General features: G+C 59.1%; 49 protein-coding genes and 1 pseudogene. 12 read left to right on the top strand and 38 right to left on the bottom strand.

The features are described from left to right. Positions 1-7: 7 nt before the first annotated feature. Positions 8-502 carry a DUF4124 domain-containing protein gene (locus B9Q17_RS14425; protein WP_094625736.1) on the top strand — a complete coding sequence of 165 codons (495 nt, stop codon included), beginning with the start codon at positions 8-10 and terminating at the stop codon, positions 500-502. A gap of 87 nt (positions 503-589) precedes the next feature. Here the strand turns inward: B9Q17_RS14425 and clpB are convergent, their stop codons facing one another. The 3 genes from clpB to rluD form a co-directional block, all read right to left on the bottom strand. Next, positions 590-3,166 (bottom strand): ATP-dependent chaperone ClpB, encoded by a 2,577-nt coding sequence (gene clpB / locus B9Q17_RS14420; protein ID WP_094625735.1) that lies wholly within the window; start codon positions 3,164-3,166, stop codon positions 590-592. 158 nt (positions 3,167-3,324) lie between these two features. Then, the gene (gene pgeF, locus B9Q17_RS14415) at positions 3,325-4,080 is read right to left on the bottom strand and encodes a peptidoglycan editing factor PgeF (protein WP_094625734.1); all 756 of its coding nucleotides are present in this window, start codon (positions 4,078-4,080) and stop codon (positions 3,325-3,327) included. Then, positions 4,070-5,047: a 23S rRNA pseudouridine(1911/1915/1917) synthase RluD gene (gene rluD / locus B9Q17_RS14410; RefSeq protein WP_094625733.1), complete on the bottom strand. Its 978-nt coding sequence runs from the start codon at positions 5,045-5,047 to the stop codon at positions 4,070-4,072. Before rluD ends, pgeF begins: the two co-directional genes overlap by 11 nt. A gap of 63 nt (positions 5,048-5,110) precedes the next feature. On the opposite strand from rluD, the gene B9Q17_RS14405 reads away from it, so the two are divergent. Continuing rightward, positions 5,111-5,944 (top strand): outer membrane protein assembly factor BamD, encoded by an 834-nt coding sequence (locus tag B9Q17_RS14405; protein ID WP_022987773.1) that lies wholly within the window; start codon positions 5,111-5,113, stop codon positions 5,942-5,944. Between the two features lie 11 nt (positions 5,945-5,955). On the opposite strand, the gene B9Q17_RS14400 is transcribed toward B9Q17_RS14405, so the two are convergent. Continuing rightward, entirely contained in the window at positions 5,956-7,620 is a 1,665-nt protein-coding gene (locus tag B9Q17_RS14400; RefSeq protein WP_094625732.1) for an NAD+ synthase, read from the bottom strand. Positions 7,621-7,710: 90 nt separating this feature from the next. Here B9Q17_RS14400 and B9Q17_RS14395 point away from each other — a divergent pair, with 90 nt between their 5' ends. Genes B9Q17_RS14395 through B9Q17_RS14385 form a run of 3 tightly spaced genes read left to right on the top strand, consistent with a single transcriptional unit; the run spans position 7,711 to position 11,406 of the window. Next, positions 7,711-9,357 carry a sensor histidine kinase gene (locus B9Q17_RS14395; protein WP_094625731.1) on the top strand — a complete coding sequence of 549 codons (1,647 nt, stop codon included), beginning with the start codon at positions 7,711-7,713 and terminating at the stop codon, positions 9,355-9,357. 50 nt (positions 9,358-9,407) lie between these two features. Next, positions 9,408-10,787, top strand: coding sequence for a sigma-54-dependent transcriptional regulator (locus tag B9Q17_RS14390; protein WP_094625730.1), 1,380 nt, complete (start codon positions 9,408-9,410; stop codon positions 10,785-10,787). Positions 10,788-10,845: 58 nt separating this feature from the next. After that, positions 10,846-11,406 (top strand): GspH/FimT family pseudopilin, encoded by a 561-nt coding sequence (locus B9Q17_RS14385; protein WP_094625729.1) that lies wholly within the window; start codon positions 10,846-10,848, stop codon positions 11,404-11,406. Positions 11,407-11,422: 16 nt separating this feature from the next. On the opposite strand, the gene B9Q17_RS14380 is transcribed toward B9Q17_RS14385, so the two are convergent. From B9Q17_RS14380 to murJ, 12 genes are all read right to left on the bottom strand, one after another. Then, the gene (locus B9Q17_RS14380; protein ID WP_208618790.1) at positions 11,423-11,878 is read right to left on the bottom strand and encodes a type IV pilin protein; all 456 of its coding nucleotides are present in this window, start codon (positions 11,876-11,878) and stop codon (positions 11,423-11,425) included. Positions 11,879-11,899: 21 nt separating this feature from the next. Then, positions 11,900-15,643 carry a pilus assembly protein gene (locus tag B9Q17_RS14375; RefSeq protein ID WP_094625727.1) on the bottom strand — a complete coding sequence of 1,248 codons (3,744 nt, stop codon included), beginning with the start codon at positions 15,641-15,643 and terminating at the stop codon, positions 11,900-11,902. A gap of 32 nt (positions 15,644-15,675) precedes the next feature. Next, positions 15,676-16,305, bottom strand: a complete 630-nt coding sequence (locus B9Q17_RS14370; RefSeq protein ID WP_094625726.1) for a pilus assembly PilX family protein — start codon at positions 16,303-16,305, stop codon at positions 15,676-15,678. Between the two features lie 2 nt (positions 16,306-16,307). Next, the gene (locus tag B9Q17_RS14365; RefSeq protein WP_094625743.1) at positions 16,308-17,414 is read right to left on the bottom strand and encodes a PilW family protein; all 1,107 of its coding nucleotides are present in this window, start codon (positions 17,412-17,414) and stop codon (positions 16,308-16,310) included. After that, the gene (pilV, locus tag B9Q17_RS14360) at positions 17,411-17,878 is read right to left on the bottom strand and encodes a type IV pilus modification protein PilV (RefSeq protein ID WP_094625725.1); all 468 of its coding nucleotides are present in this window, start codon (positions 17,876-17,878) and stop codon (positions 17,411-17,413) included. The genes B9Q17_RS14365 and pilV overlap by 4 nt, the downstream gene beginning before the upstream one ends. An 11-nt stretch (positions 17,879-17,889) precedes the next feature. Next, positions 17,890-18,414, bottom strand: coding sequence for a GspH/FimT family pseudopilin (locus tag B9Q17_RS18205; RefSeq protein ID WP_167373031.1), 525 nt, complete (start codon positions 18,412-18,414; stop codon positions 17,890-17,892). 128 nt (positions 18,415-18,542) lie between these two features. After that, positions 18,543-19,493 (bottom strand): 4-hydroxy-3-methylbut-2-enyl diphosphate reductase, encoded by a 951-nt coding sequence (ispH, locus tag B9Q17_RS14350; protein ID WP_094625723.1) that lies wholly within the window; start codon positions 19,491-19,493, stop codon positions 18,543-18,545. A gap of 2 nt (positions 19,494-19,495) precedes the next feature. After that, positions 19,496-19,948, bottom strand: a complete 453-nt coding sequence (gene fkpB / locus B9Q17_RS14345; RefSeq protein WP_094625722.1) for an FKBP-type peptidyl-prolyl cis-trans isomerase — start codon at positions 19,946-19,948, stop codon at positions 19,496-19,498. Between the two features lie 5 nt (positions 19,949-19,953). Then, positions 19,954-20,478, bottom strand: coding sequence for a signal peptidase II (lspA, locus tag B9Q17_RS14340; protein WP_094625721.1), 525 nt, complete (start codon positions 20,476-20,478; stop codon positions 19,954-19,956). Beyond that, entirely contained in the window at positions 20,478-23,297 is a 2,820-nt protein-coding gene (gene ileS / locus B9Q17_RS14335) for an isoleucine--tRNA ligase (protein ID WP_094625720.1), read from the bottom strand. The genes lspA and ileS overlap by 1 nt, the downstream gene beginning before the upstream one ends. Before the next feature lie 33 nt (positions 23,298-23,330). After that, the gene (gene ribF, locus B9Q17_RS14330) at positions 23,331-24,299 is read right to left on the bottom strand and encodes a bifunctional riboflavin kinase/FAD synthetase (RefSeq protein ID WP_094625719.1); all 969 of its coding nucleotides are present in this window, start codon (positions 24,297-24,299) and stop codon (positions 23,331-23,333) included. Positions 24,300-24,419: 120 nt separating this feature from the next. After that, complete coding sequence (murJ, locus tag B9Q17_RS14325; RefSeq protein WP_094625742.1) at positions 24,420-26,009, bottom strand: murein biosynthesis integral membrane protein MurJ; 1,590 nt, start codon at positions 26,007-26,009, stop codon at positions 24,420-24,422. A 267-nt stretch (positions 26,010-26,276) separates the two neighbouring features. On the opposite strand from murJ, the gene rpsT reads away from it, so the two are divergent. Further along, positions 26,277-26,546, top strand: coding sequence for a 30S ribosomal protein S20 (gene rpsT, locus B9Q17_RS14320; RefSeq protein ID WP_022987757.1), 270 nt, complete (start codon positions 26,277-26,279; stop codon positions 26,544-26,546). Between the two features lie 75 nt (positions 26,547-26,621). Here rpsT and proB read toward each other — a convergent pair whose 3' ends face one another. The 4 genes from proB to rplU all read right to left on the bottom strand — a co-directional run bounded on the left by proB (position 26,622) and on the right by rplU (position 29,710). Further along, positions 26,622-27,746 (bottom strand): glutamate 5-kinase, encoded by a 1,125-nt coding sequence (proB, locus tag B9Q17_RS14315; RefSeq protein ID WP_094625718.1) that lies wholly within the window; start codon positions 27,744-27,746, stop codon positions 26,622-26,624. 26 nt (positions 27,747-27,772) lie between these two features. Next, the gene (gene cgtA, locus B9Q17_RS14310; RefSeq protein WP_094625717.1) at positions 27,773-28,966 is read right to left on the bottom strand and encodes an Obg family GTPase CgtA; all 1,194 of its coding nucleotides are present in this window, start codon (positions 28,964-28,966) and stop codon (positions 27,773-27,775) included. Positions 28,967-29,102: 136 nt separating this feature from the next. Next, positions 29,103-29,363 (bottom strand): 50S ribosomal protein L27, encoded by a 261-nt coding sequence (gene rpmA / locus B9Q17_RS14305; RefSeq protein ID WP_022987754.1) that lies wholly within the window; start codon positions 29,361-29,363, stop codon positions 29,103-29,105. A gap of 35 nt (positions 29,364-29,398) precedes the next feature. Next, a complete protein-coding gene (gene rplU / locus B9Q17_RS14300; RefSeq protein ID WP_094625716.1) occupies positions 29,399-29,710 on the bottom strand; it encodes a 50S ribosomal protein L21 in 312 nt (103 codons plus the stop codon). A gap of 241 nt (positions 29,711-29,951) precedes the next feature. Between rplU and ispB the strand changes: the two genes are divergently transcribed. Beyond that, the gene (gene ispB, locus B9Q17_RS14295) at positions 29,952-30,920 is read left to right on the top strand and encodes an octaprenyl diphosphate synthase (protein WP_094625715.1); all 969 of its coding nucleotides are present in this window, start codon (positions 29,952-29,954) and stop codon (positions 30,918-30,920) included. Between the two features lie 145 nt (positions 30,921-31,065). Here the strand turns inward: ispB and B9Q17_RS14290 are convergent, their stop codons facing one another. Beyond that, the gene (locus B9Q17_RS14290; RefSeq protein ID WP_094625741.1) at positions 31,066-32,052 is read right to left on the bottom strand and encodes a glutathione S-transferase family protein; all 987 of its coding nucleotides are present in this window, start codon (positions 32,050-32,052) and stop codon (positions 31,066-31,068) included. A gap of 140 nt (positions 32,053-32,192) precedes the next feature. Here B9Q17_RS14290 and B9Q17_RS14285 point away from each other — a divergent pair, with 140 nt between their 5' ends. Together B9Q17_RS14285 and B9Q17_RS14280 are read left to right on the top strand one after the other, a co-directional pair. After that, the gene (locus tag B9Q17_RS14285) at positions 32,193-33,107 is read left to right on the top strand and encodes a LysR substrate-binding domain-containing protein (protein ID WP_094625714.1); all 915 of its coding nucleotides are present in this window, start codon (positions 32,193-32,195) and stop codon (positions 33,105-33,107) included. A 93-nt stretch (positions 33,108-33,200) separates the two neighbouring features. Further along, a complete protein-coding gene (locus tag B9Q17_RS14280; RefSeq protein ID WP_094625713.1) occupies positions 33,201-34,727 on the top strand; it encodes a WS/DGAT/MGAT family O-acyltransferase in 1,527 nt (508 codons plus the stop codon). Positions 34,728-34,764: 37 nt separating this feature from the next. Here B9Q17_RS14280 and B9Q17_RS14275 read toward each other — a convergent pair whose 3' ends face one another. Further along, entirely contained in the window at positions 34,765-35,415 is a 651-nt protein-coding gene (locus B9Q17_RS14275; RefSeq protein WP_094625712.1) for a DUF2057 family protein, read from the bottom strand. Between the two features lie 138 nt (positions 35,416-35,553). On the opposite strand from B9Q17_RS14275, the gene B9Q17_RS14270 reads away from it, so the two are divergent. Continuing rightward, positions 35,554-35,757 carry a DUF6316 family protein gene (locus B9Q17_RS14270; RefSeq protein ID WP_022987747.1) on the top strand — a complete coding sequence of 68 codons (204 nt, stop codon included), beginning with the start codon at positions 35,554-35,556 and terminating at the stop codon, positions 35,755-35,757. A gap of 9 nt (positions 35,758-35,766) precedes the next feature. Here the strand turns inward: B9Q17_RS14270 and B9Q17_RS14265 are convergent, their stop codons facing one another. The 8 genes from B9Q17_RS14265 to glyA form a co-directional block, all read right to left on the bottom strand. Continuing rightward, positions 35,767-36,276, bottom strand: a complete 510-nt coding sequence (locus B9Q17_RS14265; RefSeq protein WP_094625711.1) for a phosphatidylglycerophosphatase A family protein — start codon at positions 36,274-36,276, stop codon at positions 35,767-35,769. A gap of 14 nt (positions 36,277-36,290) precedes the next feature. Beyond that, the gene (gene thiL, locus B9Q17_RS14260; protein ID WP_094625710.1) at positions 36,291-37,241 is read right to left on the bottom strand and encodes a thiamine-phosphate kinase; all 951 of its coding nucleotides are present in this window, start codon (positions 37,239-37,241) and stop codon (positions 36,291-36,293) included. 3 nt (positions 37,242-37,244) lie between these two features. Further along, on the bottom strand, positions 37,245-37,721 hold the full coding sequence (gene nusB, locus B9Q17_RS14255) for a transcription antitermination factor NusB (RefSeq protein ID WP_094625709.1): 477 nt from the start codon (positions 37,719-37,721) through the stop codon (positions 37,245-37,247). Next, positions 37,721-38,197 carry a 6,7-dimethyl-8-ribityllumazine synthase gene (gene ribH / locus B9Q17_RS14250; protein ID WP_094625708.1) on the bottom strand — a complete coding sequence of 159 codons (477 nt, stop codon included), beginning with the start codon at positions 38,195-38,197 and terminating at the stop codon, positions 37,721-37,723. The genes nusB and ribH overlap by 1 nt, the downstream gene beginning before the upstream one ends. A gap of 48 nt (positions 38,198-38,245) precedes the next feature. Next, positions 38,246-39,361, bottom strand: coding sequence for a bifunctional 3,4-dihydroxy-2-butanone-4-phosphate synthase/GTP cyclohydrolase II (ribBA, locus tag B9Q17_RS14245; protein WP_058341536.1), 1,116 nt, complete (start codon positions 39,359-39,361; stop codon positions 38,246-38,248). Between the two features lie 63 nt (positions 39,362-39,424). Next, on the bottom strand, positions 39,425-40,540 hold the full coding sequence (ribD, locus tag B9Q17_RS14240; RefSeq protein WP_058341535.1) for a bifunctional diaminohydroxyphosphoribosylaminopyrimidine deaminase/5-amino-6-(5-phosphoribosylamino)uracil reductase RibD: 1,116 nt from the start codon (positions 40,538-40,540) through the stop codon (positions 39,425-39,427). Beyond that, positions 40,537-41,055 (bottom strand): transcriptional regulator NrdR, encoded by a 519-nt coding sequence (gene nrdR / locus B9Q17_RS14235; protein ID WP_058341534.1) that lies wholly within the window; start codon positions 41,053-41,055, stop codon positions 40,537-40,539. Before nrdR ends, ribD begins: the two co-directional genes overlap by 4 nt. A 74-nt stretch (positions 41,056-41,129) precedes the next feature. Continuing rightward, positions 41,130-42,383, bottom strand: a complete 1,254-nt coding sequence (gene glyA / locus B9Q17_RS14230) for a serine hydroxymethyltransferase (RefSeq protein ID WP_022987739.1) — start codon at positions 42,381-42,383, stop codon at positions 41,130-41,132. Positions 42,384-42,846: 463 nt separating this feature from the next. On the opposite strand from glyA, the gene ettA reads away from it, so the two are divergent. Then, positions 42,847-44,508, top strand: coding sequence for an energy-dependent translational throttle protein EttA (ettA, locus tag B9Q17_RS14225; RefSeq protein WP_094625707.1), 1,662 nt, complete (start codon positions 42,847-42,849; stop codon positions 44,506-44,508). Beyond that, positions 44,508-45,884, top strand: coding sequence for a DNA repair protein RadA (radA, locus tag B9Q17_RS14220; RefSeq protein ID WP_094625706.1), 1,377 nt, complete (start codon positions 44,508-44,510; stop codon positions 45,882-45,884). Before ettA ends, radA begins: the two co-directional genes overlap by 1 nt. Positions 45,885-46,058: 174 nt before the next feature. On the opposite strand, the gene B9Q17_RS14215 is transcribed toward radA, so the two are convergent. The 8 genes and pseudogenes from B9Q17_RS14215 to B9Q17_RS14180 all read right to left on the bottom strand — a co-directional run bounded on the left by B9Q17_RS14215 (position 46,059) and on the right by B9Q17_RS14180 (position 57,570). After that, positions 46,059-46,427, bottom strand: coding sequence for a PilZ domain-containing protein (locus B9Q17_RS14215; RefSeq protein WP_244177401.1), 369 nt, complete (start codon positions 46,425-46,427; stop codon positions 46,059-46,061). Positions 46,428-46,750: 323 nt separating this feature from the next. Beyond that, positions 46,751-47,815 (bottom strand): uroporphyrinogen decarboxylase, encoded by a 1,065-nt coding sequence (hemE, locus tag B9Q17_RS14210; RefSeq protein ID WP_094625705.1) that lies wholly within the window; start codon positions 47,813-47,815, stop codon positions 46,751-46,753. Positions 47,816-47,940: 125 nt separating this feature from the next. Further along, positions 47,941-49,359, bottom strand: a complete 1,419-nt coding sequence (locus B9Q17_RS14205) for a glutamate synthase small subunit GltD family protein (RefSeq protein ID WP_094625704.1) — start codon at positions 49,357-49,359, stop codon at positions 47,941-47,943. Between the two features lie 78 nt (positions 49,360-49,437). Next, positions 49,438-53,886 (bottom strand): glutamate synthase large subunit, encoded by a 4,449-nt coding sequence (gene gltB / locus B9Q17_RS14200; protein ID WP_094625703.1) that lies wholly within the window; start codon positions 53,884-53,886, stop codon positions 49,438-49,440. Between the two features lie 254 nt (positions 53,887-54,140). Beyond that, positions 54,141-55,229 carry a 3-dehydroquinate synthase gene (gene aroB, locus B9Q17_RS14195; protein ID WP_094625702.1) on the bottom strand — a complete coding sequence of 363 codons (1,089 nt, stop codon included), beginning with the start codon at positions 55,227-55,229 and terminating at the stop codon, positions 54,141-54,143. Beyond that, complete coding sequence (aroK, locus tag B9Q17_RS14190; RefSeq protein WP_094625701.1) at positions 55,204-55,788, bottom strand: shikimate kinase AroK; 585 nt, start codon at positions 55,786-55,788, stop codon at positions 55,204-55,206. Before aroK ends, aroB begins: the two co-directional genes overlap by 26 nt. Before the next feature lie 139 nt (positions 55,789-55,927). After that, positions 55,928-56,287, bottom strand: a pseudogene (locus B9Q17_RS14185) (type IV pilus secretin PilQ); the annotation flags it as partial. A 29-nt stretch (positions 56,288-56,316) separates the two neighbouring features. Further along, entirely contained in the window at positions 56,317-57,570 is a 1,254-nt protein-coding gene (locus B9Q17_RS14180) for an IS256 family transposase (protein ID WP_011783528.1), read from the bottom strand. Positions 57,571-57,671: the final 101 nt, after the last annotated feature.

Here is a 57,671-nt window from a genome sequence, read left to right as displayed (position 1 = left end):
TGGACCTATGAATCGAAAAATCCTGATGCTGGCCGCGATCATGGCCGCCGCCCCGGGCTTCGCCGCCGGTGCCTCCGTATACAAATGGACCGACGACAGCGGCGTAACCCACTTCGGGGATCGCCAGCCTAATGGTGCATCTGCAGAGATCGTTAACGTGCGCACCGGCAAGAGTTCCGGCGGCCAGGCCAGCCGGGTGAGCCCGCAACAGCAGGTTCAGGAAATCCAGGAGCGCCAGCAGGACGAAGCCCGGCAGCGCCAGGAAACGGCCCAGGAAGAAGCCCTGCGCAAACAGCGTGAAGCCAACTGCGCCACCGCCCGCTCCAACCTGGAGGTGATCAACAGCAATGCCAGGATCCGGGTAGAAGAAAACGGCGAGATGCGCTATCTCACGCCGGAAGAAATTGAAGAGCAGCGCAAGAAGTTCGAAGAAGTGGCAGCGGAAAATTGCGGGCCTATGGACGAGCGGGAAGAACAGCAAGAGCCCGCAGAACAGCGCTGAGTCAAAAAAAGCCAGCCGGGCAACCCGACTGGCTTTTTTGTTCCCGGTTGATAGCCGGGGCCACGAAGCCCCGGCACTGCGCAGCAATTACTTGCGAGCAAACACCACGGCGTTGTCCTGAACCGTCGCCACGATGGTATCCCCCGGCATAAATTCCCCTTTCAGCAGCTTCTGCGCCAGCGGATTTTCGATCAGCCGCTGGATCGCCCGCTTCAGCGGACGGGCACCGTAGACCGGATCGTAGCCCACCTCGGCCAGCAGTTGCATGGCATCTTCGGCGATCTCCAGCTTCATGTCCTGATCCTTCAGGCGCTGCGCCAGGTTCCCGATCTGGATGCGGGCAATGCCCTGGATCTGGTTTTCCGCCAGCGGATGGAACACCACCACTTCATCCACACGGTTGATGAACTCGGGGCGGAAGTGAGTACCCACCACTTCCATCACCGCAGACTTCATGTCTTCGTAGTTCTCCTCGCCCGCTTTCTCCTGAATGATGTGAGAGCCCAGGTTGGAGGTCATCACAATCACGGTGTTGCGGAAGTCCACGGTGCGGCCCTGGCCATCGGTCAGGCGGCCGTCGTCCAGCACCTGCAGCAGGATGTTAAAGACATCCGGGTGGGCTTTCTCTACCTCATCCAGCAACAGCACGGAATAGGGCCGGCGGCGCACCGCTTCGGTCAGGTAACCACCCTCTTCGTAACCCACGTATCCGGGAGGCGCGCCAATCAGCCGGGCCACGGAGTGCTTCTCCATGAACTCGGACATATCGATGCGCACCATCGCTTCTTCGGTATCGAACAGGAACGACGCCAGCGCCTTGCACAGTTCGGTTTTGCCCACACCCGTGGGGCCGAGGAACAGGAAGGAGCCGTTGGGACGGTTCGGGTCCGACAACCCGGCCCGGGACCGGCGCACGGCGTTAGACACTGCTTCCACCGCTTCTTCCTGGCCAATCACCCGGCCGTGCAGCGCCTCTTCCATGCGCATCAGCTTGTCGCGCTCGCCTTCCAGCATCTTGGACACCGGAATACCGGTCCACTTGGAGACGATTTCGGCGATTTCCTCATCGGTTACCCGATTACGCAGCAGTTCCATCTTCTGCATCTCGGCCTGGCCGGCCATTTCCAGCTGGCGCTCCAGTTCCGGAATCTTGCCGTACTGAAGTTCCGACATCCGCCCCAGGTCACCGGAACGGCGGGCAGTTTCCAGGTCAATGCGCGCCTGCTCCAGGTCGCTCTTGATCTTCTGGGAGCCGTGCAGGGCAGCTTTCTCGGCATTCCACACTTCTTCGAGGTCCGAGTATTCCCGTTCCACGCCGGCAATCACATCCGACAACTCCGCCAGTCGCTTCTTGGAGGCGTCGTCTTTCTCTTTCTTCAAGGCCTCGCGCTCGATCTTCAGCTGAATCAGGCGGCGCTCAAGGCGGTCCAGCGCTTCCGGCTTGGAATCCATCTCCATGCGGATCTGACTGGCGGCTTCATCCACCAGGTCGATAGCCTTGTCCGGCAACTGGCGGTCGGTGATGTAGCGATGCGACAACTTGGCGGCAGCAATAATGGCGCCGTCAGTTACCTCAACCCCGTGGTGCACTTCGTAACGCTCTTTCAGGCCCCGCAGGATGGCAATGGTGTCTTCCTCGCTGGGCTCGGAGACCAGCACCTTCTGGAACCGGCGCTCAAGGGCGGCGTCTTTCTCGATGTTTTCCCGGTATTCATTCAGGGTAGTGGCACCCACGCAGTGCAGCTCACCCCGGGCCAGAGCCGGCTTGAGCATGTTGCCGGCGTCCATGGAGCCTTCCGCCTTACCGGCGCCCACCATAGTGTGAATCTCGTCGATGAACAGGATGATCTGCCCTTCCTGCTTCGACAGCTCGTTCAGCACCGCCTTCAGGCGCTCCTCGAACTCGCCCCGAAACTTGGCGCCGGCAATCAGCGAGCCCATATCCAGGGACAGCACCTTCTTGTCTTTCAGGCCATCGGGCACTTCGCCGTTCACAATGCGCTGGGCGAGGCCTTCCACAATGGCAGTCTTACCCACGCCCGGTTCACCGATCAGCACCGGGTTATTCTTGCGCCGGCGCTGCAGCACCTGGATGGTACGGCGGATTTCATCGTCCCGACCGATCACCGGGTCCAGCTTGCCTTGTTCGGCCCGTTCGGTCAGGTCGATGGTGTACTTGGACAACGCCTGACGATTTTCTTCTGCACCTGCATCATTCACGGTTTCACCACCACGCACCTGATCAATAGCTTTTTCCAGGGCGGCTTTGTCTACGCCCTGCTCCCGCAGAATGCGGCCCAGAGAACCCCGGTCTTCCAGCGCCGCCAGCAAGATCAACTCGCTGGAAACAAACTGGTCGCCCCGCTTCTGGGCCTGCTTGTCTGCCATATTCAGCAGCCGGCCGAGGTCGTTGGATACCGACACATCGCCGGCGTTGCCCTGCACTTCCGGCAGGTTTTCAATTTCCTGGGCGACGGCCTGGCGCACCCGGCCAGCCTCTGCACCCACCTGTTGCAGCAGCGGCTTTACCGATCCGCCCTGCTGATCGAGCAGTGCCTGCATAAGATGCACCGGCTCGATAAAATTATGGTCTTTGCCTACCGCGATCGACTGCGCATCCGCCAGGGCGGACTGCAGTTTGCTGGTCAGCTTGTCGATTCTCATGAGTTCAGTTCCCCGAAATTTTTGCGAATACGCTCCACGGCGCTCTGCCTTCGGCGTATTCCGATTGCTTTGACATTTAATGTAGGGGCAGGTAGGGGGACTTCAAGCTGGGGGCTGACTATTTCGACGAAAACTTGACGGCCGTCAGCTTCGGCCGGTCAGCCCAGCCAAATAATCGACGCCATACGGCCAGTCTGGCCATCGCGGCGGTAGGAGAAAAACCAGTCCTGGTCACGCACGGTGCACAGGCTACCGCCAGATACCGAGCTAACCCCGGCGTGCCGCAAGCGTTGGCGGGCAAGGTGGTAGATGTCGGCCATGAAATGGCCGGGGCGGGCACCGGCTGATTTGAAGGCATTAGCGGCTTCCGGGGACTGCTCGATAAAGGCTTCGCGCACTTCCGGGCCCACTTCGAACTGCTTCGGGCCTATGGCGGGGCCCATCCAGGCCACCAGCTCCGAAGGCTCCACCGCCATGGCGGCCACCAGGTTTTCCAGTACACCGCCACACAGGCTGCGCCAGCCGGCGTGGGCCGCGCCCACCACCGTGCCTTTGCGGTCCGCCAGCAGCACCGGCAGGCAGTCAGCCGTCAGGATGGCGCAGGCCATTCCGGGAATACGGGTAAAGCTGGCGTCTGCATCCGGGCGGGAGCCCACGGTGGCAGGCGTTAATTCAACCACTTCGGTGCCATGCACCTGATTCAGCCAACCAATGCGATTGCTATCCAGCCCGGCGAAGCGGGCCAGGGTTTGGCGGTTTTCCTGCACGTGGCCAGAATTATCACCCACGTGATCGCCCAGATTCAGGCTGTGCCAGGGCGGCCGGCTGACGCCACCCTTGCGGGTAGTGCACAATGCCCGCACCCGGCGTGGCGCAGGCCAGTCCGGGCGCAGTACGTCGTGCTCAGTAATCATTCTCTTCCAGTTCCCGGGCATGCTTGCGCAGGGTTTCGATCAGGTGAACCATGTCTTCCGGCAGGGGCACTTCCCAGCTCAGAATCTCACCGGTTTCCGGATGCTCCAGGGTCAGCTGCCGGGCGTGCAGGGCCTGGCGATGGAATGCCGCCAGCACATCCCGCAACTCTTCGGTGGTGCCTTTGGGCAAACGCAGACGACCGCCATAAACAGGATCACCTACCAGCGGATGGCGCACGTGGGTCATGTGTACCCGAATCTGGTGCGTGCGGCCGCTTTCCAGCTTGCAACGAACGTGGGTGTGGGCGGCAAAGCGCTCAATCAGCCGGTAATGAGTCACCGCCGGCTTGCCAGACGACACCACCGCCATGCGTTTACGATCCTGCGGGTGCCGGCCAATGGGCGCATCCACCGTAGCGCCACCGGTAAGAGAACCCACTACCACGGCCTCGTATTCCCGGCCCATGGTGCGTTCCTGCAGCTGGTTGACCAGCGAGGTGTGGGCAATCAGGCTGCGGGCCACCACCATAATGCCGGAGGTGTCTTTATCCAGCCGGTGCACAATGCCGGCCCGGGGCAGGTTTTCCACTTCCGGCGCATAGTTCAGCAGCGCATTCACCAGCGTGCCATCGGCGTGGCCGGCAGCTGGGTGAACCACCAGCCCGGCGGGCTTGTTGATCACCAGCAGGTGCTCGTCTTCATAAACGATATCCAGGGTGATCGGCTCGGCTTCCCAGGTAACCTGCACTTCCGGCTCGGCGTCCAGCTCCAGAACGTCATCCATCATGACTTTGTCCCTGGGCTTGCGGGCTTCGCCGTTCACCGTGAGCGCCCCGCTTTTGATCCAGGACTGCAGGCGCGAGCGGGAATGCTCGGGCATGAGTTCGGCCGCAGCCTGATCCAGCCGCCGGTCGCTCAGTTCCGGGGGGATGGTGTAATGTCCGGTAATACGGTTATCGGAAGACATTCGGCCTCTTTTTGCTACAATGCGGGGTTCATTCAAGTTGCGACCATTATACGGGATTCCGGCATGAGATCAGTTGTCCGATTACTGCTAATTTCCACTATCATTGCGCTGGCCAGCGGCTGCGCCTCTAATCGTGAAGTGGAAGTACTGCCGGAAGAGACGTACTACGACAACGCCCGCCAGGCCATGAACTCCGGCAACTTCAACGAAGCCGAAGAAAACCTGGACGCCCTGGAAACCTACTACCCGTTCGGCCGCTACGCCGAACAGGCCCAGCTGGACCTGATCTTCGCCCGCTACCAGAACCTGGACCTGGAGGGCTCCCGGGCGGCGGCTGACCGCTTTATGCGCCTGAACCCCCAGAGCGACCACCTGGACTACGCCATGTACATGCGCGGCCTGGCGTCTTACAACCTGGACATGGGCCTGGCTGCCCGCTACTTCCCGATTGATGTGGCCGCCCGCAGCCCCGGCGAACAGTTGCAGGCGTTCCGGGATTTCTCCCAGCTGCTGAACCGCTTCCCGGACAGCGAATACGCCCCGGATGCCCGCCAGCGCATGATCGCCATCCGCAACCGCATGGCCGAACTGGAACTGCACGCAGCCCGCTACTACATCAAGCGTGAGGCCTTTGTGGCGGCCAACAACCGGGCACGGTACGTGGTGGAGAACTTCCCGTCTTCCCCGGCCGTTGAAGAAGCACTGATTCTGCTGGCCGACACCTTCCGCTTTATGGACCTGAAGAAAGGCGCCAGCGATGCCATCGCTACCCTGCGCCAGAACTTCCCCAATAGCGAAGCCTTCGATGAGAACGGTGAGTTCCAGTCTGACCGCCTGCGGCGCCAGAACCGGTCCCTCACCAACGTGGTCACCTTCGGCCTGATGGGCGACGAGTAAGGCCTACGGCCTTACTTGCCAATTTTCCAGCCGTTGGTAATCGGATACCGGCGGTCTTTGCCAAATCCGCGCTCGGTGATGCGCACCCCGATGGGTGCCTGCCGGCGCTTGTATTCGTTGATATCCACCAGCCTTACCACCCGTTCGACATCCGCCCGCTCGAAACCTTCCGCCACAATGGCCTCAGCACTGTAATCACGCTCTACGTACAGGTTCAGGATCTGGTCCAGAATGTCGTATCCCGGCAGGCTGTCCTCGTCTTTCTGATCCGGCGCCAGCTCTGCGGACGGCGGCCGGGTAATCACCCGCTCCGGAATGACCTGCGACAGGCTGTTGCGGTACCAGGCCAGGCGGAACACCAGGGTTTTCGGCACATCTTTCAGCACATCGAAACCGCCGGCCATGTCGCCGTACAGGGTGGAATAACCCACTGCCATCTCGCTCTTGTTACCGGTGGTCAGCACCAGAGAACCGAACTTGTTGGACAGTGACATCAGCAACACGCCCCGCAGGCGGGCCTGCAGGTTTTCTTCCGTGGTATCCGGCCTCGTGCCTTCAAAGGGCTTGGCCAGGGTTTGCATGAACACGTCGTACATAGGCTCGATGGAAAACACATCGTACTGAACGCCCATGGCCGTGGCCTGAGCCTCCGCATCTTCCAGACTGGCGCTGGAGGTATAGCGGAACGGCATCATCACCGCCCTCACCCGGTCCTTGCCCAGGGCATCGGCCGCTACCGCCAGGGTCACGGCAGAATCGATACCACCCGACAACCCCAGCACCACGGATTTAAAGCCGTTCTTGTTCACGTAATCCCGAACACCGGTCACCAGCGCGTTGTACACATTGGCTTCCAGGGAAGGCTCCTCCGGCAAGGGCTGAGAGATTGGCTGGCAGTGGTGCTCACACAGGAATTCCACCGGGAACAGACCGTCGGTAAACTGGGGCGCTTCAACGGCCAGCGCACCGGCGTGGTCGACCACCATGGAGCCACCATCAAACACCAGCTCGTCCTGCCCGCCCACCAGGTTTGTGTACACAATGCTCACCCGGTTATCCGCCGCCTTGCGTTCCAGCAGCGCCTTGCGCCGGGCCTGTTTGTCGATATCGTAGGGGGAAGCATTCAGGTTCAGAATCAGTTGCGCACCGGCGGCTGCGGCATCTTCCAGCGGGCCGTCTTTCCAGATGTCCTCACACACGGTGATGCCCACGGGCACGCCTTTGAACTCCATCACCAGGGTATCGCGGCCTTCGGCGAAGTAGCGCTTTTCATCGAACACCTGGTAATTGGGCGGGCAACGCTTGAAATACTGGCCGCGGATTTCGCCTTTCTCGACAACCACCGCGGCGTTATACAACAAGCCGCCGGAGCGCACCGGCGCGCCGATTACCATGGCCGGTTCCAGGTTGGCCTGCTGCAAACGCTCCAGGGCCTCGGTAATGCGCAGGTCCAGGCTCGGTCGCAGTAGCAGGTCTTCCGGTGGGTAGCCGGTCAGGCACAGCTCCGGGAACAGCACGATGTCTGCCTGGTGCTGCTCCTGGGCCTGCTGCGTGGCCTTCAATACCAGCTCGGTATTACCCGGAATGTCTCCAACCAGAAAGTCCAGCTGGGCCATAACCACCCGCAGCTTGCGGGGAGAGTCTGAATCGGCGGATGCGGTTCCGGGTGTGGCCATGCAAAGGCTCCTGTAACTTGTTGCCATGAAAAGGCTATTATAACCCCGCAAAGGCAAGGATTTCTTCCGGGCAGAGGCAATAACCCCTTCATGGCAACCGAGCTTACCAACACAACCCATGCCCGCTCCCCGTTCGGGCCACCGGCAAAGTATCAGCAGGCCCGCCTGTTCCGGATCTACAACCACTACCGGGTGGTCATCAGCCTGTTGCTGGTCGCCCTGCTGTTTGTAGACCCGTTCACCGCAGACACCCGTTTTCGCTGGCTGGACTACTACCAGGCCGGGGTGGTTTCCTATCTGGCCCTGAACGGCTTTATCGCCCTGCTCCTGCTGGCCGGCTTCCAGCCCCGGCAGCGGCATATCACCCTGTCGATACTCACAGATATCCTGGTGATGCACGGCTTGCTGCTGGCCAGTTCCGGCATTACCAACGGGCTGGCCAACCTGGTGATTGTGGCCGTGGCCGCCGGCAACATCCTGACCCCCACCCGCATGGGCACCTTCTACGCCGCACTGGCGGCCATCTGCTCGCTGGGCATCTCCGGCTGGGCGGTAATCACCATCAACGAAAGTGCCGACGACATTGTTCGGGCCGGCTCCTTGGGCATCCTGTATTTCGCCACGGCGGTGATTCTGCAGGGTATCTCCAAGCGAATGATCCGCAGCGAAGCACTGGCCAGCAGCCGGGCCAGAAGCATTGCCGAGCTGGAACAGATCAACCAGCAAATTATCCAGCGCATGCGCACCGGCATTCTGGTACTGGACCGGCACGGGTACATTCGCCTGGCCAACGCGGCGGCTGAAGAACTGCTGTTCGGCGCCGCCAGCCACCAGGCGGGCGAATCCGGCCACCACCGGGAACTGCCCCCGCCCCTGAAAAGGGGCCTGGAACTCTGGTTGAGAAACCCCGGTAGGCGCATCGAGCCCTTCCAGCCGTCAAACACCTCTCCGTTATTACAAGCCAGCCTGACCCAGCTGGACCAGGACCAAGGCGACCTGATACTGGTGTTCATCGAAGACATGAGTAAGGTTACCCAGCAGGCCCAGCAAATGAAGCTGGCTTCACTGGGCCGCCTGACCGCCGGCATCGCCCATGAAATCCGCAACCCGCTGGGCGCCATCAGCCACGCCGCCCAGTTGATGGAAGAATCTCCCAACCTGGACAAGGGCGACCAGCAGATGCTGGATATCATTCGCCGGCATTCCCGACGGGTGAACGGCATTATCGAAAACGTACTGGACTTGTCCCGCCGCCGGGCAGCGGATACCGAACTGGTGGATGTTGGGCACTGGCTGGAAGAGTTCCGGGAAGACTTCCTGCAAACCCTGGACGACGACACCCCCGTACAGATTGAACTCTTCTGCGATGACGCCATACCCGCAGCCCGGTTCGATAAAAGCCAGGTTGAACAGGTGCTGGTAAACCTGTGTGACAACGGTTTGCGGTACAGCAAACAGCACAGCGGCCAAAACAGGATACAATTAGCCGCAGGCACCAGTGCCGATGGCGAGCGGGCCTTTGTGGATGTTAAGGATTTCGGCCCCGGTATTGCCCCGGAACACCGCAACTCCGTGTTCGAGCCGTTTTTCACCACCGATAAAAGCGGCACCGGCCTTGGCCTGTACCTGGCCCGTGAACTGTGCGAAGCCAACCAGGCGCACCTGTCGCTGGTCGAAGACGGCGAGCCCGGCTGCCGGTTCCGGATTACCTTCGCCCATCCGGGCCGGATGATCTGACCGCCAGGCTGCCAACGCACTGCCATTCATCAAAGAACTGAACACAGATAATGACAAAACAGACCGCGCTGATCGTAGACGACGAACCGGATATCCGGGACCTGCTGGAAATTACCCTCACCCGCATGGGCATAGAGGCCTACACCGCGCCCGACCTGGCCAGCGCCCGGAGTTTACTGGCCCAACACCAGCCCAACCTGTGCCTGACCGACATGAACCTGCCTGACGGCAATGGCATAGAACTGGTGCAGTGGATTCAGCAAAACACCCCAAACACGCCGGTAGCGGTGATTACCGCCTACGGCAGCATGGACACTGCCATTGAATCGCTAAAAGCCGGCGCCTTTGATTTTGTCTCCAAACCGGTGGAACTACCCCGCCTGCGGGAGCTGGTAAACAGCGCCCTGAAACTGTCCGAGCCCAAACTGCAACCGGCCGAAGAAAACGACGAGCCCGGCCTGCTGCTGGGAGAATCCCCGCAAATCCGCAAACTGCGCAACCAAGCCCGCAAACTGGCCCGCAGCCAGGCTCCGGTGTTTATCAGCGGTGAATCCGGCAGCGGTAAAGAACTGGTTGCCCAGATGATCCACCTGCAAGGCCCGAGAGCCGACGGCCCATTCATCGCCGTCAACTGCGGAGCCATACCGTCTGAACTGATGGAAAGCGAATTCTTCGGCCACAAGAAAGGCAGCTTCACCGGCGCCATTGACAATAAACCCGGCCTGTTCCGCAGCGCCGACGGCGGCACTCTTTTCCTGGACGAAGTGGCCGACCTGCCCCTGGCCATGCAGGTAAAACTACTGCGCGCCATCCAGGAAAAAGCCGTACGCCCGGTGGGCGACTCCCAGGAAATCGCCGTAGACATCCGCATCCTCAGCGCCACCCACAAAAACCTGCCGGAACTGGTGCAGGAAGGCAGCTTCCGCCAGGATTTGTTCTACCGCATTAACGTAATCGAACTGGCCGTCCCGCCACTGCGGGACCGAGGCGACGACATCCCCCTGCTGGCCAGCCACATCCTCGGGCGCATCGCCCGGGAATACGAATGCGACCCGGCAAGGCTGACCCCCGCCGCCGCCGACCGCCTGAGAGGCTACGACTTCCCCGGTAACGTGCGGGAACTGGAGAACATTCTGGAGCGGGCGTTTACCCTGTGTGATGACGATCGGATTGATGCGGAGGACCTGCATCTGGGCGGGGGCGTGGCGCCCGGAGGCTCTTTCTCTGCCGAAGCTGGTAACTCAGATTCGGGAGCCGTGCCGGTGCCTGAGGGGGAGATTGACCTGGAAGGGTACCTGGAGAGCATTGAACGGCAGGCGATTGAAAAGGCGCTGGAGGCGACCCGGTGGAACAAGACGGCGGCGGCCAAGCGGCTGGGGATCAGTTTTCGGGCGTTGCGGTATCGGTTGAAGAAGCTGGGGATGGAATAGATAATAGGTCCGGCCTGAAGGAATCAGGCCGGAAAATCACAAACACAAGGATGTTACTATGCGAAACCTGCCTGATCGGGGCTTCACCCTGATCGAACTCTTGTTGGTTATTACCATTCTTTCGATCGCTCTGGGCATCGGCGCCCCTGCCATGGGCAAGCTGATAGAGAACTCTGAACGCAAAGCCCTGCTGAATGACCTGCTCAGCGGTATCAACCATGCTCGAACCCATGCGATTTCCCGGGGCGTAAATGTAACCCTATGCCCGCTCGACGAGAACGACCGATGTATACGTGACTGGAACCGCCCAATCACCATTTTCAGTGACCCAAAGCGAACGAGGAAACTCGAAGACCAGGCCGACATCCTGCAAATTATCCCGGCACCCGATACAGGGCAGCTCTACGGAAGAACCGGAGTCCGCAAGCACTTCGCATTTCGCCCAACCGGCATGGCCCGGGACAGCATCGGCCACCTGTTATGGTGCCCCAACGATGACAAGCAGGAAAAAGCCTTTCAGATACGCATCAATATGGGCGGGCGGCCAATACTGGCCAGAGATTTCAATAACGACGGCATTGTAGAGGATGCCTACGGGCGGAACGTAAGCTGCCCGTAGGCCGAAGAACGAGAAGTCAGTCGTCCCACTCCACCCAGGTGGAGCCATCTTTCTGCCAACGGCGGGTGCCGTTCGACAGCAATTGGAGATTGCCGTCACCTGCCTGGGCACTACCTGCTATCGGGCTCGCCTGAAGCGTGTAACTGTTACGGTTAGCCGACGCAATCGTCAGGTTATAAAACTTGGTGGCGCCATCCAGAGGGGCTTGCGAGGGAAACACGCTGCTATGCGGCTTACCCGTATTCGAGCCGCCATCAGCAGCCCCCAGATAGGTATTGCGATTGTCGGTGTAATACCGCTCCATCGCCGTCGCAAATCCTGTCAAGGCCGCCTGGGCATCCGCCCTTCGGGTTTTGGTGACATAGTTCTGGTAGGACGGAAACGCAATGGCTGCCAGGATGCCGATGATCGCAACCACAATCATCAACTCGATCAGGGTAAAACCGCGAGCGCCGGCAGGCGCCCGCTTCATGTGTTGCAGCATAAGAGATCCTTAGAAATCCACCAGTTCTGTCCAACCTATGCGGCCCGTTGCGTTGGTGCCGCCACCGAAGTTGGTGAGGTAGGCACTCTTTTTCGCCCCGGAGTCTGAAGTCAGAGCCAGGTCATCAATCAGGGCAAAGCTCGTGATAATGCCATCTCCGTAGAACACACCGGCCCAACCTTCGTCCGTGCCATCCAGTTTGCCGTCGTTATTCACGTCAATGATGGCTTTATTCGGATCAGTTGAACCATCCAACTGCAATGCCGTCAGGAAGGAACTACCGCCACCGCCGCAAGGATCACCTCCGGTTGGAATTGTCGAGGCGAATACAATGAACTCCCCGCGAACCCTCGGCGGCTCGACAACCCGCTCGCCTCCACCTGGAAGGTCGACATACCAGCCAAACTTCGCTGACCAGTCTTCAAGGGCTTTGCCATCCGTTTTACGGACAGGCACAGATTCACCATCCACCGTTACCGAGCCGCCGGTAAATTCTCGTTTAACAAGATCACTGCGACTCAGTGCAACATTCGTCGCGTTCACATTGGTGCCGCGATCACTGATGCCGTAGAAGGTCTGAGGCTGCGCATCGCTGGCATCAGCTGCCTGGGGAATATCGGCCGCCTCAAGATATTTACCAGTACCAAAGAACACCAGCAAATTGGGATCGGTAAGCGTTGAGTCGAAATCGTTGCGAGCAATATCTGGCTGCGCAGTGATGGGCTGAGGGGTTCCATCTGCTTCTCTAGCGGTATATAAAACTTCGAAACTCCAGCTATCCGCACCACCCGTCAGATCGAATGCCCAAAGATTTCCGTCCAGGTCTCCTGCATAGGCTCTGTCAGCAACACCGTCGCTGTTGGGATTGCCATCGGAGTCCAGGTGGTCAACCAGGCGCACTGGCGAGAGTCCCTTACCCGTACCCAGATCTATAAATTTTCGGTTCGCGATATTGGCGATATCCAGAATAAACAGTCCACTATGACCTTCTGGTGCGTCGTAGCCATTACTGAAGACAGCACTCCAGCGGTAGTCATTCTCTCCCCACTTCAGCAGCGTAATCTGAGCTGCCTCTGTCATGTTACCGAGATTATTGTCGGTAAACTCCCACATGGTGATAGCGCTTGCCGAGCCTGAAGCGAAGGACGATGGATCCGTTACGTCCAGGGCAAAGAGTCCTGGCTTGCCACCACGGGAGCCACCAATAACAATAGAGCGCCATGCTTCGTTCACATAAACGTCAGAGGTATTAAGCGGCAGGTCGACATAGCTTTGATAATCCAGATCAGGAATCGTCAGGGCGCTCAGCCCTTTCTCTGCCTCGGTCGAGTAAAGGAAGCCTGGTATGTAGGCGATGACTTCCTGGCCGCTATCTGCATCAAACCCGTGGAGCATGCCATCGTTGGCGCCCACATAGACCACCTCTGTGCGACTTTTCTTATCGGCTTTGTAGGCACTATAGGCGGTGGCACCGAACTTTGAATCGTCTGGCCAAATCTTGTTCGGCTCCCCAACAAACACCGGGGACGAGTTAATAATGGCACCAAGCCTGCTGCCCCGATCCCGGAATGGAACCCCTTCGAGTCCAGTCACACTATTGCCACTCAGATAAGAAAGCCTTGCTTTGCCCAGCTCATCCGAACCACCACCTTTAAGATCCGCTTTTTGATTCAGGCTCAACTCATCCCAATCAAAGTCGACGCCGTCACCATTGAAGGTAATAATCCGACGAGGATTATCAGACAGATTCCGGCCATCCAGCAGTATTGCGGCATCCCATTTCCTGCTTGAAATGATCCCATCCTTGTCGATGGCTTCCGCACGCAGCGTTCCTGTCCAGATTTTTGATGTGAACTGGGCACTATAGATGTAACCGCCACTTCGCAACGATGTTGTATTAAAGCTGACGTTGGAACCACTACCGAGCTGAGCGCCGATATCATCCATGGCATCTTCCAGCGCTTTAACCAGAGCCGTTGAAGACTTTGCATCGTAATACTCGCCTTTTCCATTCACCGCTGAATGGTAGAGATCATCAATTTGGGCCGACTGAACAGAGCCCCGACCAAATCCCATATCAGAATCGCCCCAATCCGGCGGATTCGTGTGGGCATCAATCACCTTGGAGTAACCTTTGCCAGCAATCTTCTGGCCTTCCATGCCCAGCGCAACGGCATAGGTATTCATATGGAACTCAGTATTACAGTCCATCCAGGGCTCCTGAAGACCTGTGCCGCACTCTTCGGGCAAGCGCATACGGCCGCCAGTCACCTTTTTCCCGCCGCTCCTCAGCGCCTCACCATAATAGTAAGCAATATCGCCCAAGGTCCCTGAATAGTCTTTGTTCACGAATGGTGCATCAGCCTTGCTATCAGCATTCCCGGCATCAATCGTTATACTTGGGTTGTTGGCATAGCCATCGGTAAACAGAAGAGTAAAGTTTTTTCGGCACTCCAAGGTGCCTCGGACCGTCTTCTTGCCATACTCCCTGCCGGCATGCTGCAACGATTCACGGGTTGGGGTTCCACCACCTTTCCAATTGCCATTGCCAAACCGCGAGTAGTGCTCACTCAGGAAGGTATCAATGTTTCCGTCGATTTCCGTGCTGTACAACTTGTCCGCCATATCACGGTGGTTATGAAACCAGAAAATCCCCATGTTCAGATTCTCGAGGCCGAGAACTGACTGAGCGATAGCCGAACGGACAACCTGGTGACGACGGCGGTAGTATGAGAACCAGTTCGCGAAGTTTTGTTGCTGGGCAGCAAAGAAGTCATCAACCGAATCGATACCATTCAGTGCTTCGTAGACCTCCTGCTTGTTGTTACCCTCATCCTTGAACTCCAAACGCTGGAGACAGGCGCCGTCCGGGGCGAAGGCAATTTTTCTGGGCTCTATTTCTATTCCTCCACTTTTCTTCAGAATCCAGGCGCTACTGTCAAAACTGGACTGCCTCCATGTTCCATACCAGTTTGTGTCTCCCAAATCAGAACAATCCGCAATAGGTAGATCTGTCATTCGGGTTTCATATAGGCGATCACTTCTAAACTTAAATACATCGCTGCAAAATATGAAGAAGCATTCTCTCTCAATCACACCGCATTCAGATGGATCGTTAGGATTAGGCTGCTCACCTGTGGGACAGCTGAAATAAAGCTTTTCTTCTTGTCGTGAAACGACCTCACCACTCGTGATTTTTAGAAACAAAGTTGCTGGAATATCATCGCTGCCCAAACCAAGCCCTCCAGCCTCGGTCAAATCGACCGTCAGTGAACTGGAGAGACCGGGATCAAGCTTTGCAGAAGTAACAGACTGGTTCCCAAACTCGGTGCTGTTATACCCGGGCCAGGGCTTGTATGCCTCCGATGGATCATAGTATTGATAGTTGTAATCATTGGAACGAAGGTAAAAATTAGACCTACTAAAACTCTTGAAAGACTCACCCGTATTGCTAAGCCTTAACCCTCGGTTATAAGGCCGCTCAGTGTCTGTCGCGTAACGTCCGGAACCAGACTCAGGATTGAACAACCAGCCCCCATCCACCGCGCTATATCCGCCCACTGCCGGCGCCAGAATCTCAAAATCCATACTCCCTGAGTCATCAACCGAAAAGATCAGGTTGTGATCAACCACCGCATCCACAAATAACGGCCTGTCCGAAACCGTTGCCGACCAACCCGCCACCGGAAAGCCGACAAACAGCGCAACCGACAGACTCTGTGTTACCTGCTTCAAGAATTGCTTCATCTTCATTGTCTAATCTCCGGGCGCTTGTTTACGCCTGATCAATCGGCACGAACCACATAGGCTTCGATGGCTCTTACGGCCTGTCCTGATGCACCACTGCTGAATGCGACTACTCGGTATACTGTTCCGCTAAGGCCGGATCGCTGGACGCTGTCTCCGGCGCCACCAATACCCAAACCAAAGCCACTACTGCTGGCAGAGCCGACGCCGGGGGTGGCTTTGATGAAGTAGCGCGGACATTCCGCCCACAAATCATCATCGCCAAGATCATCACACAAGCCATCATCATCGATTTCTCTTGTACCGTTGCCACTCCCCCCACTTTCGGAGGCCATCCATGACTCCGGATCCAAAATACCCTGTAGTGTTTGTAGTTTTGCTGGCAAGTCGTCACCTTCCTGATAAAGGCCATTACTGTTTTCAAATGTTGGAAGGGTTGGCCCGGCCAGTTCAGCTTCGGCAGCTTGGAGGGCGAACTCGGCACCCTCGAGCGCAATCTGGGCATCCCGTTGGGACGACACCATCCGCTCCTGAAGAGTGGTGCCCTGCATGCTGGATAGTGCCAGCACGGTCAGTACTAGCAGAATAACCAGACTCACGAGCAGAGCAGCGCCCTGCTGTCTGCGGGGTGTAACGGTATTTTTGGACTTCATCGGCAACTTGTTCATCCTCAGGTTCCGGTGTTCAGCAGCCGGTTGCGAATGCTGTAGGTTGACGTATACACGCGGTAGTAATGGCGATCGTTGGCATCGGCCGGCTCCCAGAGGTTGGCGCTGGAACTGCAGTCCGTCCAGGCGGGGAAGCAGACCTGTTGACGCTGCCGGGCTACGCGGTCTTCCGGGCTACGCACGAGCAGGCTGATTCTTACAGCTTTTACGTAGCTGGAGTTAATAGTTGCGAGGTTGGCATTGGTTACATCCAGCCAGCTTGTGATGACATTGTCCCCTTGTGTTCCAATGCCAACCTGAGCTTCCATCTCGATAACATCGGAAACTAACTCCAAGCTCACCGGTTTTGCAGAAGACCCGCTAATTCCTCGCGTCAAAAACATAGAACGCCGGCCATCAGCATCCTCGCTCAGACGATAAATCTCGGTAAAAGGTAGAAAAATCTCACCGTTTTCATAAGTATCAGGGAAGCAGTTCGCCGAATTACTGCCATTCGGACAGCCACCACCGACTTTTTTCATGTTGCCAGGATCAACAACGCTTCCCGTATTGTGGCCAATGGTAAGCGAGTTTTCATTTACGCTGGTTAGTTGAAATACCACCGCATTCTGGCAATCCGAGAGCATGACCACACCAGACTTGTCCAACAACCCAGATGGGAGTGACTCAAGCTTTATCTGTGAAGAAGAAGCGGAAACTTGATGAGTACTAGACATTCTTATGCCCGCGCTTCTTACCCCTTTCAAGCTGATAATGACAGAGCCGGCAACACCGTTATTCGAACCGTCCGAAACATCGAATGTCACACCCGGCGCCCCGTTAAAGTCATGTAGATCTGGATCGTAATCATCCCCATCGGGGTCAAGCACACTATCCACCTCAACGCCCTGCAAGCACCCCCAATAATCCGCATTCCGAATAGCCCTACCCAACACATCCTGCGCAAGCCGCCCGGATTCCTGCATCCGGCCAATCGACTCCGCCATCCGGAACGAATCACTGCTGCTTACAAACAGCTGAACCACGCCCAACAAAAGGATCAACCCGAGGGTGGACGCAATCAGAAGCTCGACCAGGGTCAGGCCAGACTGTTTTGCCATGGCTTTCATTGGGGGAACCTCGTTACCAGTGTGTAGCTGGAAGTACCTTCTCCAGCTTCATTATTGTCAGTGGCCTCCAGAAACATCATTCGCTCTGGCCAGGTGATGGTGGTGATAAAATCCCGGCTACCGCCATCCCACTCTGATGAGAAAGTGGCGCCCGGCAGGGTTTCACCCATGGCGTTACACCAGCTTTTGAACTGGTCTGGGTTCAAGTCCTCGCAATCGTCGGTCCCGCCACTGCTGAGTTCAAACTCTGTAGGGGAGCCTGCGGTCCGCGCCAGTTCGCTCAGTTCCTGGGCAAACAAGCTGGCCTGGGTGCGCAGCTCTGCGTTGTTGATGTTCTGCAATGAAAGCAACTGTAGAGCGGCGGCCCCCAGAAGACCTATGCCAAGTATCAGAACGGCAACCAGCACTTCGATCAACGAGAAGCCCCTTTGCGATTGCCTGGCGGGATAAATACAGGATTTCATCAAACGATCCTTCAGGAACAGGTTACGTTGGTGTCGGTAATCAGGCGAATCTGGCCGCCGGCATTCACGGAGATATCCACGGCCTCAGTGCCGGTATCGCCGCAAATCCGGTATTCATAATTACTGCTACCTGTAATCATGCCGCTGCCACGGAAAACGAGGTCAGGACTACCACTCGGCAGCCTGTGCGCGATATCAATACGCCCGGGCAATTTATTACTGGCACGGAGCAGTTGTTCGGCGTTAGCAGTACCGCCTTTGCAAGCCGCCAGCGCGCTACCGATACATACGGCGTATCCGGCATTGCCATCACTTGTATCAATGGCGTAAACCACCACGCCATTGCCCCGCCGAATGGCCTCCGAGCGGGCAAAGTGCAACAGGCCGGAAAAATCGTTTGCGGCGGCGGCATGCTGGTTGTTGTCGATCATGCGGCCGAAATTCGGCACCGCGATGGCTGCGGTAATGCCCAACAGCACCACCACAATCATCAACTCAATCAACGTAAACCCGCGCTGGTGTGCGAGAGATCGCATGCAACTGCTCCCTGAAACTTTTGTCATGTGTATACAATATCCAGCCATAAAAAAACCGCCACAGTTTTACGACAAGTGGCGGTTTACAGAAGATAAGCGGAAGCGGGTCCGCCGAGATGTGATTCAGATCAAACGTTCACCGCGTCGATCCGCAATTCCTTGGGCATGGAAAACACAATATTCTCTTCCCTGCCCGCCACTTCCTGCGGCTCTTCCCCACCCAGTTCCTTCAGGCGGTTAATCACCTCGGCTACCAGCACTTCCGGGGCGGATGCACCGGCGGTTACGCCTACGGCCTGCTTGCCTTCCAGCCATTCAGGATCAATCTGGTCAGCTTCATCGATCAGGTAGGCGGGGGTGCCCATGCGTTCGGCCAGTTCCCGCAGGCGATTGGAGTTGGAGCTATTGGGGGAGCCCACCACCAGCATCAGATCACAGTCACCGGCCAACTGTTTGACGGCATCCTGCCGGTTCTGGGTGGCGTAGCAAATGTCGTCTTTTCGGGGGCCTTCGATTTGAGGGAACTTGGCGCGCAGGGCGTCGATTACCCGGGCAGTGTCGTCCATGGACAGCGTGGTCTGGGTCACGAAGGACAACCGGCTGGGGTCTTTTACTTCCAGTTTCTGGACGTCGGCTTCGTCTTCCACCAGATAGATGTCGCCGCCGTTGCTGTGATCGTACTGGCCCATGGTGCCTTCCACTTCCGGATGACCGTGGTGGCCGATGAGGATGCACTCGCGGCCGTCGCGGCTGTAGCGCATCACTTCCATATGCACTTTGGTGACCAGCGGGCAGGTAGCGTCGAACACTTTCAGGCCGCGCCGGGCGGCTTCGTTCTGTACCGTCTGGGAAACGCCGTGGGCACTGAAGATCACCAGTTTGTCGTCGGGCACTTCATCCAACTCGTCGACAAAGATCGCGCCCCGGTTGCGCAGGTTGTCTACCACGAATTTGTTGTGGACCACTTCGTGGCGTACGTAGATGGGTGCTCCGAACACGTCCAGCGCGCGGTTTACAATTTCGATGGCGCGGTCTACGCCGGCACAGAAGCCACGGGGGTTAGCGAGTCGGATTTGCATAGTCAGTGTGTCGGCCCTGCTGGTTCAACGTCGATAATCTGCACTTCAAACTGCAGTGTATGCCCTGCCAGCGGGTGATTAAAGTCCACGTCTACCTGGTCGCCCTCTACCCGTTTGACCACGCCGGGCAGTTCCTGCTGACGCGCGTCGGCGAAGGACACCACCACGCCGGGCTCCAGCACCATGTCGGCACTGAACTCGTGGCGTTTGAAGGTCTGCACGTTGCTGGGGTTGTGCTGGCCGAAGGCTTTTTCCGGTGGTACTTCGAAGGTTTTGTGATCACCGGCTTTCAGGCCCATCAGGTAGGCCTCGAAGTTTTCCGGCAGGTTTTCGTCGCCGATGTCCAGGGTCGCTGGCTCGTTATCAAAGGTAGAGTCTACGGTTTCGCCGTCTTCAAACTTGAGGGCGAAGTGCAGTTTTACACGGGTTCCTTTGTCGATGGGCAGTTCTTTCATGGCAATCAGTTGCTCCGGTTGGCATCACCGCTGCCGTCAGCGGGTTTGCGGAATGCGTCAATGATCATCATGGCAGCGCCGATGGTGATGGCGGTGTCGGCCAGGTTGAAGGCCGGGAAGTGCCAGTCCTGCCAGTAGAAATGCAGGAAGTCCACCACGTAGCCATGCACCACCCGGTCGTACACGTTGCCGATGGCGCCACCGAGGATCAATACGATGGCGATGGCGGTCCAGGTTTCATAGGTTTTGAGCTTTCTCAGCCAGCCCACCAGCACTACGCTGACCACAACAGCGAGGGTCACGAAGAACCAGCGCTGCCAGCCGGCGGCGTCCGCCAGGAAGCTGAACGCCGCGCCGGTGTTGTGCAGCAGCGTCAGGTTGAAGCTGGGCAGCACCGGTACCGGGTTACCGTAGGTGAGCATGGCGGTGGCCATGGCCTTGGTGCCCAGGTCGATGGCGACCACCAGTACTGCCAGCCACAACCACTTCAGTTTGCTGCCTGCCCTGCCCTCAGTCATTACCGCGTCCATCAGGCGTAGGCGCGGGTTTCGCCCGGGCCTTCCACGTTGGTGACGCAGCGGCCGCACAGGTCGCTGTGCTGCTCGTTCTGGCCCACGTCTTCACGGTGGTGCCAGCAGCGCTCGCACTTGGCGTGGGAAGCCGGGGTTACTTTCACCAGCAGGCCTTCCACGTTGGTTTGCTCCACGCCAGCCGCCTCACTCACGGGTTTTACCGTGGCTTCGGAGGTGATCAGCACAAAGCGCAGCTCTTCACCCAGGTGGTTCAGGCGCTCGGCCAGGCTACCTTCGCAGTACAGAGTCACTTCCGCGCTCAACGAGCCTTTGATTTCACCACGGGCGCGGGTTTCTTCCAGGCACTTGTTGACGGCTTCTTTTACCGCATAGATTTCGCGCCAGTAGTCGCGGCCCAGTTCGAAGTCTTCCGGCAGGGCAGTCAGGCCTTCGTACCAGGTTTCGTAAAACACGGTGTCGCCGCGCTTGCCCGGCAGGTGCTGCCAGATTTCATCAGCGGTGAAGCTCAGGATCGGGGCAATCCAGCGCACCAGGGCTTCGGCTACATGATAGAGCGCGGTCTGGCAGGAACGTCGCGCCAGGCTGTCGGCCTGGGTGGTGTACTGGCGGTCCTTGATGATGTCCAGGTAGAAGCCACCCAGGGTGGCTTCACAGAAGTTGTACACCTTCTGGTAGATCCGAAGGAAGGCATAGTTGCCGTAGTCTTCGTGCAGCTCGTTCTGCAGCTGCAGGGCACGGTCGACCATCCAGCGGTCCAGGGCGATCATGTCTTCCGGCGCTACCATGTGCTGTTCCGGATCAAACCCGGTCAGGTTGCTGAGCAGGAAGCGGGCGGTGTTCCGGATGCGGCGGTAGCCGTCTGCAGTCTGGCGCAGGATGTCCTTGGAGACGGTCATCTCGCCGCTGTAGTCGGTGGCGGATACCCACAAGCGCAGGATGTCGGCACCCAGTTCGTTCATCACTTCCTGGGGGGCGATCACGTTGCCCATAGACTTGGACATCTTGTGGCCCTTGCCGTCCACGGTAAAGCCATGGGTCAGCACCTGCTTGTACGGGGCCACGCCGTTCATGGCGATGGAGGTTTTCAGGGACGACTGGAACCAGCCACGGTGCTGGTCGGAGCCTTCCAGGTACATATCGGCCGGGAACTGGCCCAGTTCCTCACGTACCCGCAGTACGGAGTCGTGGGTGACGCCGGAATCAAACCAGACATCCAGGGTATCCAGGACTTTTTCGTACTGGTCGGCGTCTGCGCCCAGCAGTTCGTTCTGGTCGATGTCGTACCAGGCGTCGATGCCACCGGTTTCCACCGCCTCTGCCACTTTCTCGATCAGCTCCTGGGTGTTCGGGTGCAGCTCCTGGGTTTCCTTGTGGATAAACAGGGTGATCGGCACGCCCCACGTACGCTGACGAGAAATACACCAGTCCGGGCTCTGCTCGAACATGGCTTCAATACGGTTCTGGCCCCAACCCGGAACCCAGCGAATGCCCTTGATGGCTTCCAGGGCATCGGCGCGCAGGTTGAGCTTGTCCATGCTGATGAACCACTGGGGGGTAGCCCTGTAGATCAGCGGGGTCTTGGTGCGCCAGCAGTGCGGGTAGCTGTGGCGGAATTTCTCGGAGCGCACCAGTTTGCCTTCACGCTCCAGGGCGGCACAAACCGGCTCGTCGGCCTTGTACACGTGCACCCCGGCAAATTCGCCAGCGGCTTCGGTGTAGGTGCCGTCAGCCTTCACCAGGTTGAGGGTGCCAATGCCGTATTCCTTGCCCACCACGAAGTCTTCCATACCGTGGTCTGGCGCGGTGTGTACCGCACCGGTACCGGCGTCCAGGGAGACGTGGTCGCCCAACAGCACCGGCACCTGCTTGTCGTACACCGGATGGTGCAGCAGCTGGTTTTCCAGGGCAGAGCCGGCCACGTTGGCCAGCACTTTGTAGTCTTCCACGCCCCAGCGGGCCATGATGCCCTGTACCATGTCGGTGGCCAGGATCATGCGCTCGGCGCCGTGGCCCACATCTACCTGTACCAGGGCGTATTCGATATCGGCACCGATGGATACCGCCTGGTTGGCGGGGATGGTCCAGGGGGTGGTGGTCCAGATTACCAGGGAGACATCGCCCTCGCCTTCGCTGGTTCCGAAGGTTTTCAGCACGGCGTCCTGGTCGACGGCGGTAAAACGCACGTCGATCTGGGTAGAGGTTTTGTCCTGGTATTCAACTTCGGCTTCTGCCAGTGCGGACTGACCAACCACACTCCAGTAAACCGGCTTGAACCCACGCACCAGGTGGCCCTTGGCCACGATCTTGCCCAGCGCCCGCACGATGCCCGCTTCTACTTTCGGGTCCATGGTCAGGTAGGGCTTGTCCCACTCGCCCATCACGCCCAGGCGAATAAAGTCGGCTTTCTGGCCTTCGATCTGCTTGGTGGCGTAATCGCGACAGGCCTGGCGGAAGGTTTTGTAGTCCACCTTTACGCCGGCCTTGCCGATTTCCTGCTCTACCTTGTGTTCGATGGGCAGGCCGTGGCAATCCCAGCCGGGCACGTAGGGTGCGTCAAAGCCCATAAAGCTGCGGGATTTCACGATCATGTCTTTCAGGATCTTGTTGACCGCATGCCCGATGTGAATGCTGCCGTTGGCGTAGGGAGGGCCATCGTGCAGGATGAACTTTTCCCGGCCTTCGCGCTGCTTGCGCAGGTTGCCGTACACGTTCAGGTCCTGCCAGTGCTTGAGCATGTCCGGCTCGCGCTTGGCCAGGTTACCGCGCATGGGAAACGCGGTTTCCGGCAGATTCAGGGTATGCTTGTAGTCGCTCATGTCTTTGTGCGTACTCTTGGTTGGTCAGTTGAATCAGGTTTCCGGCGTGGCGGGGTTATCCGCCAGCCAGGCCCGGGCGTTGTCGAAATCCCGGGCGATCTGTTGGCGGAGTTCGTCAACAGAGTCGAATTTCACTTCGTCCCGCAGGCCATGGCGGAACACGACTTCCAGGTGCTGGCCATAAAGTGTGCCAGCAAAGTCGAACAGGTGCACTTCCAGCGACGGCCGCTTGCCGTCGACCGTGGGGCGCAGGCCGATGTTGGCTACACCATCGCACCATTCGCCAGTTTCCAGCCGGGCCCGCACCACATAAACGCCCCGCAGTGCCGGCATCTGGTTCAGTAAAATATTGGCGGTGGGCGCGTTGAGTTGCCGGCCCAACTGGCGGCCATAAACGATGCGGCCATGGATGCGGTAAGGATTCCCAAGCAGGCGCTCGGCCTCTTCCAGGCCATTCACATTCAGGGCATTGCGCACCCGGGTACTGCTGACACGCTCGCCATCAACGGTCACTGTACGGGTGTTCTCCACCGTAAAGCCCCGCTCCTGCCCCACGCTTTGCAGCAGTTTGAAATCGCCGGCCCGGTCGCAACCGAAGCGGAAGTCGTCACCCACCACCAGGTGACGAACACCCAGGCCGCTGACCAGTACATCTTCAATAAAGCCCATACCGGAATAGCTGCGGAAGGTTTCATCAAAGCGGATGCACAGCACCACATCCACGCCTTCGGCCAGCAGGGCCTCGAATTTCTGGCGGAATGGCATCAGCCGGGGCGGTGCTTCATCGCCCTGGAAGAATTCCCGGGGCTGCGGCTCGAAAATCATCACCACCGACGGCACGCCCAGCTGAGAAGCTTTCTGTTTGACCTGATCGATAATGGTTTTATGGCCCAGATGCACGCCATCGAAGTTGCCGATGGTGGCCACGCAGCCGCCGGCCAGCGGGGAACCCGCTTGCCCGGACAGGCGCTTAAGATTGGTCAGGCCTCGAATCAGACGCATGTACTGCGAACCTTAACTTGCCAGCTGGCTTTTTGGCGCACCGGCCCGAGAGGCGATACGCTGGTGAGAAAACGCGCGATTATACCCCATGCAGGGGTATGGTAGAAATCTTGCGGCGGCTTACTTCTGGCGGAATTGGCGAACCCGCACGCCCACCAGCGCCAGCGCCACGAAATAGGCCCCAACTCCGGCCACCACCAGAATGCCCATATCGGTTGCCCGCTGCAGGCCGCTGGCCGCCAGCCAGTCGGCTACCGGCACATTCAGCCAGAGCACCACAGCCGCCAGAGCGGCATTGGCCACGGCCAGCTGCACCAGGAACTTCGGCCAGCCGGGCTGGCTTTTCCAGGCGCCTTCCTTGCGCAGCCCACGCCAGAGCAGGTAACCGTTCAACCAGGCCGACATGGATGTAGCCAGCGCCAGCCCGGCGTGGGCCAGGGGCACAATTAACGCCAGGTTGAAGGCCATATTCGCCACCATGGCGATCACCCCGATCTTGACCGGGGTTTTGGTGTCTTCCCGGGAGAAAAAGCCCGGCGCCAGCACCTTGATCAACATGAATGCCAGCAAGCCGGCGGAATACGCCCGAAGACTCTGGGCGGACATCGCCACATCCCGGTCGGTCACTTCTCCGTAATGGAACAGGGTGGCAATCAACGGCTCCGCCAGCAGGGCCAGTGCCACGGCCGCCGGAAGGCCGATCAACAGAACGGCCCGCACGGCCCAGTCCAGGGTTGCAGCAAACTGGTCTTCCGAAGCTGCCGCGTGCTTGCGGGACAAGCTGGGCAGAATGACCGTGGCGATGGCAATACCGAATACACCCAGCGGCAGCTCAGACAACCGGTCTGAGTAATACAGCCAGGACACGCTGCCGGTTTGCAGGAACGACGCCAGCACCGTGTCCAGCAACAGGTTGATCTGGCTGACCGACACGCCGAACAACGCCGGAGCCATCAACTTGAGAATCCGGCTGACACCCTCGTGTTTGTAGTCCACCCGGGGCCTGGGCAGCAGGCCCAGGCGCATCAGGAACGGTAACTGGAAAAACAGCTGCAGGGCACCGGCGATGAAGACACCCCAGGCCAGTGCCATTACCGGCTCATCCATTACCGGAGTCAGGAAAATGGCGGCGGCGATCATGGCCAGGTTCAGCAACACCGGGGTAAACGCAGGTACCGCAAACCGGTCGTAACTGTTCAGAATGCCGCCGGCAAAAGCGGTCAGGGAAATCAGCAACAGGTACGGAAAGGTAATACGCAGCATTTCGCTGGTCAGGGCGAATTTGACGTCATCATCCAGGAACCCCGGGGCAAACACCGCCGTCAGTACCGGCGCACCAAGCATGGCCACCAGCGTAACCGCCAGCAAGACCAGCCCGAGGGAGCCGGCCACTGCATCCACCAGGCGCTTCACTTCGGAGATATCCTGGTTTTCCCGGTAAGACGACAACACCGGTACAAAGGCCTGGGAAAACGCCCCTTCGGCGAACAGGCGGCGCAGGAAGTTGGGAATCTTGAACGCCACGAAGAAAGCATCGGCCCCGGCACCCGCCCCGAAATAGCGGGCAATCACCATATCCCGCACCAGCCCCAACACCCGGGAAAGCATGGTCATGATGCCGACCACGCCGGATGAGCGCAGTAATCCCGGCGCTTTCGGGGGTTCCTGAACGGGAGGCTGTTGGTCTGTTGGTCGGGGTTCCGAAGACATGGTTTGAGCGTCCAGAATACCGGCTTCGGGCCGGGGTGGCGTTTCGGTAATCCACAAGGCGGGGCTTGTTGCGGGCCCGGGCCCCGTGAGACGATGCGGGAGTGTACCACAGGCCTCCGGAGCAGAGGGATTACCGGAGGCTTCGGCCTTGACATTTCGGGCGTTCAGCGGCATAGTTCCGCGTCATTTATTTCGACGCGCTGGTTTTGGCGCGCCCGCGATCTAAACATATTCGATTTTTTAGCAACGAATTTCAGGAGTTTTACGGTGGCAAATTCCCCGCAAGCCAAAAAGCGCGCTCGTCAGAACGAGAAAAACCGCAAGCACAACGCCAGCCTGCGTTCCATGGCACGTACTTACATGAAGAAAGTAGACGCCCAGATCAAAGCTGGCGACTACGAAGGTGCCCAGGCAGCCCTGAAGCAGGCCCAGCCTGTTCTGGACAGCATGGTCAACAAAGGCATCTTCGCCAAGAACAAGGTTGCTCGTCATAAGAGCCGCCTGAACGCCAAGATCAAGGCCCTGAAAGCTGCCTGATTCTTGCGCTCATAAAAAAACCGGCCTCGTGCCGGTTTTTTTGTGCCTGAAATCCGGCTGAAACGCCGGAAAAGCCTAGACCACCACCAGGTTATCCCGGTGAATCATTTCCTCATCGGAAACATAACCCAGCACGTCTGAAATACGATCACTAGAGCGACCGGCAATCGCCCGGGCCTCGTCGGCATCGTAGTTCACCAGCCCGCGGGCAATTTCCTTACCGGCCAGATCGGTGCAGGACACCATCTCGCCCCGGCGAAACTGGCCGGTGACCGCTTTCACACCTACCGGCAACAGGCTTCTGCCACCCTGACGCAGCACTTTTACCGCGCCGTCATCCAGGGTCAGCTTGCCACGGGTTTGCAGGTGGCTGGCAATCCACTGTTTGCGGGCGGCCATTCTGCCCTGCTCCGGAAGCAACAGGGTACCGATCACATCGCCCTGACGCAGGCGGGCAATGGCATGCTCGATGCGACCACCCACAATCACGGTAAAGGCACCGGAGCGGGCGGCCAGCCGTGCTGCCCGAAGCTTGGTGAGCATACCTCCACGCCCAAGCGCACCGGCACCGCCGCCGGCCATGGCGTCCAGGTCCCGGTCTTCGGCTTTGCGCTCGGTGACCAGTTCGGCGTCTTCGTGCTTGCGGGGGTCTTTATTGAACAGGCCCAGCTGGTCGGTCAGGATGATCAGGCCATCGGCCTCGATCAGGTTGGCCACCAGCGCGCCCAGGGTGTCGTTGTCACCGAAGCGGATTTCGTCGGTTACGACCGTGTCGTTTTCGTTCACGATCGGCACCACGCCGTAATCCAGCAGGGTGCGTAGGGTGCTGCGGCCGTTCAGGTAGCGTTTGCGGTCGGAAAGATCGTCGTGGGTGAGCAAAATCTGGGCGGTATGGATGTCGTGGCGCTTGAACTGGGCCTCCCAGGTTTGCACCAGGCCCATCTGGCCGACCGCCGCAGCCGCCTGCAGTTCGTGCAGATGCTGGGGCCGGGTTTGCCAGCCCAGACGACTCATGCCTTCAGCGACTGAACCGGAAGACACCACCACCACTTCGACACCTTCGCCGATCAGTTCGGCGATCTGGTCAACCCACAGCCCAAGGGCTGCCACATCCAGCCCTTTTCCGTCGTTGGTAAGCAAGGCACTGCCGATCTTGATAACCAGGCGACGGGCCTTTCGGAGCTGGAGGCGTTCACTCATGGTAGCGGTACTGTCTCTTCAGATTGTTACTCGGGGGCGTAGACCACTTCAACGTCGTAATCGTCGTCGTCAAAGTCGTCATCTTCATCGTCTTCACGGGCGGCGCGGCGGGCCTTGCGATCTTCCTCGATCTTGGCACGGGCCTCTTCGTCCATCCGGCAACGGCGGGCCGCTTCCTGCTCGGCGAAGTCCGGGTTCTCGGCTTCGGCTTCCGCCTGTTCTTCAATCCAGCGCATGACTGCCTGAACCAGGGGCTTGGTGCCTTCACCGGTCAACGCAGAAACCCGGAACACCGGGCCATCCCAGCCAAGCTCGGCCACAATGGCCTGGCAGTGCGCCTCGCGGTCTTCTTCCGGCACCATATCCACTTTGTTCAGCACCAGCCAGCGCGGGCGGCTGGCCAGGGTTTCGCTGAACTTTTCCAGTTCGTGGGCGATAGCCTTTACCGCTTCAACCGGGGAGGAGCCGTCATAGGGCGCCACATCCACCAGGTGCAACAGCAAGCGGGTACGCACCAGGTGTTTCAGGAAACGAATTCCCAGACCAGCGCCTTCAGCGGCACCTTCAATCAGGCCCGGAATATCGGCAATCACGAAACTCTGGTGCGCCTGCACACTGACCACGCCCAGATTGGGAACCAGTGTGGTGAACGGATAATCCGCCACTTTCGGACGGGCCGCGGAAACAGAGCGGATAAAGGTGGACTTACCGGCATTGGGCAACCCCAGCAAACCAACATCCGCCAGCACTTTCAGCTCCAGGCGCAGGTTACGCAATTCGCCTTCAGAGCCCTTGGAGGTCTGGCGCGGCGCGCGGTTAACCGATGACTTGAAGCGGGTATTGCCCAGGCCGTGAAAACCACCCTGCGCCACTTTCAGGCGCTGGCCTTCCTTGGTGAGGTCACCCAGAACTTCGTGGGTATCCATATCCACCACGGTGGTACCAACCGGTACCGGCAACACAAGGTCTTCGCCCTTGGTGCCGGTGCAGTTGCGGCCGGAACCGGGCTCGCCGTTCTGGGCCTTGTGTTTGCGCTGGAAGCGGTAATCGATCAGCGTGTTCAGGGCGCTGTCTGCTTCCAGGTAGACGGAACCGCCATCCCCGCCGTCACCGCCGTCCGGGCCGCCTTTCGGCACGTATTTTTCCCGCCTGAAACTCAGGCAGCCATGGCCGCCCTTGCCGGCTTCAACAATGATGGTGGCTTCGTCTACAAATTTCATACGCCAATTGCCTTTGCATAAACTAAAAAGCCCCGCAGCCTCATGGAAGCTTTGCGGGGCTCCGGATTCACCTGAGGGCTGATCAGATCAGCATATCAGGCAAACCCATGGTTCGACAGAACCGGATCGCCGCTGCTTACGCAGCCGGAACGATGCTTACGAACTTGCGGTTCTGCGGGCCTTTGGTTTCGAACTTCACCTGACCTTCCGCTTTCGCGAACAGGGTGTGGTCCTTGCCAATGCCTACGTTGCTGCCAGCGTGGAAACGAGTGCCACGCTGACGGATGATGATGCTGCCTGCAGTTACAGTCTCGCCGCCGTAGCGCTTGACACCAAGTCGTTTAGACTCGGAATCGCGACCGTTACGGGTACTACCTGCTGCCTTTTTATGAGCCATTACCAGCCTCCTTCATTAAGGGGTTATTCGAGGGCTTAGCCCTGGATACCCGTGATCTTTACTTCAGTAAACCACTGACGGTGGCCCTGACGCTTCATGTGATGCTTACGACGACGGAACTTGATGATGTTGATCTTGTCGTGACGACCGTGGCTAACCACTTCAGCGGTAACCTTGGCGCCTTCAACTACCGGAGCGCCAACTTTTACGTCGTCGCCGTTGGCAACCAGAAGAACACGATCGAACTCAACAGAGCCGCCGGTTTCAACTTCCAGCTTTTCCAGCTTCAGAGTTTCGCCTTCCTTTACACGGTGCTGCTTACCACCGCTAACAATAACTGCGTACATTCATAGTCTCCGCGATTGACCCATCCCTGCTCTTATCCACCTGGTTCTAAGGGAAGCGCTCTGGCGACCCTATTGCAGGGAGCGCAGGTTGGGATGAGTTGGGCGCGTGATTGTACGAAAAGCCGCCGGGCAATACAAGCCGGATTCCGGTTCAAGTTGACACTGTAGGCAGCAATACCTAGCATTGCCGCGACCTGCCCGAAAACTCAACGAAAACACCAGCAAGGGACGTTTCAGCCCGATGACAGCCCAGCGTATCCATGACACCGTGGCGGATGACTTCAGCCGCGTTAATGACCTGATTATCAAGCGGCTTGCCTCGGATGTCCCGATGGTGGAAAAAATCGCCCACTATATTATTGAGAGTGGCGGTAAGCGCCTGAGACCCTTACTGGTTTTGCTGTCCAGCCGGGCCGCGGGCTACGGCCAGGACGACCACCTGAAGCTGGCAGCTGTCATTGAATTCCTGCACACCGCCACCCTGCTGCACGACGATGTGGTGGACACCTCCGACATGCGCCGGGGCCGCAGTACCGCCAACGCCAAGTGGGGCAACGCGCCGAGCGTGCTGGTAGGTGATTTCCTGTATGCCCGGGCCTTCGAGATGATGGTGGAGCTGGAAAGCCTGCCGATCATGAACGTGCTGTCCCACGCCACGGCGGTGATTGCCGAGGGCGAGGTGATGCAGCTGATGAACGTGAAGAACCCGGACCTCACCGAAGACCAGTACATGGTGGTTATCCATAACAAGACCGCCATGCTGTTCGAAGCCTCTTCCCACACCGGCGCACTGCTGGCCGGAGCGGACCCGGAACAGGAAGCCGCCCTGAAAGACTACGGCAAGCACCTGGGCCTGGCATTCCAGCTGGTGGACGACGTACTGGATTACCTGGGCGATGCCGAAGCCATGGGCAAGAACGTGGGCGACGACCTGGCCGAAGGCAAGACCACCCTGCCCCTAATTTACGCCATGGCCAACGGCAACGACGAAGAGCGCCAGCTGATTCGCCAGGCTATTCGCAAGGGTGGACTGGACGACTTGCCGAAGGTTCTGGACATCGTGAAGGCCTCCGGCGCCATTGAATACACCATGGCCAAGGCGAAAGAGCAGGCGCAGATCGCGAAAGACCTGCTGGCCTGCCTGCCGGAGTCCGAGCACCGGCAATCACTGGAACTGCTGACCGAAGTGGCGGTGGCCCGGGTCAGCTGAGTTGCCAGACTTCCGCACGCGGGGCTGGTAGGGCTTTCCAAAACACGCTGTAAAGACCTCCCTGTCCCGCTCGAGCTCCGCCATCCCTGGCTCCGCACGGTTTTGGAAAGCCCTACCAGCCCCGCGCGCTTATTTCTCAGTAAGCTCAGGTCAAATCATCACGCCCATGCGGCGAACTAAAATCCAGCTCTGGCCCCACCGGCACAATCTGGGTAGGGTTAATAGTGCGCTGGCTCACGTAGTAATGCTGCTTGATCTGGCGGATGTCCACGGTCTCCGCCACGCCCGGCACCTGATACAGCTCCCGCAAATATCCGGACAGGTTCGGATAATCCCGAATCTGCTGGCGATTGCATTTGAAGTGGCTGTAATACACCGCACCAAACCGGATCAGCGTGGTGAACAGCCGCCAGTCGGCTTCGGTGATCTGGCTGCCAGTGACATAGCGCTGGCCCCCCAATTTCGCTTCCAGCCAGTCCAGTGATTCAAACAGCGCCTTGTAGGCCTCTTCGTATTTGTCCTGGGCGGTGGCAAAACCGGCCTTGTATACGCCGTTGTTGACCGTGTCGTACACCCGCTCGTTTACTGCGTCGATTTCACTGCGCAGGCTTTCCGGGTACAGGTCCAGATCCGCATTTACGCCATCCAGCTCATTAAACGCCGAATTGAACATGCGAATGATATCGGCGGATTCATTGCTGACGATGGTTTCCCGCTGCTTGTCCCACAGTACCGGCACCGTCACCCGCCCTGAATAATCTGCCGCCGCGCGGGTGTAGACCTGGTGCATGAACTCTGAGTTGTACAGATGGTCCTGGTGCTCCGCATCCCCGGGCCGGAATTCCCAGCCGTTCTCGACCATATCCGGATGCACCACAGACACACCGATGTGCGGCTCCAGGCCTTTCAATTTCCGGAAGATCAGGGTTCGGTGCGCCCAGGGGCAGGCCATGGATACGTACAGGTGATAACGGCCGCTTTCCGCCGCGAAACCACACTCACCCGCTGGTCCGGCGGAGCCGTCTGGTGTCACCCAGTTACGGAAGCGGGCGGCTTCACGCTCGAACTTGCCGCCGGTTTTGTCGGTGTCGTACCACTGGTCGTGCCATTTGCCGTCTACTAGTAAGCCCATGCGGGACTCCTTGTTTTTGGCCACGGAATCCATATATGGATTCCGCGGCAAAGAATTTCTACAACCTGAGGACAGACTAACCCCTGCCCTGCTACGCTGATAGCAAGCATTTCTGGCAAACACTTTCAGATAATTCGAACATGCATACAGCCATCACCATAGACGCACTTAAAGTACTGGACGCCATTGACCGCAAGGGCAGTTTTGCCGGGGCGGCGGGGGAGTTGTTTCGGGTGCCTTCGGCCATCAGTTACACGGTTCAGAAGCTCGAAGAAGATCTCAACGTCAGTATCTTTGACCGTAGCGGCCACAAAGCCGTGCTGACTCCGGCGGGGCGTTACCTGCTGGAGGAAGGACGGTCTTTGCTTGAGGCAGCGGAGAACCTGGCCCACTCCACCCGCCAGGTGGCGGAAGGCTGGGAAACGCGGTTGCGGATCGGGTTTAACTCGCTGATGCCGGCAGACTGCCTGTTTCCCGCCATTGAGGCGTTTTACCAGCTCGGGGTGCCGGTGGATGTGCAGATTGTGGAAGAGGTTTTCGCCGGTGCCTGGGATGCCCTGCAAAGCCGGCGCGTGGATATGATTGTGGGTGCAGACCAGCTCAGCAAGCCGGCCGGCAGTTTTACTACCAAGGCGCTGGGCGAGGTGCCGTTTGTGTTTGCGGTGGCCGCCAACCATCCACTGGCAAACGCGAAAGAGCCTCTGGCGGAGGCGGATATTGCACCCTATCCGGCCGCCGTTGCGGCGGATACTTCCCGCTCACTACCACCCGGCCATGCCGGTATTTTCCGCAGGCAGCGAACGCTTACGGTCAGTAATATTGATCAGAAAATTGCCGTTCAGGAGGCCGGGCTCGGAGTTGGCTGGCTGCCAGTGCCCCGTATCCGGGAACAGCTCGCCCGTGGTTCACTGATTGCCAAGGAAGTGCACGAACCAAGGCCGGCCATTGCCATCCACCTGGCTCGGCACAGCGAAGACAAGGGCAAGGCCCTGATGTGGTTCTGGGATTACCTGGGCAATGACAACGGCATCCAGAACTGGCTTCAGCCGGAATAAATACCGGGCAGCCAGGCCAACCGGCAGCCCGGGTGTTTGCGATATACTCGGCCACCCGTATCGTTAAAAGTGACACACAAGGGAGTGCGCTCAATGCGTCAGCTGTCGGAACTGGATGCCTCGTTCCTGTACCTGGAGTCGGAAACCACGCCCATGCATATTGGCGGCGTGTATCTGTTCGACGCCAGCGACCTGCAATACCCCCTGGCATTCAGCACCTTTGTCGCGTATCTGCGCAGCCGCCTGCACGTGGTTCCCCTGTTCCGGCAGAAGCTCAAGGAAATCCCCCTGCGCCTGGGGCGCCCCTACTGGATTGATGACCCGGATTTCAGCATCGAGCGGCACCTGGCCTATGTGAACCTGGGCGAACACGGCAAGCAGTCGAGCCTGATGTCGCTGGCGTCCAAAATCCTGGAAGAGCCCCTGAAACGGGACCGCCCGCTGTGGCATATCACCTTCGTGGATGGCTTCAAGCTGGACGACCGGGAAGGCGAGAAAGAAGGCTTTGCCCTGATCGTAAAGCTGCACCACGCGGCTATCGATGCCTTCAGTGGCGAGGAAATCATGGGCAAGCTGCTGGAATACACGCCAGAGCCGCGCGCCATTCCCCAGCCCCGGCCCTGGCTGCCCCGGCCGGAACCGTCTGAAGAACGGGTGTTTCTGCAGGCCGGCGCCAATATGCTGAAAACCCCGATGCAGTTTGCCTCGCTGGCTTACAATGCCGCCGAAGTCACCGCTCGCGGGCTCGTCCACAGGCAGCTTCGCAAGCTGCCCTTGCCGCTCCCACTGTTCACCGCACCCCACAGCCCGTTTAACCGGCAGATCACCGCCAACCGGCGGCTGGTTTCCACCCAGGTAAGTCTGTCCCGGCTGAAAGCCATCAAATCCAGCCTGGCTGACGTAACCCTGAACGATGTGGTTCTGGGCCTGTGTGCGGAGGTCCTGCGCCGTTACCTGCTTGTGCAGGATAACGGCACCGACCGCTCACTGGTTGCCATGACCCCCATCTCCGTGCGCTCCAGCAGTCTGCGACGGGCTACCGGCAACCAGATGTCTGCCATGCTGCTGGACCTGGCCACCACCGAGCCAAACCCGGCCGCGCGGATTCGCCGCATTCACCGCAATGCGGTGGATTCGGAACCCTACCGTGAAGCCATTGCCGCCGACCGGCTCACCGAACTGCTGCCCTCTACCCTGCTGGCGCTCTCGGCCCGGCTTTATTCGGAACTGCAGGTGGCCCAGCGCTACCAGCCCCTGTTCAACCTGCCCATTACCAATGTGCCTGGCCCACAGGTACCACTGTTCCTGCAAGGCGCCAGGCTGGTACAGCAGTTCAACAGTGCGCCGCTGTTCGACAGCATGGGGCTGGTAATTGTTGCGGTGAGCTATCAGGGCCAGCTGACCCTCAACTTCACCCTGTGCCCGGATGCGGTTGCAGATGGCGATGCATTTAAAGCGTTAACCGAGGAGAGCCTGGCCAGCATAGAGGCGGCAGTCGCCTCACTGGGCCCGGATGAAGGTAACGAGTTGCCGGCAAGCGGCAGCCAGAGCCTGACCGACGAACTGATGAACTACATGGAAGGTTTTCTGAAGAGTGGTCTGAAGCGCTTCAAACGCTAATGCAAAGGCCGGGCACTGTGCCCGGCCTTTTGCAGGTTTATTCGAACGCCCAGCGCAGGAACTCGCGCTTTTCTTCTTCAGTGGCGTCACCCCACAGGGATTTCATCCGGTCCAGCGTTGATCCGGATTGCGCATCACCGCTTACACCAGCACCTGAGGGAACCGGGGTACGGGCAGCCTTGCGTGCGGCCTGCGCATCCCACTCGCCTGAACTGGCAACCACATCGCCGCTGCGATTCACGATATCGGCAGAGAAGTCTTCCATCAGCGTCTCGGCTTCCTGTCGGCTGGACGGCTTGGTGAAGCTGAACCGGTATTCTTCACCGGCTACCGCCTCAAAGCTCACCCGCTGCGGCTTGCTTTCGACGGTGTGCACCTTGGATTCGCCGTTATCAACCACGCCGGCCTTGGCCCAGATGGTTTTATAGGTAAACACTACCTCGTTCTGGCCCGGCAGCAGGCCGTAATCCAGCGCCAGGTCGTCCATCAGGAAGTTGGTCATTTCGCGACCGTTCACCTGCACAACGGTGATTTCTCCGGGCGACTTCAGCACCGCAGCATCTGCAGCTTCGGCGGGATCACCCTGCCAGGTATCAATGCGCGCAAGGGAGGAAGCACAGCCCACCAGGGTGACGCTGAGCATTAAAACCACCAGCTTGAAAAACCCGCGAACGTGACACATACTCATTTAGCTCCTTTTCCATAGGGCGGCCCTTCAGTGGGCCAGGACACGTGACTGACAACTGCCAAGCATTCTGACCATACCCGGGGCTCAGGGCAAGAACGTCAAACCCTAAACTGCGCAATCAAAGCTCGGGAGGTTACCATGGACACCCAGCGAAGAACCGGAGAAGACGGGCCACCACCCTTTCGCAGCAGCCGATTTTTCTGTGTTGGCAGCAAGTGGTATTTCACCACCCGGGAAGGCTTTGACAGCGGCCCCTTCGCCACCCGTGAGCGAGCGGAAATCGGGCTGAAGCGGTTCCTGCACGTGGTGCGTATGCTGCCAGACGAGCCGCAGCTGCACTGAACAGCACCGTTACACGATATAGGGCATCACCCAGGTGTCGATTCCCCACAGGCAGGCCAGCGCCATGATGCCTGCGACGACGTCATCCACCATAATTCCCAGCCCGCCGGGTAGCCGGGCATCCAGCCAGTTTATAGGCCAGGGCTTGAGCACATCAAAGAAGCGGAACAGCATGAACGCCATCAGCACGCCGTAAATCTGGTCCGGGAACAGCCCCAGGGCAATCCACATGCCCACAAACTCGTCCCATACGATGCCACCGTGGTCGTGCACTTTCAGGTCGTCGGCGGTTTTACCGCACAGCCAGATCCCCACCAGAAACGCAGCCAACACCACCAGCCAGTAGGCCATCGGTGGCAACCAGGCGAAGGCATACCACACGGGAATAGCGGCCAGGCTACCCCAGGTGCCAGGTGCTTTCGGCGCAGCACCACTGCCAAAGCCGAAGGCCAGAAAATGCACCGGATGGCGCAAAAAACCCGGCGGCAGGATGGCGGCCGGAGCATCCGGTTCATGCATCAAGTTATCGTCTGTCAATCAGACCTCCCGAAATGGTCATATCCCTGGGTTTGGTAGCCGGCAGGCGCGCCCGTTAATGTCAGCCCCGGCTCCGGTACAATCCGGCCGATCACCGTCAGTTGCTCACGGACTGGCGCAGGCAGCGCAGCCAGTGTCTCCGGGGCGATGGTCAGGCACAGCTGGTAGTCGTCACCAGCGGTCAGGGCGAGGTCCAGCGCCCGCACTCCCTGCAACTGCCTGAGCTCGTCCGACATCGGAATGCTGGCCACATCCAGTTCGGCACCCACACCAGACGCCTCCAGAATGTGCTGTAAGTCTGCCAGCAGGCCGTCAGAAATATCGATAGCGGCACTGGCCTTACCGGCCAGGCTTGCCCCGAGTTTCAGTTGGGGTTGCGGGCCATGGTAACTGGCCAGCAGGGCCCTTTTCAGTGCGCCCGGTTCCGGATCCTCAAGATAGTCCAGCGCAGCACCGGCGTTGCCCATCGGGCCGGTTACGCATACCCGGTCACCCTCTCGGGCGCCGGAGCGCAACAGAGCCTGGCCGGCCTTTACGGTGCCATGAACCTGGATGGTGATCGTTAACGGGCCTCGGGTGGTGTCACCGCCGGCCAGGGTAATACCGAACGCCTGGCTGGCCCGGGACAGTCCTTCGGCAAAGCCCGCCAGCCAGTCGGAATCTGCTTCCGGCAGGCTCAGGGCCAGGGTAAAGCAGACAGGCTCGGCGCCCATGGCCGCCAGGTCACTGACTGCCACAGCCAGTGCCCGCCACCCAAGGTGGGAAGGAGCATAGTGAGGGGGAAAGTGGACACCCTCTACCAGGGTATCCACTGAAAACACCAGGTCGCGGCCCGGCGGCACCCGCTGGATGGCGCAGTCATCGCCGGGGCCAAGCACAAGCTGATCGTTACTGGCGTTGCTTGCCAGCGGCTGGAAGTACTGCCGGATCAGCTCGAATTCACCCATGAATCAGCGTGGACGGGTTTCGGCCAGCCGCAGGCGGCGGCTCAGTTTATCCAGCACACTGTTCACGAACTTGTGGCCTTCAGTACCGCCAAAGCGCTTGGCCATTTCGATACCTTCGTTGATCACCACTTTATAGGGCACATCGATACGGCATTTCAGCTCGTAGGCGCCCAGGCGCACGATGGCCAGTTCAACCGGGTCCACTTCTTTCAGGGGACGGTCGAGGAACGGCTCGATCAGCTTGTCCAGTGCGGCCTGCTCCCGGTGTACGCCCCGCAGCAGGTCGCGGAAGTACATGATATCCACCTTGCTCATGTCGTTATCAACCATGAACTCGGCTTCAATATCAGAGATCGGAGACTTGCTGAAGTGCCGCTGATACAGGCCCTGCATAGCAAGGGCCCGTGCCCGGCGGCGGTCGCCAGCTTTTGGCTGGCTGGTTTTCCCCGGTTGGGGAGAGGTATCACCCGCTTCGCTCATTACTCACCCAACTTTTTGAACAGACTGACCATTTCCAGGGCAGTAATCGCAGCTTCCGCACCTTTGTTACCGGCCTTGGTGCCGGAGCGCTCGATGGCCTGCTCGATGGAATCCACGGTCAGTACACCGAAGGTGACCGGCACGTCGGTTTCCAGGCTGACAGCGCCCAGGCCACTGGAGGCTTCACCGGCTACGTATTCAAAGTGCGGAGTACCGCCACGAATCACTGCGCCCAGGGCGATGATAGCGTCGTAGTCAGAGGTTTCCGCCACACGCTTGACCGCCAGCGGCATTTCGTAGGCACCCGGTACGCGGATAATGGTGATGTTGTCATCGGCAATACCGTGGCGGCGCAGGGTGTCTACCGCGCCTTCCACCAGGCTTTCCACAACAAAGCCGTTAAACCGGCCAACCACCAGCGCGTAACGGCCGCTGCACTGGGTAAAATCACCTTCAATTACTTTGATATCTGCCATCTCGGGCTCCTTCGCGGGCTGCCGGAATCAGGGCGGCAGCCGGGTTTATCATTCGTGGGTATAGGGTACGTATTCCACCACTTCCAGGTCGAAACCGGAGATGGCGGAGAATTTTACAGGCGGGCTCAGCAGGCGCATTTTGCCCACGCCGATGTCGCGCAGAATCTGGGAACCGGTACCCACGGTAAAGTACACACCGGAGCTGCCCTTGCCTGCAGACTTCGGGCCCTGGTCGTAGAATTCCTGGATACGGTCTTCCAGGTTGTAGCTGTCTTCCGCACTGTTGAGCAGAACCACCACGCCGCGGCCTTCAGTGGCCACTTTTTCAAGGGCATGGTGCAGCGGCCAGCTGCGGGAATCCTTGCGCCGGGCACCCAACAGGTCGCGCAGGGTATCGGTAATGTGCACCCGCACAAACACCGGTTCATCCGGGCTGATGTCGCCCATCACCATGGCCAGGTGGGTGGCGCCCTGAACGTTGTCCCGGTAGGTGCGCAGCTTGAACACGCCATATTCGGTGTCCAGCTCGTGCTCTTCCACACACTCCACGGTTTTCTCGTTCATGGTGCGGTAGTGGATCAGGTCTGCGATGGTGCCGACCTTAAGGCCGTGCTCTTCGGCAAAGCGTTCCAGGTCTTCACGGCGGGCCATGGACCCATCGTCATTCATGATCTCGCAGATCACACCCGCCGGTTCGCAACCGGCCAGCGCAGCCAGGTCACAGGAGGCTTCGGTGTGGCCGGCACGGCTCAATACACCGCCGGGATCGGACATCAGCGGGAAGATGTGGCCCGGCTGAACCAGGTCAGACGCCTTGGCATCGCGCGCTACGGCGGCCTGTACGGTGCGGGCACGGTCAGCGGCGGAGATGCCGGTGGTGACGCCTTCACGGGCTTCGATAGACAGCGTGAACTTGGTGCCGAAGCCGGAGGCGTTCTGCTGAACCATCAGCGGCAGGCCCAGCTGCTCGCAACGCTGCCGGGTCATGGGCATACAGATCAGGCCGCGGCCGAACCTCGCCATAAAGTTGATGGCTTCCGGCGTGCAGTGTTCTGCTGCCATTACCAGGTCGCCTTCGTTTTCGCGATCCTCGTCGTCCATCAGGATAACCATCTTGCCCTGACGGATATCTTCGATAATTTCTTCAATACTGTTCAGTGCCATACGGTTCCGCACCCTGTCACCCCTGCCCTCACCATTGAAGGCCCGGAGGAATGAATTGAATGTTTAGTGGCGGGCCAGGATCAATCGCTGATCCTCTCCTACCTGGCGGCGATCCAGCACCTTCCATTGCACTTTGTCTGCCATGACTTCGATGGGCAGGTGGGCGGTCGGGCGCCCGGTACTGCCCAGAAAAACCGGTGCCTGGTAGAGCCAGAGTTCGTCTACCAGGTTCTCGTTGATAAAGGTGCCTGCCAGTGTCGGGCCGGCCTCTACCAGTAATTCGTTGATGCCCAGTTCACCCAGGGCATCCAGTAACTCGGATACATCCACGCCGTTGTCTTTCCAGGCCACACCCGTCAGGCGAACGCCCAGTGCCGCCAAATCCTGTGCCGGGCCGGTGGCCAGGGTAGAGCTGGCACAGAACACCTGCACGTTACCACCCCGAAGAATCCGGGCTGTGGACGGTGTGCGGGCATCACGGTCTGCAATCACCCGAAGCGGCTGGCGCGACGGATCGGTGGCATCGCCGGTATCGCCCATTTCGTCCCGACGCACGGTCAGGGACGGGTCATCGGCCAAAACCGTACCGACACCTGTCAGAATAGCATCACTCATGGCCCGCAGCCTTTGCACGTCTTGCCGTGCCTCGGGCCCGGTAATCCACTGGCTTTCACCGGAAGCCATGGCGGTGCGGCCATCCAGGCTCGCGGCCATTTTCAGCCGTACCCAGGGCCGCCCGGTGCGCATGCGTTTCATGAAACCCGGATTCAGGCGGGCGGCTTCATCCCCCATCAGGCCTTCAGTCACCCGGATACCGGCTTCCCGCAGCATATCCAGCCCCCGGCCAGACACCGAGGGATTGGGGTCTGTCGTTGCCGCAAATACCTGGGCAACTCCGGCCTCTATCAGCGCCTTCGCACAGGGCGGCGTGCGGCCGTAGTGGCTGCAGGGCTCAAGGGTAACGTAGGCCGTAGCGCCCCGGGCTTCATACCCGGCCTGGCTCAGGGCCCGCACTTCCGCATGGGCCTCGCCGGCCCGCTCGTGCCAGCCTTCACCAACAATCCGGTTACCCCTGGCGATCACGCAGCCAACCCTGGGGTTCGGATGGGTGGAATAACGGCCACGCCAGGCCAGCTGGATGGCCCGGGCCATCATTGCCCGGTCACGGTCTGAAATCATTCTTTGCCTTTGTCTGACTGGTTATCCGCCAGCACACGGGCAACATCCACGGCGGCATCGCCATTACCCTGAGACAAGCGCTCGATTTCTTCCTTGAACTCGTTGATGTCCTGAAAGCTGCGATACACCGAGGCAAAGCGTACATAGGCCACTTTGTCGAGCTGGCGCAGTTCGGTCATTACCTCTTCGCCCAGCTGCATGGATTTTACTTCACGCTCGCCGGTGGCTCTCAGGCGGTATTTGATCCGGTTCAGGGCAGCATCGATCTGCTCGATGCTCACCGGCCGTTTTTCCAGTGCCTTCATCAGCCCTGCCCGCAGTTTTTCTTCATCAAAGGGCTGACGGGTGCCGTCCTGCTTGACCACCCGGGGCATCACCAGTTCGGCGGTTTCAAAGGTGGTAAAACGCTCGTGGCAGGACAAGCACTCCCTGCGGCGGCGCACCTGGTCGCCCTCGGCCACCAGACGTGAATCAATCACCTTGGTATCGGCTTCACCACAGAAAGGACAATGCATAATTCACAGGCTCCGGAAAGGAAGAACCCGGGTGGTCCTTGCGGAGCACCCGGGCAGGCACACTACCGTGCGATTCAGCCGTAAACCGGGAAGCGGGCACACACCGCTTCAACCTGTTCACGTACGCGGCTGATCACGGCGTCGTCTTCAAGGTTGTCGAGGATGTCGCACATCCAGCCGGCCAGGTCACGGCACTCCTGCTCACCAAAGCCGCGAGTGGTAACCGCCGGGGTACCGATACGCAGGCCGGAGGTGACGAACGGCGAACGCGGATCGTTCGGAACGGCGTTCTTGTTCACGGTGATGTGGGCGCGGCCCAGGGCGGCGTCGGCATCTTTACCGGTGATGTCCTGCTTGATCAGGCTGACCAGGAACAGGTGGTTTTTGGTGCCACCGGAAACCACGTCAAAGCCGCGCTCGATGAACACTTCAGCCATGGCGGCAGCGTTCTTCACAACCTGCTGCTGGTAGGCCTTGAACTCGTCGCTCATGGCTTCCTTGAAGCACACAGCCTTAGCGGCGATGACGTGCATCAGCGGGCCACCCTGGCCACCCGGGAAGACGGCGGAGTTCAGTTTCTTCTGCAGGTCTTCGTCGTCGCAGGCCAGGATCAGGCCGCCACGGGGACCGCGCAGGGTTTTGTGGGTAGTGGTCGCCACTACGTGGGCGTGTGGAACCGGGTCCGGATACACGCCAGCGGCAACCAGGCCCGCCACGTGGGCCATGTCTACAAACAGGTAGGCACCCACTTTGTCCGCGATGGCGCGGAAGCGGGCAAAGTCCAGCTCCTGGGAGTAGGCAGAGAAGCCGGCAATAATCATCTTCGGCTTGTTCTCAACGGCCAGGGCTTCCACTTCGTCGTAATCGATCAGGCCGGTTTCCGGGTTCAGGCCGTACTGGACGGCGTGGTAGATCTTGCCGGAAAAGTTCACGCTGGCACCGTGGGTCAGGTGACCACCGTGGGCCAGGCTCATACCCAGAACGGTATCGCCGGGCTTGAGCAGTGCCATGAACACCGCAGAGTTAGCCTGGGAGCCGGAGTGCGGCTGCACGTTGGCGTAGGCGGCACCAAACAGTTCCTTGGCGCGGTCAATGGCCAGCTGCTCGGCAATATCGACAAACTCGCAACCACCATAGTAGCGCTTGCCGGGGTAGCCTTCGGCGTATTTGTTGGTCAGCACGCTGCCCTGGGCTTCCATCACCCGCGGGCTGGTGTAGTTTTCGGATGCGATCAGCTCGATGTGCGCTTCCTGACGCTTCTCTTCCGCCTGCATGGCGTTCCACAATGCGTCATCGAATCCGGCGATTTTCATATCACGATTAAACATGGATGTGCTGCCCCTGTCTGTATGCTGGCCCGGCGCTGCCCCTGTGCATGCCGTAACCCCTGAAATTTTGGGCCGCTATTCTATCGCGAATGCGGGTTAAAAATCATCCTTTATACCGTCCGCAGATACCGGCACACCGGTGATCCCGGTTTTTGCTCAATTGCTATCCCTTTGGGGTTTAGATACCTTACGGGGTTCTGTTTTCAGGCAGGTTGTGAGTGGGCCTGCCTTAGTGACTTTTTGCCACGGAATCCACGGAAGGACACGGAAAGAAGATTAAAGATAGTTTTGCCACGAAATCCACTAAATGACACGAAAGGAAAAGATAAAAAGCTTTTCTTTTATGTAGTTAATTTTCGTGTTCTTTCGTGGATTTCGTGGCAAAAAGTATTTGTCTTTAATTTTTCCGTGTCCTTCCGTGTTCTTCCGTGGCAAAACCCAGCAAAAAGAGGTTTAAGCCAAGATGGCCCAGTACGTATTTAGCATGAACCGCGTGGGCAAGGTGGTTCCGCCCAAGCGGGAGATTCTTAAAGACATTTCCCTGAGCTTCTTCCCGGGCGCCAAGATTGGCGTGCTGGGCCTGAACGGCTCTGGTAAGTCTACCCTGCTGCGTATCATGGCGGGCGTGGACCAGGACTACATCGGCGAAGCCAGGCCCCAACCCGGTATCAACGTGGGCTACCTGCCCCAGGAGCCGGAGCTGGACGAAGAGAAGACTGTAAAGGAAATCGTGGACGAGTCTGTAGCCCATGTTCACAACGCCCTGGCTGAACTGGACAAGGTATACGCCGCCTACGCCGAGCCGGATGCCGACTTTGACGAGCTGGCCAAGAAACAGGGCGAGCTGGAAGCGATCATCCAGGCCACCGACGGCCACGGCATCGAACGCAAGATGGAAGTCGCTGCAGACGCCCTGCGCCTGCCGGCCTGGGACCAGAAGGTGAAAGTACTGTCTGGTGGTGAGCGTCGCCGCGTGGCCCTGTGCCGCCTGTTGCTGTCCGGCCCGGACATGCTGCTGCTGGACGAGCCCACCAACCACCTGGATGCCGAATCCGTAGCCTGGCTGGAGCGCTTCCTGCACGATTACGACGGCACCGTGGTTGCCATCACCCACGACCGTTACTTCCTGGACAACGTAGCCGGCTGGATCCTGGAACTGGACCGTGGCCAGGGCATTCCGTTCGAAGGCAACTACAGCCAGTGGCTGGAGAACAAAGAGAAGCGCCTGGAGATGGAATCCAAGCAGGAAGCCGCTCACCAGAAGGCCATCAAACAGGAACTGGAGTGGGTTCGCTCCAACGCCAAGGGCCGCCAGTCCAAGAGCAAGGCCCGCATGGCCCGCTTCGAGGAAATGAGCTCCCAGGAATTCCAGAAGCGCAACGAAACCAACGAACTGTACATCCCGCCCGGACCTCGCCTGGGCGACAAGGTGATCGAAGTAGACGGCATCAGCAAGGCCTTCGGTGACCGTCTGCTGTATGAAAACGTCTCACTTAACGTGCCGGCCGGTGCCATTGTCGGCATCATCGGCGGTAACGGCGCCGGCAAATCCACCCTGTTCAAGATGATCGCGGGCATGGACAAGCCGGACTCCGGCACTATCACCGTGGGCGAAACCGTGGAACTGGCCTATGTGGACCAGATGCGCGACCTGGACGGCAGCAAGACCGTGTGGGAAGAGCTCTCGGACGGCCAGGACATCATCAAGGTAGGCAACTACGAGACGCCATCCCGCGCCTACGTGGGCCGCTTCAACTTCAAGGGCACCGACCAGCAGAAGCGGGTAGGCGACCTGTCCGGTGGTGAGCGCAACCGCCTGCACCTGGCCAAGCTGCTGAAACAGGGCGGCAACGTATTGCTGCTGGACGAACCCACCAACGACCTGGACGTGGAAACCCTGCGCGCCCTGGAAGAAGCGTTGCTGAACTTCCCGGGCTCCGCCCTGGTTATCTCGCACGACCGCTGGTTCCTGGACCGGGTAGCGACCCACATCCTGGCATTTGAAGACGACGGCGAAGTGGTCTACTTCGAGGGCAACTTCACCGACTACGATGCCGACTTCAAGAAGCGCAAAGGGGATTCTGCCATGCAGCCCAAGCGCATGAAGTACAAGAAGCTGGCCTGATGGCAAAGGTAAAAACCGCCTACGTCTGCACCGAATGCGGTGCAGACTATTCCAAGTGGCAGGGCCAGTGCACGGCCTGCCATGAATGGAACACCGTCAGCGAAGTGCGCGGCGTATCCGGCCCGGGCAAGGGTGCCCGCAGCGCCCGGTTTGAGGGCTACGCCGGCAGCTTGTCTGCCGTCAAAAGCCTGGACGAAGTCAGCTTGGCCGAACAGGCCCGTATCAGCACCGGCATGCAGGAATTTGACCGGGTACTGGGCGGCGGCCTGGTAGAAGGCTCAGCCGTACTCATGGGCGGCCACCCGGGCGCAGGTAAAAGTACCCTGCTGCTGCAGGCAGTATGTCAGCTCGCCGCCCAGCACCCTGCCCTGTACGTAACCGGTGAGGAATCCCTGCAACAGGTGGCCATGCGCGCCAAGCGGCTAGGCCTGCCCACCAAAGACCTGAAAATGCTCTCGGAAACCTCCGTGGAGCGCCTGCTGCAGGTAGCCGAAGCGGAAAAACCCCGTATCCTGGTGATCGACAGTATCCAGGTGATGCACGTGGCGGAAATCGAATCCGCCCCCGGCTCGGTCTCCCAGGTACGCGAAAGCGCCGCTTTCCTCACCCGCTTTGCCAAGCAGACCGGCACGATTCTGCTGCTGGTCGGCCACGTCACCAAAGACGGCAGCCTGGCCGGCCCGAAGGTTCTGGAGCACATGATCGACTGCTCGATCCTGCTGGAAGGCTCCAGCGACAGCCGTTACCGCACCCTTCGCGGCATCAAGAACCGCTTCGGTGCGGTCAATGAGCTCGGCGTCTTCGCCATGCTGGAGCAGGGCCTGAAGGAAGTAAAAAACCCCAGCGCCATCTTCCTGAACCGGGGCGAAGAAGCCGCGCCGGGCAGTGTGGTGATGGTGGTGTGGGAAGGCACAAGGCCCATGCTGGTGGAGATCCAGGCACTGGTGGACATGGCCCAGGGCAGCTACCCGAGGCGAGTGGCAGTGGGCACAGACCAGAACCGGTTGGCGATGCTGCTGGCCGTGCTGCACCGCCATGGCGGGATGCATGTGGCGGATCAGGATGTGTTCGTGAACGTGGTGGGTGGCGTAAAGGTCAACGAAACGAGTGCGGACCTGGCGCTGCTTGCAGCGGTGGTTTCGTCCTTCCGCAACCGGGCGTTGCCGCAGGATCTGGTAATCTTCGGAGAAGTGGGGCTGTCCGGCGAAATCCGCCCGGTGCCAAGCGGTCAGGAACGCATCTACGAAGCCGCCAAGCACGGCTTTACGCGGGCGTTGGTACCGAAAGGCAACGCACCTCGCAAGCCTGTGGAAGGCATGAAAGTCATCCCGGTAACCAAGCTATCGGATGCCCTTTCAGCGCTAGAGGAGCTTTAGAGCTTTGGCCCCAGCCTTTAACTAATGGAGCACTGGGGCAGTATCAGAGAGCCTTTCCAAAAACCGCTACAAGCACATCCCTGTGCGCTTCTCTCCGGCCATCCATGGCCTACGAAATTTTTGGAAAGGCTCTCTGATACTGCCCCATCCAACATTGTGCATAGCGCACAAGCATTAACCTATCAGCTTGGCGAAATCCCGTTCTAACAGAGCCAAGTCCCCCAGCTTACTGGCAACCAACCGCTCGAGATTCTCAGTACTTTCAGCGTCTATGTAATCACACCGAAAACCAAGCCGTTCATCATCTGTATGCCTCAGCTCAACGGCCATAACAATGCCAGTCGCATGGTCGTCTACATGAATCACCACCTCAAACGGCTTGTTATACGGCAACGCCTCACCTTCCGGACGTTTGACCATCACCCCACCGAAAGAAATATCCAGTACCTCGGACGACCAGACCTGGTCTTCACAGAACAATTCACAGGGAGCCCCGAACTCCATTCGGCTGAATTTACGTTTCTCTTTATTTGACGGTGCCAAGGCAAAACTCCTGATCGGTTGGCTCTGTTTTGACTATAGACCCGACACAAACAGAAGCACAACACGCCAATAGTCTTTGACTGCGTCAAATAAGGTAAAACGATTTAAACCAAAGAAAAGCAGGGGGCGGTGGCGCTCGGACTATTTCACGGAGTTGGAACAGCGGGCTGGTGGGGGAGCCTCCAAAAAATGTGCGGAGCCATGGATGGCGGAGCCCAAGCGCCACAGGGATGTGCCGCAGGAGCGTTTTTTTGGAGGCTCCCCCACCAGACCGCCTCCCCCAACCCAAGCAGGCTGGGGAAGACAATCACCCAAGTAAGGCTTTACCGGTGATACTCGGCACTCAATTCGACAACGGCATTGATGAACGCCCCGGCATGCTCCGGATCCACATCCGGGGTAATACCATGCCCCAGGTTGAAGATATGCCCGGAGCCGGAACCATAGCGGGCCAGGATGTCTGCCACTTCCTGCCGGATGCGCTCTTTCGGCGCATACAGCATGGCCGGGTCCATGTTGCCCTGCAGGGCAACCTTGTCACCCACACGGGCGCGGGCGTTGCCGATGTCGGTAGTCCAGTCCAGGCCAACGGCATCGCAGCCGGAGTCGGCGATGGACTCCAGCCACTGGCCGCCGTTCTTGGTGAACAGAATCACCGGCACGCGACGACCTTCGCTTTCGCGGATCAGGCCGGCGACGATTTTCCTCATGTAGCGCAGGGAGAATTCTTCGTAGGCCCAGCTGCTCAGCACGCCGCCCCAGGTATCGAAAATCTGCACCGCCTGGGCGCCGGCCTTGATCTGGCCGTTCAGGTAATCGATAACGGCATCCGCCAGGTGGTCCAGCAAGCGGTGCATGACTTCCGGCTGGCCGTACATCAGCTTCTTGGCTTCCGAGAAGGTCTTCGAGGAGCCACCTTCAATCATATAGGTCGCCAGGGTCCAGGGGCTGCCGGAGAAACCGATCAGCGGTACCCGGCCGTTCAGTTCACGGCGGATGGTGGAGACCGCGTTCATCACGTAGTCCAGGTCGGACTCGGCATTCATTTTCGGCAGTGCGTCTACGTCTGCTTCGGAACGGATCACCTTCCGGAATTTCGGGCCTTCTCCGGCTTCGAAGTACAGGCCCAGCCCCAGCGCATCGGGAATGGTCAGGATGTCGGAGAACAGGATGGCGGCGTCCAGCGGGTAGCGTTCCAGCGGCTGCAGGGTCACTTCACAGGCCAGCGGGGTGTTCTTGCACAGGCTGAGGAAGTCGCCGGCCTTGGCCCGGGTTGCGCGGTATTCCGGCAGGTATCGACCGGCCTGGCGCATCATCCACACCGGGGTACGGTCTACGGGCTGGCGCATGAGGGCGCGCAGGAAGCGATCGTTCTTCAGCTCAGTCATAATTCCAGTCTTCTCGTCGGTAAATGGTCAGAGACAATGGGAAGCAATGATACCCCGTTTGCGTCAATAAAAAAGGGCGGCTTTCCACTAGAAAGCCGCCCTTCTGACACCGGTCAAGCCGTTAATCAGACATCCAGGTAATCCAGGATGCCTTCTGCTGCCTGACGGCCTTCCCAGATGGCGGTGACCACCAGGTCAGAACCGCGCACCATATCGCCACCGGCGAAGATTTTCGGGTTGCTGGTCTGGAACGGGAATTCGGCCTGTTCCGGCGCGGTTACCCGACCGGAGTCGTCGGTGTTTACGCCGAACTCGTCAAACCAGGGCGCCGGGCTCGGGCGGAAGCCGAAGGCCACCAGCACCGCGTCGGCCGGGATGATTTCCTCGCTGCCGGGCACCACTTCCGGGCGGCGACGGCCGTTTTCATCCGGGGCGCCCAGCTCGGTGGTGACCACTTTCACGCCTTCCACCTTGCCGTTACCCACGATTTCAACGGGCTGGCGGTTGAACAGGAATTTCACACCTTCTTCCTTGGCGTTGGCCACTTCACGGCGCGAACCCGGCATGTTTTCTTCGTCCCGGCGGTAGGCGCAGGTCACGCTTTCCGCCTGCTGGCGAATGGAAGTGCGGTTACAGTCCATGGCGGTATCGCCACCGCCGAGCACCACGACATTCTTGTCTTTCATGTCGATGAACTCGGAGGGTTTTTGCTCGAAGCCCAGGCGGCGGTTGACGTTAGACACCAGGAACGGCAGGGCATCATACACACCCGGCAGGTCTTCGCCTGGGAAGCCGCCCTTCATGTAGGTGTAGGTGCCCATGCCCATGAACACGGCATCGAACTCGTCGATGATCGCCTTCAGCTGAACATCCTTGCCCACCTCGGTATTGAGGCGGAATTCCATGCCCATTTCCTCGAAGACCTGCCGGCGCCGGGCCATCACGGATTTTTCCAGCTTGAATTCAGGAATGCCGAAGGTCAGCAGGCCACCGATTTCCGGATACCGATCAAACACTACCGGCTTCACGCCGTTGCGCACCAGGATGTCGGCACAGCCAAGGCCGGCCGGGCCGGCACCGATAACCGCCACTTTCTTGTCCGTCCACTTCACGTTGGACATATCCGGCTTCCAGCCCAGGGCGAAGGCGGTGTCGGTGATGTACTTTTCAACGGAACCGATGGTAACCGCGCCGTAGCCGTCGTTCAGGGTACAGGCACCTTCACACAGTCGGTCCTGCGGGCACACCCGGCCGCAGACTTCCGGCAGGGAGTTGGTCTGGTGGCACAACTCCACGGCTTTCATGATGTTGCCTTCCGACACCAGCTTCAGCCAGTTCGGAATGTAGTTGTGTACCGGGCACTTCCACTCGCAATACGGGTTACCGCACTCCAGGCACCGATGCGCCTGCGAGGCCGCATGGGTTTCGCTGAACGGGTGGTAGATTTCCCCGAACTCTTTTTTGCGCTTCTTGGCGGGCACCTTCTTGGGGTCTACCCGCCCTACTTCCACAAACTGAAAGTCATTATGGAGACGTTCTTTCATGTTGCTGCTCTCTTCATCTCGATTTCGACGGGGGCTGCGCCTGCCGGCAACAGCCCATCAACCTTTCTGAACCCGGGGTTATTCCGGGCGGGCACGGGTATTGGCCAGCAGGCTGCGCAGGTTAGCGGCCTTGGGCTTGACCAGCCAGAACCGGCCGATGTAATCGTCGAAATCCTCCAGAAGGTGCTCGGCCCAGGCACTTCCGGTTTCTGAAATATGCTCCCGGATCACACCGCGCAGGTGGTTCCGGTAGGCTTCCATGTCTTCCCGGGAGATCCGCTGGATATCCACCAGCTCGTGGTTGTACTTGTCCACGAAGGTGTTATCCAGGTCCAGTACGTAGGCGAAGCCGCCGGTCATACCGGCACCAAAGTTGTAGCCGGTGGAGCCCAGTACGGTCACCAGGCCGCCGGTCATGTACTCACAGCAGTGATCGCCTGCGCCTTCCACCACTGCGTGGGCACCGGAGTTACGCACGGCAAAACGTTCGCCTGCGGTACCGGCGGCAAACAGCTTGCCTCCGGTGGCACCGTACAGACAGGTGTTACCGATGATGGAGGTTTCCTGGGTTTTGAAGTCGCTGCCACGGGGCGGCTTGACCACCAGCTTGCCGCCGGTCATGCCCTTACCCACGTAGTCGTTGGCGTCGCCTTCTAGCACCATGTTCAGGCCACCTACGTTCCAGACACCAAAACTCTGGCCAGCCGTGCCGGTAAGATCCAGCGTGATGGCGGCATCGGCCATGCCCTGGTTGCCGTGCCGGGCAGCGATTTCGCCAGACAGGCGGGCACCGATGGAACGGTCGCAGTTAGTGACTTTGTAGCTCCAGGCGCCGCCGGATTTCTCGGCAATGGCTGCCGCAGTGTCTTTCACCATCTGTTCCGCAAGCTTGCCCTCATCGAAGGGCTGGTTGCGCTCAACCTGGCACACCTGCGGCTTGTCCGCCGGAATGTGGTCGCTCTGCAGCAGGCGGCTAAGGTCCAGTTTTCTCTGGCGCTCGGTGTCGCCCGGCAGGCGTTCCAGCAGGTCTACGCGGCCTACGAGCTCTTCCAGGCTGCGCACGCCCAGCTTCGCCAGCCACTCCCGGGTTTCTTCCGCCACAAAGCGGAAGAAGTTCATGGCCATTTCCACGGTGCCTTTGAAGTGCTCTTCCCGCAGGTAATCGTTCTGGGTGGCCACACCGGTGGCGCAGTTGTTCAGGTGGCAGATCCGCAGGTATTTACAACCCAGGGCCACCATGGGCGTGGTGCCGAAACCGAAGCTTTCAGCCCCCAGAATGGCGGCTTTCACCACATCCAGGCCGGTCTTGATACCGCCATCGGTCTGCAGGCGAATCTTGCCGCGCAGGTCGTTGGCACGCAGGGCCTGCTGGGTTTCGGTCAGGCCCAGCTCCCACGGGGAGCCGGCGTAACGGATTGAGGTCAGCGGGCTGGCCGCCGTACCGCCGTCGTAGCCGGATACGGTGATCAGGTCAGCGTAGGCCTTGGCCACGCCGGCAGCGATGGTGCCGACACCGGGCTCGGATACCAGCTTCACCGACACCAGCGCTTGCGGGTTTACCTGCTTCAGGTCGAAGATCAGCTGTGCGAGATCCTCGATGGAGTAGATATCGTGGTGCGGTGGCGGCGAAATCAGGGTCACGCCGGGCACCGAGTAACGCAGCCGAGCGATCAGGTCATTCACCTTGCCACCGGGCAGCTGGCCGCCCTCACCGGGCTTGGCACCCTGGGCTACCTTGATCTGCATAACGTCAGCACTGCGCAGGTATTCTGCGGTAACGCCGAATCGGCCGGAGGCCACCTGCTTGATCTTGGAGCGCTTGTTAGTGCCATAGCGGGCCGGGTCTTCCCCGCCCTCACCTGAGTTGGAGCGGCCACCCAGGGTGTTCATGGCTACAGCCAGGGCTTCGTGGGCTTCCGGAGACAAGGCACCGAGGGACATGGCAGCGGAATCGAACCGTGGGAAGATGCTTTCCACCGGCTCTACTTCATTAAGGTCGATGCCTTTAATATCTTTCTTGAAGGTCAGCAGATCCCGCAAGGTCGCCACCGGGCGCTCGTTCACCAGGCCTGCGTATTCCTTGTAGTGACCATAGTCGCCGCTGATAACGGCATCCTGCAGCTTCGCCACCACATCCGGGTTGAAGGCATGGTATTCCTGGCCGTGTACATACTTCAGCAGACCACCGGGAGACAGGGACTTGCGGGGTTTCCAGGCTACAGCGGCCAGTTGTTCCTGGTCCTGCTGGAAGTCATAGAAGTCCGCACCCTGAATACGGCTGGGTACACCTTTGAAGCACAGATCCACAACGCTGTCGGCCAGGCCGATGGCCTCGAACAGTTGGGCACCCCGATAGGAGGTAATGGTGGAGATCCCCATCTTGGACAGGATCTTCAGCAAGCCCTTGTTGATGCCCTTGCGGTAATTGTTCTTGGCCTGGACCGGGTCTATCAGCATTTCGCCGGTGCGGATCAGGTCGTTCAGCACCTGGTAGGCCAGGTACGGATACACCGCGGTGGCACCAAAACCGAACAGCACCGCAAAGTGGTGCGGGTCCCGGGCCCAGCCGGTTTCCACGATGATGTTGGAATCGCAACGCAGGCCGTTACGCACCAGGTGGTGGTGAACGGCGCCGGTGGCCATCAGGGAGTTGATCGGCAGTTCGCCCTCGGCCAGCCCCTTATCGCTCAGAATCAGCAGCACCTTGGCACTGCGCGCGGCATTGGCCGCCTGCTCGCAGATACGGCGAACCGCCTGCTCCAGTCCCTCTTCCGGGCGGTAGCTCAGGGCAATGTGCTCAACCTCGAAGCCCGGACGATCGTTGTTGCTGATCTTCAGGAACTTGGCGGGGGACAGCACCGGCGTGGTCAGGATGATCCGGTTGGCGTGGTCCGGGGTTTCCTGGAAAACGTTCTTTTCGGCACCCAGACACGTCTCCAGAGACATCACAATGGTCTCGCGGAGCGGGTCGATGGGCGGGTTGGTTACCTGGGCGAACTTCTGCCGGAAGTAATCCGCCACGTGGCGAACCTTGCTGGACAGCACGGCCATGGGGGTATCGTCACCCATGGAGCCAACCGCTTCCTGGGCGCCTTCACCCAGCGGCCGCAGCACCTGGTCCCGCTCTTCGAACGAGACGTTGAACATCTTCTGGTGCACCAGCAGATCGTCCGATTCCATCAGCCGGAACTCGGGTGTGGCCTGGTCCAGGGTGGTTTCGATGCGCAGGGAGTTGCCCCGCAGCCAGCGCTTGTACGGCTTGGCGTTTTTCAGCCGCTCATCGATATCCGGTGTGTGCAGTACGTCGCCGGTTTCGGTGTCGATGGCGAGCATCTGGCCCGGCCCTACCCGACCCTTGGCAACCACATCGTCCGGAGTGTAGCTGTAAGTGCCGACTTCAGATGCCAGTGTAATAAAGTCATCCTTGGTAACCACCCAGCGCGCCGGGCGCAGGCCGTTACGGTCGAGCATACACAGTGCGTAGCGGCCGTCGGACATAACCAGACCGGCCGGGCCATCCCAGGGCTCCATGTGCATGGAGTTGTATTCGTAGAAGGCGCGCAGGTCCGGGTCCATGGTCTCAACGTTCTGCCATGCCGGCGGAATCATCATGCGCACCGCACGGAACAGGTCCACGCCACCGGCCAGCAGGATTTCCAGCATGTTGTCCATGCTGGAAGAGTCAGAACCGGTCAGGTTCACCAGCGGCTGCAGGGTTTGCAGGTCCGGCAGGGCCGGAGAACTGAACTTGGCGGCACGGGCGATGGCCCAGTTACGGTTGCCGTCGATGGTGTTGATTTCGCCGTTGTGGGCCAGGAAGCGGAACGGCTGGGCCAGCGGCCAGCGCGGCATGGTGTTGGTGGAGAACCGCTGGTGGAACACGCAGATCGCGGTTTGCAGGTCCGGGTCGCCCAGATCCTTGTAGAAGTTCGCCAGGTCTGCCGGCATCATCAGGCCTTTGTAGGCCAGGGTGCGGTGAGACAGGCTGCAGATGTAGAACTCGGAGTCATCCGCCATATCCCGCTCGGCATGGCGGCGGCCAACAAACATGCTGATGGCAAAGTCTTGCTCAGACTTTCCGGCCGGCAGCACGAACACCTGCTCGATGCGGGGCATACAATCCCGGGCCATGGGGCCCAGGCAACTGTCATCCACCGGCACTTCCCGCCAGCCCAGGATTTCCAGGCCCTGTTCGGTCAGTCTTTGCTCAACCGCAGCCCTTCCGGCTGCAGCCCTAGCTTCCTCCGGAGCTAAAAAAACCTGGCCAACTGCAAACAAGTCGCCAGGTTTTTTTCCAAACGCCGCTTCCGCAGCTTTAATGAGGAAGGCCTTGGGGCTCTGCAAAAGGAGCCCACAACCATCGCCGGTTTTGCCATCTGCTGCGATGCCTCCGCGATGGGTCATACAGGTGAGGGATTCAATAGCAGTTTGCAACAGCTTATGGCTGGCCTCGCCCTTCATGTGGGCAATCAGGCCAAAACCGCAGTTGTCCCTGAATTCGTCGGGATGATACAAGCCTGTTGTCATAAGCGTTCTCTCGTGTAAAAAGGCTTCCCGCCAGCCCCTTATGCACTGCCTTAGTGCACAAAATGAACTGACACCAAAAAAAAGGGGGAAGGGAGTCTACGCACGTATTTATACCTACGCAACAACTTTTGTACCGGAGAGGCTACTTTTCGCAATTTTGCACCGGGATGGTGCAAAGCAGGGGGTCTAAAAGAGGGCAGAAAGGCCGCAGGGCACCATAATCGGCCCCTGCAGCCGGGTATGCAGGAATAAGGTCAGCGGATAAAGGCGTTCAGCGTCGCCTGGATATTGCCGGGGGCCGCTTCGTCGGTTACATAGGCATATCCCAGCGCTTTCATCAGCACCAGGCGAAGCTTGCCGTCGACATTCTTTTTGTCCACCGCCATCAGGCTCATGAAATCGTCTTCGGTCATGCCTTCCGGAGCCAGCTCTGGCAGTCGGGCACGGCGGATCAGCTCCGCAGCACGATCCCGGTCCGCAGGCGTGATATTGCCTTCACGAACCGAAAGATCAGCCGCCATCAGCATGCCGGTACCCACTGCTTCGCCATGCAGCCAGTTGCCGTAGCCCGCATAGGTCTCGATGGCATGGCCAAAGGTATGACCCAGGTTGAGAATCGCCCGCAGGCCGCCTTCTTTTTCATCCAGCGCAACCACCTCGGCCTTGCACAGGCAAGAGCGGTAGATAGCTTCACCCAGGGCAGCCGGCTCCAACCGGACCAGCTCATCAATGTGCTGCTCCAGCCAACCAAGAAACGGCTCTTCCCGGATCAAACCATACTTGATGACTTCCGCCAGCCCGGCAGAGACTTCCCGGGGTGGCAGGGTGGCCAGGGAATCGGTATCAATCAGCACAGCCTGCGGCTGATGGAATGCACCCACCATGTTTTTGCCCAAGGGATGGTTGATGCCGGTTTTTCCGCCCACGGAGGAATCCACCTGGGACAACAGGGTTGTGGGAATCTGGATAAAGGGCACGCCTCGCTGATAGCAGGCCGCCGCAAACCCGGCCATATCCCCCACTACGCCGCCACCAAGGGCCGCGATGGTGGTTTTTCGGGTGTGACGGTTTTCGAGCAAGCCGTCGAAGATCAGGTTCAGGGTTTGCCAGTCTTTGTATTTTTCACCATCCGGCAGGGTAACCACATCCACGGTTTTACCGGGGAAGCAGGCACGGGCTTTTTCGAGGTACAGGGGCGCGACCGTTTCGTTGGTAACGATCATCACCTGGTTGCCGGCCACCCAGGGGGTCAGATCAAAGGAGCCAAGTAAACCCTGACCGATAATAATCGGGTAGCTGCGCTCCCCGAGGTCAACGTCAAGTTCTCGAAGTACCTTGTGCATAGTCACGACCTTCTTTGCGTCTTTGCCGTTTGTGCCGGGGGGTTCTGGGGTTGATACGGTTGACCAGCTGCCGGACCACCAGCCGGGGGCTTTTCCGGTCTGTGTACATCACGATATCCGCCAGCTTGGTATACAGCGGATCACGGATGTCGAACAGCCTGCGCAGGACGGCCTCCGGATCGTCATTCTGCAGCAACGGGCGGTTACGGTCTTTGCGGGTGCGCTCCACCTGTTGTTCGATGGAGGTTTTCAGGTACACCACCACAGAGTTTTTCTTCAGTAACGGATGGTTTTCCGGGCGCATTACAGCGCCACCACCAGTGGCCAGAACGGTGCCCTGTTCGCCGGTGAGCTCATCCAGCATGGCAGTTTCCCGCTGGCGAAAGCCGTCCTCCCCTTCCACATCGAAGATCCAGGGAATATTGGCGCCGCAGCGTTCTTCAATAATGCGGTCAGAATCGAGAAAACGGTACCCGAGTTCCTTGGCTAGCATCCGGCCGATGGTACTTTTTCCGGCCCCCATGGGCCCGACCAGTACTACGCGTTTGGGCAAAGACATAATTTCCGCTCAACAGATTTCAAGCGGGTGAGAATAGCACAGGGCGCACCTTTCCATAAGTCACCGGCACCAGAAGCATTACACCAGACACGAAAAAGCCGCCGGGGTTAGCGGCGGCTTTTTCGGTTTACTGGCCGGATCAGTCGATCAGGTCGTTCTTGATGATCTTCGGGGTGATGAAGATCAGCAGCTCACTACGCTCATTGATGTGCTCAGTACGCTTGAACAGGCGGCCAAGGTAGGGAATATCGCCGAGGAACGGAGTCTTGGTGGTTTGCGTGGCCACCTCGGACTGGAAAATACCACCCAGAACCACTGTTTCACCGTTCGCTACCAACACCTGAGTAGTTACCTCGTTAGTGTTGATAGAGGGGATGCCCGCCGTAACCTCGCCACGGGAATCCTGATTCACGACGAGGTCCATAATGATCTTGTCATCCGGGGTGATTTGCGGCGTCACTTCCAGAGACAGCACCGCTTCCTTGAACTCTACGTTGGTGAGTTATTGTCAAATCTGGTGTATGAGCATCAGGCGGCGTCTCTGCCGGATTGATCATCCACCCGTTCTCCATCCCGAAACTGAACGTTATTCACGACCAGCTTCAGTTGGTTAAACCCCTTGATCCGCTTCCAGCGTTTCTGGGCGGATTGGAGCAATTTAAATACCATCGATAACGTAGTGTCGCGGTTGCCACAGGACCGGCTTCGCTTGGTCCTCAGCCTGACTGTGGCGAAGGTGGACTCAATGGGATTCGTGGTCCTCAAGTGAATCCAGTGCGCTGCCGGGAAATCGTAAAAGGCCAGCAGTTCATCCCGGTCTTTTTCGAGGTTTTCCATGGCCTTCGGGTACTTGTCCCGGAATCGCCTTAACGTGCTGTCAAAGGCTTTGTGAGCGCCATCACGGGTCTCCGCCAGATAGATCTCATGCAGGTCTGACTTCACCTTCGGCTGTACGGACTTGGGCAGCTTGTCCAGCACGTTGGCAGTCTTGTGAACCCAGCACCTCTGGTGCCGGGTATCCGGAAACACCTTGCTCAGCGCTTTCCAGAAGCCCAAAGCCCCGTCGCCTACGGCCAGCTTGGGCGCATTGTCCAGGCCACGTTCACGCAAGCCGGTGAGCAGCTCTCGCCAGCTGGCTTCGGACTCGCGGTGGCCATCTTCCACCGCGACCAGCTCCTTGTGGCCATGCTCTGTGACCCCGATAATCACCAGCAGGCAAAGTCGATCATCCAGACGAACATTGCTGTAGACACCGTCTGCCCACCAGTAGACGTAGCGCTTCTGGCCCAGGTCACGGCGACGCCAATCCTCGTGCTCCTTCAGCCACCGTGCCTTGAGCCGTGACACCGTGTTGGCGGACAGGCCCTTGGCCTGCTCGCCGACCAAGGCACTCAGGGCCTCCTGAAAATTGCCAGAGGAGACACCGCGCAGGTAGAGCCAGGGGATGAGTTCATCCAGACTCTGGGCCCGCTTCAAATACGGTGGCAGGAGCTGACTGTTGAAGCGAATGCCGGAGCCGCTGCGGTCCCGGACCTTGGGCACCTGAACGTCAACATCTCCAACGCCTGTCTGAATGGTTCGCTTTGGTAAATGACCGTTTCGGACTACCGCCTTGCGACCATCGGGTGTCAATACATCGGCATACTGATCCAGTAGCCCCTGAAGCTCAGACTCGACAGCCCGCGCAATCAGGTCACGGGCACCCTGTCGGATCAGATCGTGCAAGGGATCGTTCGTGGTCGCCTCTGGTTGTGAAAGAGCATGCAGGTTAGACTTGGACATGGCGTATCCATCCTCTGTTGGTTGTGATCTTGGTGGTGATCAACCAACAGGATACGCCATCCTTTCAGCCTGCTTCCATACACCAGAAATCACCATAACTC

The organism is Marinobacter vinifirmus, assembly GCF_002258215.1.
Lineage (GTDB): Bacteria > Pseudomonadota > Gammaproteobacteria > Pseudomonadales > Oleiphilaceae > Marinobacter > Marinobacter vinifirmus.
Note: the sequence above shows the minus strand (reverse complement) of the source record. Positions and strands in the feature narration are given on the sequence as shown.

Coding starts and splice junctions, on each gene's coding strand:
- B9Q17_RS14425 (WP_094625736.1), top strand. CDS start 8: ATGAATCGAAAAATCCTGATGCTGGCCGCGATCATGGCCGCCGCCCCG.
- clpB (WP_094625735.1), bottom strand. CDS start 3,166: ATGAGAATCGACAAGCTGACCAGCAAACTGCAGTCCGCCCTGGCGGAT.
- pgeF (WP_094625734.1), bottom strand. CDS start 4,080: ATGATTACTGAGCACGACGTACTGCGCCCGGACTGGCCTGCGCCACGC.
- rluD (WP_094625733.1), bottom strand. CDS start 5,047: ATGTCTTCCGATAACCGTATTACCGGACATTACACCATCCCCCCGGAA.
- B9Q17_RS14405 (WP_022987773.1), top strand. CDS start 5,111: ATGAGATCAGTTGTCCGATTACTGCTAATTTCCACTATCATTGCGCTG.
- B9Q17_RS14400 (WP_094625732.1), bottom strand. CDS start 7,620: ATGGCCACACCCGGAACCGCATCCGCCGATTCAGACTCTCCCCGCAAG.
- B9Q17_RS14395 (WP_094625731.1), top strand. CDS start 7,711: ATGGCAACCGAGCTTACCAACACAACCCATGCCCGCTCCCCGTTCGGG.
- B9Q17_RS14390 (WP_094625730.1), top strand. CDS start 9,408: ATGACAAAACAGACCGCGCTGATCGTAGACGACGAACCGGATATCCGG.
- B9Q17_RS14385 (WP_094625729.1), top strand. CDS start 10,846: ATGCGAAACCTGCCTGATCGGGGCTTCACCCTGATCGAACTCTTGTTG.
- B9Q17_RS14380 (WP_208618790.1), bottom strand. CDS start 11,878: ATGAAGCGGGCGCCTGCCGGCGCTCGCGGTTTTACCCTGATCGAGTTG.
- B9Q17_RS14375 (WP_094625727.1), bottom strand. CDS start 15,643: ATGAAGATGAAGCAATTCTTGAAGCAGGTAACACAGAGTCTGTCGGTT.
- B9Q17_RS14370 (WP_094625726.1), bottom strand. CDS start 16,305: ATGAACAAGTTGCCGATGAAGTCCAAAAATACCGTTACACCCCGCAGA.
- B9Q17_RS14365 (WP_094625743.1), bottom strand. CDS start 17,414: ATGAAAGCCATGGCAAAACAGTCTGGCCTGACCCTGGTCGAGCTTCTG.
- pilV (WP_094625725.1), bottom strand. CDS start 17,878: ATGAAATCCTGTATTTATCCCGCCAGGCAATCGCAAAGGGGCTTCTCG.
- B9Q17_RS18205 (WP_167373031.1), bottom strand. CDS start 18,414: ATGCGATCTCTCGCACACCAGCGCGGGTTTACGTTGATTGAGTTGATG.
- ispH (WP_094625723.1), bottom strand. CDS start 19,493: ATGCAAATCCGACTCGCTAACCCCCGTGGCTTCTGTGCCGGCGTAGAC.
- fkpB (WP_094625722.1), bottom strand. CDS start 19,948: ATGAAAGAACTGCCCATCGACAAAGGAACCCGTGTAAAACTGCACTTC.
- lspA (WP_094625721.1), bottom strand. CDS start 20,478: ATGGACGCGGTAATGACTGAGGGCAGGGCAGGCAGCAAACTGAAGTGG.
- ileS (WP_094625720.1), bottom strand. CDS start 23,297: ATGAGCGACTACAAGCATACCCTGAATCTGCCGGAAACCGCGTTTCCC.
- ribF (WP_094625719.1), bottom strand. CDS start 24,299: ATGCGTCTGATTCGAGGCCTGACCAATCTTAAGCGCCTGTCCGGGCAA.
- murJ (WP_094625742.1), bottom strand. CDS start 26,009: ATGTCTTCGGAACCCCGACCAACAGACCAACAGCCTCCCGTTCAGGAA.
- proB (WP_094625718.1), bottom strand. CDS start 27,746: ATGAGTGAACGCCTCCAGCTCCGAAAGGCCCGTCGCCTGGTTATCAAG.
- cgtA (WP_094625717.1), bottom strand. CDS start 28,966: ATGAAATTTGTAGACGAAGCCACCATCATTGTTGAAGCCGGCAAGGGC.
- rpmA (WP_022987754.1), bottom strand. CDS start 29,363: ATGGCTCATAAAAAGGCAGCAGGTAGTACCCGTAACGGTCGCGATTCC.
- rplU (WP_094625716.1), bottom strand. CDS start 29,710: ATGTACGCAGTTATTGTTAGCGGTGGTAAGCAGCACCGTGTAAAGGAA.
- ispB (WP_094625715.1), top strand. CDS start 29,952: ATGACAGCCCAGCGTATCCATGACACCGTGGCGGATGACTTCAGCCGC.
- B9Q17_RS14290 (WP_094625741.1), bottom strand. CDS start 32,052: ATGGGCTTACTAGTAGACGGCAAATGGCACGACCAGTGGTACGACACC.
- B9Q17_RS14285 (WP_094625714.1), top strand. CDS start 32,193: ATGCATACAGCCATCACCATAGACGCACTTAAAGTACTGGACGCCATT.
- B9Q17_RS14280 (WP_094625713.1), top strand. CDS start 33,201: ATGCGTCAGCTGTCGGAACTGGATGCCTCGTTCCTGTACCTGGAGTCG.
- B9Q17_RS14275 (WP_094625712.1), bottom strand. CDS start 35,415: ATGAGTATGTGTCACGTTCGCGGGTTTTTCAAGCTGGTGGTTTTAATG.
- B9Q17_RS14270 (WP_022987747.1), top strand. CDS start 35,554: ATGGACACCCAGCGAAGAACCGGAGAAGACGGGCCACCACCCTTTCGC.
- B9Q17_RS14265 (WP_094625711.1), bottom strand. CDS start 36,276: ATGCATGAACCGGATGCTCCGGCCGCCATCCTGCCGCCGGGTTTTTTG.
- thiL (WP_094625710.1), bottom strand. CDS start 37,241: ATGGGTGAATTCGAGCTGATCCGGCAGTACTTCCAGCCGCTGGCAAGC.
- nusB (WP_094625709.1), bottom strand. CDS start 37,721: ATGAGCGAAGCGGGTGATACCTCTCCCCAACCGGGGAAAACCAGCCAG.
- ribH (WP_094625708.1), bottom strand. CDS start 38,197: ATGGCAGATATCAAAGTAATTGAAGGTGATTTTACCCAGTGCAGCGGC.
- ribBA (WP_058341536.1), bottom strand. CDS start 39,361: ATGGCACTGAACAGTATTGAAGAAATTATCGAAGATATCCGTCAGGGC.
- ribD (WP_058341535.1), bottom strand. CDS start 40,540: ATGATTTCAGACCGTGACCGGGCAATGATGGCCCGGGCCATCCAGCTG.
- nrdR (WP_058341534.1), bottom strand. CDS start 41,055: ATGCATTGTCCTTTCTGTGGTGAAGCCGATACCAAGGTGATTGATTCA.
- glyA (WP_022987739.1), bottom strand. CDS start 42,383: ATGTTTAATCGTGATATGAAAATCGCCGGATTCGATGACGCATTGTGG.
- ettA (WP_094625707.1), top strand. CDS start 42,847: ATGGCCCAGTACGTATTTAGCATGAACCGCGTGGGCAAGGTGGTTCCG.
- radA (WP_094625706.1), top strand. CDS start 44,508: ATGGCAAAGGTAAAAACCGCCTACGTCTGCACCGAATGCGGTGCAGAC.
- hemE (WP_094625705.1), bottom strand. CDS start 47,815: ATGACTGAGCTGAAGAACGATCGCTTCCTGCGCGCCCTCATGCGCCAG.
- B9Q17_RS14205 (WP_094625704.1), bottom strand. CDS start 49,359: ATGAAAGAACGTCTCCATAATGACTTTCAGTTTGTGGAAGTAGGGCGG.
- gltB (WP_094625703.1), bottom strand. CDS start 53,886: ATGACAACAGGCTTGTATCATCCCGACGAATTCAGGGACAACTGCGGT.
- aroB (WP_094625702.1), bottom strand. CDS start 55,229: ATGCACAAGGTACTTCGAGAACTTGACGTTGACCTCGGGGAGCGCAGC.
- aroK (WP_094625701.1), bottom strand. CDS start 55,788: ATGTCTTTGCCCAAACGCGTAGTACTGGTCGGGCCCATGGGGGCCGGA.
- B9Q17_RS14180 (WP_011783528.1), bottom strand. CDS start 57,570: ATGTCCAAGTCTAACCTGCATGCTCTTTCACAACCAGAGGCGACCACG.